Source organism: Sphingobacterium sp. UBA1897, assembly GCF_002337775.1.
In the GTDB taxonomy this organism is placed as follows: Bacteria; Bacteroidota; Bacteroidia; order Sphingobacteriales; family Sphingobacteriaceae; genus Sphingobacterium; species Sphingobacterium siyangense.
Genome location: NZ_DDGR01000019.1, coordinates 57,672 through 115,342, shown reverse-complemented (window position 1 = coordinate 115,342; position 57,671 = coordinate 57,672). Strand labels below are relative to the sequence as shown.

Sequence of the window (57,671 nt, the reverse complement as noted above, 5' to 3'; positions counted from 1 at the left end):
CTCCCCCTGTCTTTTCCTCAATCTGAGGAAATACAAGATTCTTTCCTTTGATACTTTTTGCTACACTGAACAAGGCATCCAAATGATACAAAACATCGAAAATCTCACGTATTGCATTTCGTTTTATATTTCTAAAAAGATAATCGTATTTGATCATCAGCTCTTTAGAAAATTTGTTATTCAGCAACTGTATAAATTCATCCCGATCGATATCTTCCAAAACATAATCTATGTGTTTACTATACTCTTTGAGAATAGCTAAAGTATGACCTTCTGATTTTACATATTCTAATAAAATAGCAAGACCATCCGTAATCTTTGCTATTTCGTGAATAGATCGCTTTACAAGTATCTCGCGTTTTTTAAAATCCAAAGACAAAAAATTCGTTGACACCATTTCCAGGTAATAAGTAGTCCGAGAAGGTGAATAGGGTTCCTGTGGCAGAGACAAATATTGCTCAAGATCCTGCATCATATACTTATCCAATAGATCCGAAATCTCAACTTTTTGCATAAAAAGAATTAAATGCTGTCTGCTTTCTATTTCCAATTTAGAGGAAAGAGGTTTAAGAAAATAACTATACAACATGTCCCGCCCACCTACGGTAACTGTACAATCGAAAAAATCAATCATATCCTTATACCTGCTATTGGTAACATTTAAATCTGCTAAAGTCTGTTTGTCAACGATGGACATAATTTATTTACTGTGGCTCTTTCCCTAAACTTACTCAAAGTCATTATAATTAGCAACACTGTAGCAGAATCGTTATACAGCGAAATAAATTTTCATAATCATGAGATTACTAGCGATTATTCTAGAATATTAAAACTGAAATATATACCTAAGGAGTCAATCAGGCAAGATATAGGTTCTTAAGCATTTAAATTTAGTTGAACATATCCAAGGAAATAACGGAAGGGTAAAAAACAAAAAAAACACCCGAAAGCATGGGGTACTCCGGGTGTTTTAGCCATATTATTAACCTATTTTATGAAAAGTGCCCTTGAATGGGCAACACTAAAATAGAAAATAACTTTGTATAAACAAAATAAAATCAAAAAAAAATCATTTTTTCTAAATCACTAAACCGGTTAAACATGGAAATTTAGCAGCGCGGCTAAAGTATTTCAAGGTCCTTTTTTGTTTGGGCACAAGTTAAAATCTAATTGATATTATCTTAATATATTGCAGGGGTATAACAAAGGGTTAGCAGGGGTATATCCCCTACTAATCCCTTGTTACCCCCCTATAAAAGTAGTGTTATTCCTTTCTTAATTTTGAATCTGAGGAGAACTTGATGCAGGCCTTCGCTATCATTGTGAGATTTTGTTTAATTTTAAATCGATCAAGTAACTGTTAGCTATGACCGAGCGTGAAATTCTGAGACAACATATCGACAAAACCGTCCAGTTAAACGACGAACAATTCGACTACTTCTTTTCTTTTTTTAAACCGATCTCCTTTAAAAAGAAACAAATGATTATCCGTCAAGGAGACCTTGTGGAACAAGAGTATTTTGTGCTAAATGGCTGTTTAAAGACCTATTTCACCAACGATGAACAAAAGATGCATATCTTACAGTTCGCAACAAAAACCTGGTGGGCTTCCGATTATAATGCATTGCATAACCAAGGCCCAGCTACGGTCAATTTAGATTGTGTCAGCGATGCAGACACTCTTTGCTTATCGAACGAAGACCGTGAAAAAGTATGTAAGGAAATTCACGAAGTTGAAACCTTTTTTAGATGGCGTTCCAATAAAGGATATATTGGGCTGCAAAAAAGAATAATGTCACTGCTGAACAACGATGCTCGAAGCCGCTACGAGGAACTCATGCAGCAATATCCCGAACTCTATAATCTCATTCCCAAACATTTGATTGCAGCATATCTGGGTGTTTCCCGCGAAACACTGAGCAGGCTATACCAAGCCAAATAATGTGATCTATATCACAAAAGCAAAACCATTCGCTAAATTGTGATGTATATCACATAGGGCTCTGGCAATTTATCCCCTACTTTGTACTATCGTTTTAAACATATAATTTTTTAACAGACTTGGTTATTTAATATGAAAAAAGACAAATTAAAAGTATTGGTTGTATTGACATCACATGACCAATTGGGAGATACAGGAGAAAAAACAGGTTTTTGGATAGAAGAATTTGCAGCGCCTTACTATGTTTTACAAGATGCAGGAGTGGACGTCACAATCGCATCGCCTAAAGGTGGTCAGCCACCGATAGACCCTAAAAGTGCACTCCCGGATTTTCAAACCGAAGCAACCAAACGTTTTGATGCCGATAAGGAGCTTCAAACAAAATTGGCAAATAGCATTCCTTTGGATCATATCAATGAGCAGGATTATGATGCTGTTTTCTATCCTGGGGGCCATGGCCCTTTGTGGGATTTAACCAACGATAAGACATCCATTGCATTGATCGAATCATTTTGGGCCCACAACAAACCTGTCGCTGCCGTATGCCATGCCCCAGCTGTATTTCGCTATGTCAAGGATAGTAATGGTCAGCCACTGATCAAAGGCAAAAAAGTTACCGGATTTTCAAATAGCGAGGAAGAAGCGGTTCAACTAACGGATGTTGTTCCCTTTTTAGTGGAAGATGAACTCGTAAAATTGGGTGGTCAGTACAGCAAAGGGGAAGATTGGCATAGTTATGTAGTCAAAGATGGTCATCTCATTACCGGGCAAAACCCTGGGTCTTCGGAAGAAACTGCTAAAGCTTTGTTTGCTCTATTGAGCAAGATATAATAAACAATTAGCTAAAATCAACAAAGTTATTTCCTTGAAAGGAAATAACCTTGTTGATTTTTATATAGGTAGCAGCAAAGTACAAACTGGCTTTGGCCGATTTATATTTTTTGTGAGCAATATATAAAACCGTAATTTTTCCAATAGTGGAATGGACATCCTATAAGATTTTGGCATAAAAAAAGCACCGGAGTTTTCCGGTGCTTTTTTAGTTCAGAAGTTCAATAAAGACAAGTGAGTTAATTATTTTATGCTATAGGTTACGTTTGCCATTGTCAACCAAGGCGAGGTAAATCGTATATTAATTGTATCGCCCGATTTGCCCAAAGCCTGAACATACACGATCATTTTTCCATGATAAACGCGCTGTTTATTATCGGTATAGTCGCCCATATCTGCATTGTTCCCCGCTTCCATACCCAGTAATCGCGCATGTCCAGCAATATCACAGGTGATTTCATCTTCCGAAAGGACCACAGGAAGTCCCTTGTTATCCACCACTTGCAAGGCAACCTGCAAAATGCCACCGCTCTCAATCGCTTTCCCTCCTATCACCGCCGCCTGAATCGCCGCCGGACGTTCACTGGATTCGATAGTGTGCCGAACTACTTCTTTTTTATTCGTGTCCAGACCAACAACCTCTAGTTTACCAGCTGCATAGGGAATATCCCAAAAGATGATACCTGTCTTCTCATCGTAATTTTTCTCTTCGCCAACAACCTTACCATTAAGCTCCAATCGCGCCTGAGGGCTATTGGTGTAACAGACCACCCTGATTTGCTGCCCCTCCTGATAGTTCCAAATTGGCCAGGCATCCATGGAGGGCGCTTCATTTTTCCGTTGCCCCTGTTCGGATTCCAATGCAGACCAGACATCGGTAGTCGTTGCTCCGCCCTTCAATGGATAGGTTCCCAAATAAGCCATTGGTTTATCGGACCACAGCGATTGGCGGTAATAACCCCTCGGTTTAATAAAACCTGCGAAATCCAGCAGTCCCGAATAAAATCCACGTGAAGGCCAACGCCCCGACTCTCCGAGATAGTCAATACCCGTCCACAAGAACTGGCCAAATATATGCTTGTTGTCGCGTACGGCAAGCCATGCCGGAAGATCGTGCCGATTCTCACTTCCGAAAATCACGCGTGCTGGATAGCGCTGATGATCCAGTTGATAACGACTTTCGGTATAATTGTACCCTGCAATGTCGAGTGCCCCCGGATAGGCCGTTTCGTTGGACATAGCCACACCTGCAAGCCCTGCTGTAACAGCTCTGCTTTTATCATATTTTTTCACAACCGCAACCAAGCGTTTCGCTATATCACCCAATCGCATCGCATCTGGTGCATCCTTTTTGTATCCGCCATACGAAGCCTGTGTAAAACCACCCTCCTTCTTCTCGCCGTTAAGGACAGGATGTGAATAAGGGTCATTTGGATAATCCACTTCATTCCCTATACTCCAGGCGAAAATCGAGAGGTGATTGCGATCCCGTTTGACCATATCTGCAAGATCTTGCTCTCCCCAGCTTTCAAAAAAGTCATACGATCCCTCAAAACCGGGCGTTCCGACATTCCAGCCCTGCAGCCATTTCCGTTTTGGAAATTCCCATTCATCAAATGCCTCATCCATAACCAACAGCCCCAACTCGTCACATAAGGTGTAAAGCGAGGATGCTTGCGGATTATGACTGGTTCGAATGGCATTGACACCCAAAGATTTTAATGTCTGCAGCCGCCGACGCCATACCTCGGTATACATTTCAGCACCCAGCACACCGGCATCGTGATGTAGGCACACGCCTTTGACTTTCATCCATTCGCCGTTTAAAGCAAAGCCCTTGTTTGGATCAAATGTAAAAGTTCGGAAGCCCGTTTTGATTGCCGACTGATCAATTTGCTTTCCATTTTGCAATACGCTTGTCCGCAAGGTATATTGATTGGGTTGATCCAAGCTCCACAATTTAGGGTTTGCAACCGTCAATTGCTGCTGTATCGTCGCTTTAGCGGCAGCATCAATCTTCACTTTCTCCGATTTATTAGCGACAACTTTCCCTGCGGCGTCAATCAACTCCTGCACAACGGTAACCGCACTGCCGTTGGACATACTATTGACAACGGTCACTTCGGTATTTAACATTCCTTTCCCTTGCTTTAGCTCGGGATAGGCATATACTCCCCATTGATCAATATGCAAGGGATTGGCCTTTACAAGCCAAACGTCACGATAAATGCCCGATCCCGTGTACCATCTTGAATCGGCACTTTTACTGTGGTCGACCTTAACAGCGATGGTATTTTCTTTTCCAAACTCAATATATGACGTGATATCATAAGAAAAGGATATATAGCCGTTGGGGCGTTTTCCAACAGATTTGCCATTGACAAACACCTCGCTTCGGTTGTATACCCCCTCAAAATAGATAAATATTTTTTTGCCCTGATCTGCCATAGGTATCAGGAGCTGTTTTTGATACCAGCCAATACCACCCGGTAAATAGCCTGTCGCGCTGGCTAAACTTGGACTGAGGGGGTATTTTACGCCCCAATCATGGGGCAAACGGACCTGCTGCCAAGCTCCACGCTTCGTTTCTGCGCTGGCCTGCCCCTCGATATCACCCAAATGGAAACGCCAGTCTGAATTGATCGCTTCGGCTTCACCAAATCCAGCCTGTGCGTATAGGCCACTGATGCCCATACCAATAGAAACAGCTAAGACGGATAGTTTTTTTATGAGATTATTCATTTTACTTTTTTGCATTAGGTTCAAGTGATTAAAGCGTTGGAACAACAGGCAACACATTGCCCTGATCATCAAAATACAAACGATCCATGCATACCTCCCGGTTAAATCCTGCTGCGTCGCCCATATCAATACCTTTGGGATAATTGAATCGATGGTAAACAATATACCATTCGTCTTTACCGGGAATCTGCAAAATCGAATTATGCCCAGTGCCATAGATCCCTTTCGCAGAATCTTTTTGTAAGACTAAATTATTAGCCGGAACAGTGATCGGTCCATCAGGGGAAGTTGCAGTTCCATAGCGTACCCGATAATTTTCACTCCGGGTATCATCTTCTGACCAAAAGAAATAATAGCGTCCTTTGCGGTAGACAACATAGGCACCTTCGCGGAATGTCTTATCGGGAGTGAGTACCTTTACTGTATTTTTTTTGATGGAAACCATATCTTTGTTGAGTTCAGCAACAGCCAGATAGCCATTTCCCCAATACAGATAGCTTTTTCCAGATTTGGGATCGTTAAACACCGCCGGATCAATCTCCTGCCCGCCATTGACACCCTCAGGCTTAAAATCGATCAGCGGTTTTCCCGCGTCCTTAAAAGGCCCGGTAGGTAAATCAGCCACCGCAACACCGATCTTTTGCGCTGCTGTAAAATAATAATAGTACTTATAATCGTTCTTGACTTTCTTTTCCGTAATTGTAGGTGCCCATGCATTGCGAGGTCCCCAGGCAACATCTTTTTTCAGGTCCAAAATCACCCCTTCATCTTTCCACTGATTGAGATCGGAAGACGAGAAGGTCTTGAAATAATAGCCCCCCCAGCCATCAAAACCATCACTCGTTGGATAGATATAGTATTTTTTTGTTTTATTGGAATAGAGTACATCTGGATCGGCATAAAAGCCATCCAAAACGGGATTCTTTCTGAATGCGAATTCTATATCTTTGGGTTTCCCCCATTTGGAGGTCAAGTCCAAAAGTTCTTGTCTTGAAATAGGAATAATGGTCCCATGACGTGGATGGAAATCCATGTCAATTTGATGGTCGATTACTTTAAAACGATCAAGGTCTTCAGAGATGCAGAATTGGTACTTCCCTTTACCATAGACATCATACATCAGGATATATTTATCCGATTGATTGAGTTTAAAGACACTGGATCCTTCCACAGCATCATTGGTCTGCTGTTTATACCCCGGCTGTTCAATCCATTTTCCCGAAGTCAGAGAATCGGTTATCGCCAGCTTAATGCCATTTCCATGTCCTTCAGTTTTGTAAAAAAGGTAGAACAAGCCATTCTTTGCAATAATATCGCCATCGATACAGGATTTACCATTTTTTGGAAGAAACAGCACTTTAGGTTCGCTTTCAAAATCTGTAAACTCCTTATTAGCATAAGCATAGTAGATGATATCCGGGCCATTTCCGTGCTGCATGGACCAGTACACCATGTATTTACCGACCGAAGGGTCATATATAGTCTGTGGTGCCCATACTCTTTTCAACGCTTCCTGACCTTTGAAACGCTGCTGGATATCGATTGCCTGATGAGACCAATGCACAAGGTCTTCGGATTTTAGCAGGATCAAACCCCGATTAGAATCCCAGCCTTTGGAGGAGGTCATGTCGGTGAGCACCATATAAAATGTTTTCCCATCTTCGCCACGGAGAATATGGGGATCACGTACACCACCAGTCTTGCTGATCACCTTCGAATCCAGGATAGGCTGGTTTTCATTTAAGGCTCTGTAGGTATAGCCATCTGTGCTGATCGCAAAACAAACCGCTTCATCTGCGACAGCATTACCTTTGAAATAGGCAAATAAATAACCTGCAAAATCTTTGTCCGTAGGTCCGCTGCGATAAGCCTGAGCAAAAACGCCGCATGTAGCATGTATTAAAAATAAGGTAACTAAGATTGAAATTTTGTTTTTTTTCATGAAGGTTTAGTAGAATAAATAAGCATTAGACCATTTTTTTTGCATCTTTAAAAGCCACGGAATATGATCCCGTGGCTTCGTAATCCGGCAATTTTACTTGCCATCAGCACCTATTTTAAAGCTATTTTTTGAACTGCCGTATAGTAGTACTCTCCAGATACCGTAGCTTTCACCCCTATTCGGGCAAACACATAATCGAGGTTTTTCAGGTTGTCCGGCAATTCACCGACGATACTTGTCGGTTGACCAAAAGCAACATTAGCCAAATTGGCATCCACACGTAGCTCGCGTTGTACCTGATCTGTTAAAACAGATTTACCGAGGTAAAGTCGCACAAACTCCAAATTTGCCGTACCTACTATTCTATTAACCGTAAAGTTAGCAGTAATACTGTTATTATTTTTTTGAAAAGACTCGTTTGTCACCGTGAAATAGGGTGTTACAGGCACATCAATTGTCGTATTGCCCTTCACTTGCACCAAAACCGTATCGGTTGCCTGTTGTAGCCATGGTGAATCTCCTTTCCGCACCAATTTGTATTCACCATCAAAAAGACTAACAGAAAAAGAGCCGTCCTGATCAAAATATACGGGTATTGCTGAGCGAAGCGGATACCCATCCTGCCATAATTCCAATTGAGGCCCATTATTCCGAACGCCAATCGCCTTTCCTTCATAAACAACGCGTCCCGAAAGCGTTGATTTTGGGGCTTCAAAATTATCATATTTACAACCTACAACGAGTAGGCTTGCAAAAGCTACCAATAAGCTTAAAAATTTTATTTTCATGGTACAACTAGATTAATGGAATGGATTTCTAACTATTTTAGGATTTTTATTAATGACATCCTGACTAATGGACGCATAATAATTGGCCATACGGAAAAAGCGTGCCTTTCTGAAACGCGCAGGTCTTACCCGTTCATAGATATACTTACCGTCATCGGCATGCCCTGGACGCACGACACGATAAGCATATAGTCCATATACAACAGCGTTGGGATCATTTTCCGATCCGTCCCACACCAAATGTGCAATACGCCATCTTTTAAGATCATAGTAACGATGATCTTCAAAAGCAAGTTCGACACGACGTTCGTTCCGGATAATATCCATTGTTAGATTACTAACGCTATTGGCCGGAAATCCTGCTCTTTCGCGTAATTTATTGACGTAAGTTCTAGCGTCCACGGTCTGTCCCAGCTCAAATGCAGCTTCTGACGCGTTGAGGTAAATTTCACCAAGACGAAACCACGGCCACCAGTTAGCAGCTGATGTACCGCGTGTACTGGCTGCCGGCGCATCACTGACAAATTTACGGATATAGAAGCCGGTGTTGCTGACGTCCTGTGCGTCATAAAGCGGTCCATCAAAGCCGGTCCACAAACCACCACTCGCATAATTCTGTCCCAGTTGTGGCGCTGCTGTAAACTGGTAAGCTCCATTCGTCCCCCAAGTTGCAACTCCAGCTTGAATACTCACAGCACGTCCGCGGAAAGAAGTTCCCGGATAAATCACAGTCCCAAACAAACGAGCATCTTTATTCGCAAAAATATCGTTGATATTTTGGTAGGCTACGTAATTTCCTGCGCCGTTTTTATCATGTAGTGTACCTTTGCTACCGTCTAGATAATCAAAACTTTCTACAAGACTCAATGAAGGAGAAATCGTCGATGACGACTCATTGTCTTCGGTCAGACTTCTGACGATATTGTCATAAGCAAAGCGGTGAACTTTTAAACTCGTGACAAAATCCTTGGCAAAGATGACTTCAGCACCAGTTTTCTTATTGAGCATATCATAAAAATTGGCACCTTTATCGGCATTCTCATTGTAAAGCGCATAGGGACCATTCATAATTTCCTTGGAAGCAGCCAGTGACTTGGTATAATACCCCGTCGCCATATTGGCTGGAATACCCACTTCTCCTCCGGCAGTCGTTATCGGTGAGGCCATTAGATTATTATATTTCGCGATGGACGCCGCATAAAGCATTGCCCGACTTTCCAAAGCTAATGCTGTATACTTGTTGGCTCTGGTCTTACTGGCATTATAGACGGCAAGATCTTCCTTGATCTCTTCCAATTCTTTGTAAATAAAATCGTAGACTTCATACTCCTTGGCACGTGCCACCTGCAATGGTGTTGGATCACCGCTAAAGTCATAGATGAGCTGGGTTGTAACGATCGGAACCCCACCCATGCGTTTGACGAGCTCAAAATAAACGAAAGCGCGGATGAAGCGTATTTCGGCTTTATACTGCTTGCGTTGTGCATCAGACAATTGTGTACTGAACTGATCGATATTTTCGAGGGAAAGATTCAGATCCCGAATCAATCCATAATCCCAATAGCGACCGTAATCGTCACCAAACTGATAATCATTACGCCAGTTTTGATCGCGATGTCCCGACCACATGGCATCATCCAATTCGGTCATTCCTCCTGTATTGAAAACACCATGTAGCGTTGGCATTCTATCGTAATAATTGGCGACGAGTGAAGTCAACAGTTTCGGGTCATTCCAAAGCTGTGCATCGGTAATCAATGATTTTGAATCCCGGTCAAACCAATCGTCGTGATTGCAGCTGCTCAACGAGGACAAGGTCAATAAAGCAACTCCTATATATGTAAGTTTAAATCGTAGTTTCATGTTAAAAAGTCATATTAAATCCAACCATAAATACCCTTTGCTGTGGATATACTACTGCTGCTCTCGCTTCGATCTCGGGATCAATCTGGTAGTCTTTGACATTGTCAAAAGAAATCAAGTTTGAGGCATTGATATAGAACCGTATTTTTTCGGCCTTTATCTTTTGAATCCATGCTTTTGGCAGATTGTATCCAACCTCCAGGTTGCGGACACGCAGGTAACGTACATTGGTCAACCAAAAATCACTATTTCGACTATTGGGACCCGAGTTGCCGTTACGAATCGCAGGGTAGCGTCCCGGAATCCATTCGCTGTTTGGATCATAAGGGTCTTTGCGATGCCATCTATCTTCAAGTAGATAAGCTGGAGAATTACCCCCACCATGGAAGGCATTACGTAATTCATAATCCTGAAACCAGGATTGCACCGCACCACCGGCCAGATCAATATTTAAGTTGATGCCTTTCCAGTCAAGTCCTATCCGACCACCGAAGCTCATCATCGGTGCCCAACCCGTCGGATAACCGATCGGACGCTGATCCATATCATTGATAACCCCATCGCCGTTTACATCTTTATAAATCAGATCACCAGGAAGTTGCGTCCTATTGTTCTGACCATCATTATTGATCGGATGGTTGCGGATCTCTTCTTCCGACTGAAATCGTCCAACTACTTGGTATCCCCACCATACTCCGCCCCAGCGGTCTTCAATCGAGTTACGGTATTCATTCCACGAATTACTGAAACGAGGCTTATAGGTTTCTAGGTCACGATAACGTGAAAAAGTCATATTCCCACTGACAACATAGTTAAGCTCACCGACCTTATCGGTATAGGTAATGATACCTTCGGCTCCATAATAGCCGTTCTTACCGAGGTTTTCATTGGGAAGATCATAACCGATTTCGGCTGGTAATAGGACATCGTACCGTTTGCCAGGATATCCAGTACGGATAATTTTAAAGATATCGGCCGTCAATGTCAGCTTATTTTTCAGCAGTGTCGCATCGATACCCATGTTATAATTGGTGTTTTTAACCCAGGAGAGGTTGCGAACTGGTAAACCTCTAGGCTGTACCCCGGGCACATAAGCTCCGTCTAAGACAGCACTTCCAGCCGCCCAATTATACCCGGCAAGGTAATCGTGCATTCCCACGCCCTCTTCAAGTCCTGTTTGTCCGATCGAACCACGGATTTTAAGGTCACTCACCACAGATTTTAAGGATTTAAAGAACCCTTCATCCGAAATACGCCAACCTACCGATGCTCCTGGAAACAATCCCCAGCGTTTACCTTCATAATATTTAAAGGAACCATCATAACGGCCCAGTACCTCCAGAAGATACTTGCCCTTGTAGTTGTAGTTGATACGGCCAATATATCCAGCCCGAGCCTCGTAAGCCCATTCATCGGCCAAACTATTGAGCTCCGACAGTCTTAACAACGGAATATAATTGTTTGAAGGATTTGCGCCCAATGCCTTATACGTCCGGTCCCAATCTGAACGCTCATAGCCTAACATTCCCGCGAAAGTATGATCGCCGATCTGCTTGTTATAATCGATCTGGAACTGTGCAAAGCGAGAAACAATCTCCCTCGTGGTATCGTAACGCCAGCCAGCATCACTTCCACCAGTACGCTTATAGGCATTATTTTCGTACCGATATACATCATAGGTATATTGGAAGCCTTCAAATTTATTGTTGGTATAGTTGTAAGAAACAGTTCCTTTTGCCGACAAACCAAAATTTGTCTTATAGGCCGCAAAGAGATTCACATTTCCAGCAAGGTATTTATTGTCTTTATAGCCGGCAATATCGCGACTAAAGAGAGCCGGGTTATAGGGAAAATCATTGGTATGATTGATATATTCCGGATTGTCATTTGCGTAGGGACCTACAGTCGGCCTATTTTTCATAATAGCCAAAATAGACGAGAAGTATCCATCCCCACCTGGTAAGCCAACATCCTGTGTGCCCTCATGTCTTCCTGAAATCTGCGTCCCGACAGTAAGTCCTTTGAGTACCTCAGCTTCCATATTGGCCTGGAAATTGGTTCGCTTATAATTGAAATCCTTGATCATTGCATCCTGATTGAGGTGGCCCAATGACAGGAAGTAATTGGATTTTTCATTTCCACCGGTAACATTGGCATTGATGTATCGCTGTGGAATATTCTTACGGATCACCATGTCATAATAATCATAGCCTTGGTAGCCGGGCTCTGTCCCTGCCTGCCATTTCGCCAACTCCTCGGGCGTATATACCGTCCTCGGGTCGCGGTTTTCATTCTGTGCGGCCTCAACCAATCCACGTGTGTATTGTTTAGCGTTTGCCATGGTCGGAAAACGTGTCAAATTTTGCCAGCCTTGGTAGCCATTAATATTGATTTTTGCACTTTCTCCTTTTGCGCCTTTTTTGGTGGTAATCAATACAACACCTCTGGAAGCACGGAATCCATATACTGCTGCGGCGGCATCTTTCAAAATAGAGATACTCTCAATATCTTCTAGATTCAGCGAATTAAAGATATCTGCGCCGGAGCCATTCTGTGTACCAACCCAATCAGTACCTTCCTGACCTCCATAAGCAACCCCATCAATTACATATAAAGGCGAGCCCATATTCCGGATTTCGATCGCTGCACCACGACCGGGACGTGCGTCTTTGGCACGCACTGAGATCCCCTGCACCTTTCCTGCCAAAGCCCCAGCAGTTGTCGTCGATGATGACCGTACAATATCCTCTGATTTAATATTGCTTACCGCCCCTGTAATATTACGTTTGGACTGTTTACCATAACCAACAACGACGACATCCTCCAATACATTTTCATCGGCCTCGAGCTGGATTTTTAAATTTGTTGTTCCATCCAATGGAATTCGACGAGTCTTATACCCAACAAATGACACGACGAGCGTTCCTTTGTTAGCATTCAGCTCAAATTTCCCCGATTTGTCTGTTGAGGTTCCCTTACCTCCTTCCAGGAGGAGTACACTCGCACCAACGATAGGCTCGTTTGCTTTGTTGAAAACTTGTCCCGTAACCTTCTCCTGCGCATACAGCAATGTTGGCATCACGCTCAACATGGTGTAAAAAGAAGCAATCTTTAAGTTTTTCATAAATTTCAATACGAATTAAACAGTAAATAATACAATCTAGCCGGACAAGACAATATGATGGTAAACTACGGTCTACTTTGGTTATTTCTTTTGCATCGTTGCCACCCCTACCTAGATTTATAATTGGATTAATACCTCAAACTTAGCCGATTTTGCAACATTCCATCGTACACAAATCCGTCAAAAAACATATATTTTTTAGTCAAAAACAGCTTTTTAAACATATTTAAGGCATATTTTATGTTTTTTTTCAAACAGATCTCGTTTTGATCGAAGTATATTAGAAGGCTGCTTTATGCGAAAAAACTATGCCCCTATCTATGTTGAAATAGTAGGGGCATACTTATCTGATGTGGATTGTTTTAATACACTACGCGGGCTTTATTGTCGGATCGTTGATATTCGGAAGGTAGTTGGCCAAACTCCTCTTTAAAGCACTGCCGAAAATAAATCGCACTATTGATTCCGACCATAAATGACACTTCAGTCACGTTATACTTCCCGGTCCGAAGTAGATCTGCCGCCTTATGGATACGTATCTTACGTACGAGTTGATTGATATTTTTCCCTGTGATGCCTTTCAATTTCCGATAAAGGGTAGACTGACTCATATTCATGCGATCAGCGAGGGCAGCAGCATCCAATACCTCATCCTGCATATGCTGTTCGACAATCTGCATAAAATCCTGAACAAATTCATTTTCACGCCAGAGTTCCTCCGTAGGCTTTTGTTCTAGTCCTATATTGGTAGTTGAAAAAGATGATTTTGAATTTAAACTTTCCAAAATCAGTTCATTGATCTGTTTCTGTCGGCTCAATAGATTGTCAATACGTTTGAAAAGTAAAGCTGCTGTAACTGGTTTGATCAGGTAGGAGTCTATCCCCAGATCATAACCTCTCTGCCGATCTGCATCGGTATTTTTTGCTGTCAATAGCAACAGTGGGATATGACTTGTACTACGTTCCTGTTTCAATTGCTTTACAAGCTGAAAACCATCCATATCGGGCATCATAATATCACTGATCACCAAGTCGGGCACCCTAGCCATCGCCATTTGATAGCCTAAAGTTCCATTTTCGGCGAGCACCACGTCATATTGTCTTTGCAAGGTACTTCCCAGATATTCACGAAGTTCCAGATCATCCTCAACCAATAGCACTAGCGGACGTTGCGAAGAAACAGGCTGCTCGCCATTCTCAACAGGTAATCGATCGGTTTTCAATTTTACTGTAAAGGTGGTACCAAGGCCAAATGTACTATTCACATCAATCTTTCCATGATGGATCGCCACAAGTTCTTTCACCAAAGCCAGACCAATACCCGTACCCTGAGTACCTGTACCCGCAACCTGATAATACTTTTCAAAAATCCTACCGATATCTTCTTTGTCAATACCTACTCCTGTATCCTCTACGGACAACACCGCCCAATGGTCCAAATCCGATTCTTCGTAATGCAAGCTTAGTTTAATATAACCTGACTCGGTATATTTATAGGCATTCGACAATAAATTATCGACGATCAATTGTACGATTTCAGCATCAAATAGCGTACGTGAATCCCTCACAGGGAGTTCAGACAACACCCGAAGACCAGGTTTGTGATTCAATGTTTTATATTTATGGGCAAGATCTGCGAGCATTTCTCCCAAAGACCCAGCTTCGGGCACAAAGGGTTTAAACTGCGATTCTACCTTCCTAAATTCCAACAACTGGTTGACCAATGTGAAGAGTCTATTAGCGCTTTTCTGTACTGTCTGAACCAGTTCGCGATGTTTTTCAGTAAGCTGCTGCTCTTGGGACAGGTCGTCAAGGGGGCCTAGAATCAACGTCAAAGGTGTCCGTAGCTCGTGTGTTATATGCGTATAGAAATTTAGGCGCTCTGCATGTAACTGTTCGTCCTGCACATGTTGCCGCTCTTTCAGTTTTAGTTCGGATTCGGCTTTCATTTTTTTGAAATAGAAAGAAATGATAATATATCCAATTAGCAGCACAAGGAGCAGATACACGATCTTGGCGGATAAACTGAGATAAAAAGGTGGCGCAATGTTGATCAATAGATGCTGGTAGTCCTGCGACCATTGCCCATTTTTCATCCGGGTACGAATCAGCAACTCATGTTCACCGTAGGGTATATTACGAAAATCGAGGTTGGTCTCGTTTCCCAGAAAAATCCAGTCATTATTAAGCCCTTGCAATTTATAGCCAAACTCGACCAAACCGTCTAGAGCAAAGTCCATAACAGCAAGTTCGATACGAAAGCTATTTTCATCATAATTGAGTTCAATCGCCTTTGTCGGCGAGGGATATTTATCGACCTGCGTACCGGACTCTCCGGATCGAAAAACAATAAATCGGCTAATACTTAGGGGCGAGGTTGGTAAATTGGACGGGATTGTGGCTGGGTTGAAATAACACATTCCTTCCTGCATCCCAAAATACAGTCGACCTTCACTGTCTTTTCCTACACTTGCATTGATAAAACCTCCCAAAGGCAAACCGAAAGACTGGTCATATTGTAGAAAACGTCTTTCTTTCGGGACATAGCGTAACATCCCCGATTTGGTCGAACACCAAATATTTCCGGTCTGATCTTCTGCGAGTCCATTGACAAAAAGCCATGCATTCCCTCCCGGAGGCATCAATAGAGACAGATCACCAATCTTCTTACCCGCTTCCTGTACAGCCAGTCCTTGATTTGTAGCCACCCAGATATTGTTATTTCTATCCCGCAACAAATGATTAATCGTGTTATTTTGCAAGCCATTACCCTTGTCCATTTTTCGAAGCAGTTTATGCTGAGGATCGTAAACATAGAGTCCTTGCCCATAAGTTCCGACCCACATGTTGTGTTGGCCATCTTCCATCAACGTTCGGGGCGCATAATCGCCAAGCATTGGTTTGTTGATCAAAAGCTTCTGGACATGCCCCTTTCCTTCATCATATATAAATACCCCTTGATGTGCTGCAAACCAGATCTGTCCCAAATGGTCCTCATAAATCGCGCGTACCTCCGTCACAGGCTCACCTAAATCAATGGTTTTCCAAACGGACGATCCAGCATATTGAACGGCAATTCCACCTTTACGTAATCCGAGCCAAACATGTTGATGCTGGTCCTTAAAAGCTGTTAGCAGGAAATCGTCTGCCCCACCATTCTTTTTGGTAATCTGTCTCAATAAACGCCCTTCCGCATTCATTTCGACCAGACCTGAACCTTCAGTCGCCAAACGTATTGTCCGATTTTCCCCCACCAATACATTGCTCACTGTTGCCAGTCGATCCGGCAGCATATTGTCTGATGGAAAGAAACTAAAGAAGGGGGCTATATGACTCACAACTCCCAAGCCACCACCATATAACGCTAGCCAAACGTTTCCAAACCGATCGGGAGTAATATGCTGAACCATCGTATTATTGCCTTTCCCCAGATCAAAACGCTCTACATGCTGTACGGCTTCAATACGCTTATCATAACCATAGCTCGGCTGCAATAAAAAGAGTTGCGACGATTCGGCGCCTATCCACAATGTATGGCCAATTTCCTTAATCGCATATACAAAAGGTTCATTTCCATTTTTTGCCAATCCTGCCAAAGAAATCTGCTGTAGTTTACCGGAAGCTGGATGATACACAGCCAGCCCCTTTCGGGTCCCTATCCACATATTGCCGGCTTGATCACAAAACAAAACTTTAATTTCATTATCTGGTAATTGTCCGGAGGTATTGTGATTAGTTAGTCTTTTCAAAGAATGGCTAATGGGATCCATTATTGTTAAACCTTCGTTAACATGCCCGATGTAAAGCATTCTTTTTTGATCTTCGGCCAGAGACCAAATGCTATTTTCGGGAAGACCCGGAAAATTCTTTTTATTGAAATGACTAAATTCTCCCGTTACCGGATCAAAATGCTGCACCCCTTGATGGTAGGTCGCTAACCACAATTTCCCATCCTTGCCTTCAATCATATCCGTAATATCATTCGTGGCTATGGATTTTGGATTAGCTGCATCATGTGTATAATAACTGAATCTATTTGTGCCTAGGTCAAGCACATTCAGCCCATTGGACCTTGTTCCGATATACACTTTCCTGTCTGCATACAGCAACGTATTAATTTCATTGCTATTGATCGATTGACCGTCCTGCTTATCGGCGGCATAATATGATTTAAAAGACTTTCCCGCATAACGGTTCAGCCCCAGCTCTGTGGCTACCCACATAAATCCTTCATCGTCATGCACGATATCCAGTACCTGCTGATTGCTTAAGCCATCTTGAAGGGAAAAAAAATGGGCATTGTTGGGCTGTCCATAAACATAGGCCAACTGCCAAAGAAAAACAATAATAATGAGAAAATTTTTCATAGCTCCGCCACCACCAAATAAGTTAACAACACCAACCTGTTCTCTTGAATGGGATCCTTTGCCGACTATCATTCGCCCCAATCCATTTGCAACTTTTTGCAAAATTGTTGAGCACCACAACAACTATACAATGAAAATATTCAGGATATAAACACAACATAGGCCCATTCAAATAAAGGTTATTTTCAAGTTAAAGATAAGAATAAATATATAAATGTCAAACAAACATTTATAATAGTACCAAGAGGAATATCGTGCATAATCTCACGGAATATTGATCAACTAAAATTACCTACCAATACCTGAAATATTGGTATATTGCAACAAAATCTAATAACACTTGTGAATCACAAAAAACACGTTCATGAATAAAATCTTCTCAACCTTACTCCTATCCTGTGCCCTGTACCTGCCGACACTAAATTTTGCGCAACAAAAAAATGCACTTCCTCAACTCATTCCATTTCCGCAGCAATTGGAGGCTAAGCCAGGCCATTTTCAGCTAAAGGGTCAAGAATTGGGTTACTATATTGATCCAGCCCTATCTTCTAAATCATTATCGGGATGGATCGACCATTCCCTATTCGGGAAACTGAACAAAAAAAACGTAAAGAAAGCCAGCGCTACGTTGCAATTGATTAAAAATCAAGGCCTCTCAAATGAGGGGTATGAATTGATCATAGATCAAAAAGGTATCCAGATCATCGCCGCATCTGAAAAGGGTGCATTTTATGGATTACAAACAATCCAGCAATTATATTTACTCTCAGGAACAACAGCTAAGCTTGCTCTCCCCTATGTAACGGTCAAAGACGAGCCAGCTTTCCAATGGCGAGGTGTCGAACTCGATGTAGCCCGTCATTTTTTTCCAAAAGATTATATTTATAAATTTATCGATCTACTTGCAACCTACAAGTTTAACAAATTTCACCTGCACCTGACAGACGATCAAGGTTGGCGCATAGAAATCAAAAAATACCCCAAACTAACCGAACAAGGGGCTTGGCGGACGTATAACAATCAGGATTCTGCCTGCTTTGTGAAAGCCAAGGAAAATCCCGACTTTAATCTGCCTAAGGAATTGATCCGCACAACAAACGGAAAGGAAGAATATGGCGGTTATTATACACAACAGGATATCAGGGACATTGTAGCTTATGCGGGCAGCCGACAAATAGAAATCATTCCGGAAATAGATATGCCAGGGCATATGATGGTAGCTACAAAGGCCTATCCCGAACTCCTATTGGACAGTCAGTCCGCGGGCTGGGGAAAACAATTTTCTGTACCGATCAGCCCCTGGAAAGAAAGCAGTTATACTTTTGTTGAGAATGTACTAAGCGAAATCATTGAGCTATTCCCATCACATTATATTCACATTGGTGCCGACGAGGTAGAAAAAGACTCCTGGTCAAAATCAGCAGCTGCGCAGGCTTTTATGAAAGAAAAGCAAATACCTAACTTACATGATCTGCAAGGTTATTTCGTCAAAAGAGTGAACAATTTTATCCGTTCAAAAAATAAACAGAGTATCGGCTGGGATGAAATATTGGACGGCAGTTCCGATACCAGCATGATGGTCATGTACTGGCGTGGTTGGGTAAAAAATGCACCTATGGAAGCTGTTAACCGTGGTCACAGGGTCGTTATGACACCTACAAATCCGCTTTATTTTGATTACCTTCCAAATAGCAGCAGCCTAGATGCCGTGTACAATATGAGCGTGGTACCTTCGGATATATCCAGCCAAAAAGCACATTTGATCCAAGGTGCACAAGCCAATATCTGGACAGAAATGATCCCCTCAACCGCGCGGTTAGAGTTTATGATCCTCCCACGTTTAAGTGCTTTATCGGAACGCGTATGGACCAACAAATCCCTGTATGATAGCTATAGAAATCGAGTGATTGCACACTTTGGACTCTGGAACAAAATGGGTTTACGGTATCGTATGCCAGACCTCAACGGTTTCGCCGAAACACAGGTAATTGTCGACGGACAATCTACACTAAAAGTCTCGAATGAACTTCCCCAAAATCCAATACATTATACCACCGATGGTAGTCTTCCAACAAAGCAAAGCGCAGTGCTGAACGGCTCTCTTGTCGTTAAAAAAGAAGGCCCTATTCGTTTTGCGACAATCTCGCCTTCGGGTGCGAAAAGTGAGCTCTATCAGGTTGATTTTAAAAATGATACTTGGAAAAAGGGTATAAAAGTTGATGAAAGCACGGTGGTTCCGGGTCTTACGGCAACATTTTTCAATGGAACTTTTACCAATACTTCTGCCATTTCGGGTCCCGAAGTGCGTCAGGAAGTGATTAACAATGTAGCGCTAAGCGATACCATCAAAATGCCTTCTTTTGGTGCAAAAATAAGAGGATACCTCTACGTCAAAGAAAAAGGAATCTATAATTTCTATTTTACTTGTGATGATGGTGGTGTCCTGCGGATCCATGATCAGCTTGTCGTTGATAATGACGGGCAGCATGCACCGATTATGAAAAGCGGACAGATTGCGCTAGAAACAGGCTACCACCCAATTGCTGTAGATTTCCTTGAAGCTGGAGGAGGTTTCACTTTAAAACTTCAATACAATGTCAATGATTCAAAAGTGATCGATATTCCCAAAGCGTCTTTTTTCCATAAAAAGGATTAAAAAAAATCGACATAAAATAGCAGTGATACCATCCCCAGTGCAGTCAATAGGCACTGGGGATTTTTTTATCCGACAAGATTCTGGTCTAACGCGAAGCTAGGGATAACATATTCGCAAAAAGACGATATGCCCCTGCTACTCCTGCTGGCAGTTGTCGAAAGAGCGACAGGCTGTTATAGATATAATAACCTTTTCCTTTTTTGTGCAGCAGCAATAACCCATCTTCCGTACGATTATCTCCATTTTGCCCACGCAGTATCGGTTCAAAATCCGATGCCCATTTTTGAGGTAAAAAAAGTGCCCGGTCCTGTACCCAATTTTGAAAATCATGCTGTCCGATTACATTAGGGTAGTTCAATATGCGATGGGAAGGGTTCAAAAATGATATATGGCTTTCCGTATCTGTAATTCTTTCCGGGGAAACCGCTAAAGGATAAGCCCCAACCTCCGTCAAATGCAAATCATACGGCGTATTATACTGCCCTATCAATACACCTCCCTGTTCAACATAGTCACGAAAAAGCTGATGAAATCCCGTAATTAGGGGATGGCTATTGTATATTCGTATTCCCAAAACCACTGCATCAAAGCCTGAGAGATCAATTCCCCCAATTGACTCAAATGGAATAATCTCCAAATGACCAACAAGTTGGCGTAAGCTCCCTGCAAGCTCATCGTTCATCCCCGAAATATAAGCAACTTTCTGGGCTGTAATATTCACGGGTAAGTTTAGCACCCGCAATATGCCCTTGGGAAAGTAAGTTACTTGATTAACGTGTGGATAAACAATACTTCTGGATGTGAACGGATACCGCCCTGTAGCCGTCTCAATCTCAAAGCCGATCTCTTGAATATATTCCTGCTGCGCAGGCGACCTCAACTCAAAGCTAAGCTTCTCGGTTGCATTACCCGCTATATTGAGCTCAATTTCTTTCGGAAATACATCGAGCCCATCCGGTAGCGTAAGCTTAACCTTTATAGATAAGGATTCGGAGACATTAGATTGTAGCTCTAAAGCAATTAAACGTCTAGTCGCATTAGAGAGCACCACGATATCCGAATCAAAAGTTGCTGTCAACGGGGGGGCCACCGCAACAGGACTACCAGCATGTTTCACAGGTAACTTAACCGCGATCGGTAAGCCGGCAAACTGCAGTTCCAAATGAACAGACAATTCAGTTCCAAATTGTGTCAATACAACATCAGCAGGCGACGCGGGCGCATAGTTATGTGCATCGCCCTCAGCACTAAGCCAAGTTGGAAAAGAAGGTAAAATCGTATCCAGAAGCTGACCATTTAAATGGATCGTCTTCGAAGGTGACAAAGTAAAGTCTTTTTGCTCTCCGTTACGAATAAATGGAACTTTCACTGTGGTCAGCTGTAGATTGGATTCCGATGGGATATGCGCGTTCAGGATCATATTAACCTCGGTTCCTGGTACCCAAAGTTCCTCAATAGCCTGTACTTCCAAAGATACACCAGCAAAGTCGAGCAGAAGACGCTCTACCTCAGCTCGTTTTTCATGGATAACATGACCCTCGGGAACAATCCTCATCCAAAATAAAATCGTTCCAAGCTCCAAGACAAGTTCTGCTGTATCTGACTCACATTTTGCAATGAGGTCGTCCACCAAGCGATTAAATACGAGTGAATAAGAATCTTGAGCAGTATATTGTTTAAAAATAGCCTGCTGTTTCTCCGAACTGATCGGTGTACCTTTTAATAATTCAAAATATTCGGTGCTAGGCTGATGCCGAACCAGACTTCCCATGGCCTGAGAGCGATGTCTATTACGGCTTTCTGCAGCAATCTCACCATAATGAAAGTCCAAAGAGCCGTGTCTCACTGGAATATGCAGCGAAAAATACGCTGGCAAAGGCCTTACTTCTCCACCGATATCCTTAACACCACTGTCCTGATACACATTCCACAACAGCTGCCGAGCCTGCCAAGGCTCCAATTCGGATAGCTGTTCTATATAAGCTGATGGATCAGCGGCCAGATCAAAAGCCTTTGCCGCTAGAATTGCTGAGGCCTGATGATGTCCATGTGAGTCCGGGACATCCGGTGAAAAACGTGTTACAATTACAGTAGGGCGAAAATAACGGATGGTCCAAACCATATCGGCAAGTACACCATTTTCATCCCATCGTGCCAGCGTTTCATCGACAGATTTTGCAAATCCAAAATCCTTAGCACGTGTAAAGAACTGTTTTGTTCCCTCAATTGCACGAGCCGCAAGTGATTCCTGCACCCGAAGTACACCCAGATCCAGTCCCTTTTCTGTGCCTATAAAATTCTGTCCACCCTCACCACGCGTCACAGAAAGATAGGCCGTATCGACCAACTGGTGTTGAGCCAAAAAGGTCAACAATTTATTGTTCTCGTCGTCCGGATGAGCACCGATATATAAAACACGATCAGACATTTTAAGCCTACATAACGCACGCATCATCATTTGTTCTTTACGCGAAAAAGCCTGATCTAAATGTTGTTCGTGTGCCTGTTGTGCTAAATATTCCAATGCCATATCCTTCCTACTAAATATTTCTACGGCTCAAATATAGGAATATTTTTCAATAAACTACTAAATTGGTAGATTATATATTTTAATAAAGAATTAGTATTAATTATAATGGAGGATTAGGGTTAAAAACAAACATGTTGCTCGTAAAAAAACACTAATCTAATCGTGTCAATACACCTTCTTTATGGGCGTAAAATTCATAGCTGGCTCCTTTGCTAAACTGCATAACCTTTTCGATATGGATACTACTATGGTTTTTGCTGAGGGTAAAGTATTTTTGCCGGAGCTGAAGCGGCAGACCAGTCCAGTGAATAGATCGCTCGAATTCCAGACCGTGAGCTTTACTATATTCCAAGACAAGATTTGTTTCTCTCCAGTTCAAAGTAAGCTCGGTTTTATTTGGCGAATGAGCGAAGCTAATCAGCAAACTATCCTGATCGACAATCTTACGCGAACTACCAACCAGCAATACTGCTCCCGAAACCACCATAGCGCCATAACCGATTTTTTTAAAGAGCTGATCACTGACATAGGGCAATATAAATTTGACTGTCACTGAAGAGACTATTGTTGCTATGGCAATAGCCAAGCCCAGTCCCAAGGCTGCCTTAGAATACAAACCTAAAATAATATAAATAATAAGCTTTACGAGATGTAAAAACACTTCATTTGCGGCACGGGTGGCTATAATCTCTTCTTTGGAAAGGCCCATTCTCAGATAGAACCGGTTGAACAGCAGCCCAATCGCACCTGTAATTCCCGAAATAAAGCCGGAAAGAAAACCAATAATTGCCAAAAAAGATTTCGAATACTTATTTTCCGATGGCAAATCCGCATTTTTTGATCCAAATAATTGGGGGATATTTCCAATAAGGAAAAACGCGACAATCAACTGCAAATAAGAGGGTTCGATATATTTAATCAGATATCCCCCCAATAGTACAGCTGGAATGGAAAACGGTACAAACCATAAAAAGATTTTCCAGTTGATATGCCGTTTAAAAACGACTATTCTTGAGACTGAACTTGTAAATGTACCGATAGTCAACGAGAAAGGAATGACCGATGAAGGTAACATAAAATTCAAGAGAGGTATAAGGATAAGACTTGCCCCTCCTCCACAGATAGCGCTGATCCAAAAAGCGACTATCGTGCTTAAAAATAGGATAACTAAATTTGCAATCATATTTCAAAAACTAAAAAGCTACTTAACTGTAACACCTGACAAAGATGCCTCCCCTTTCTGTAGAAATTTAGAATTGATAGCCGCTGGTATTTATTTTTGATGTACATCATGCGTACACTGCCTGCTCAATCTTGTTTTGTATAAAAATTAAATGCTTTCGTATAATATCGATTTCCCGGTGTCACCAGGAACATAAATTTGTAAGGATACCTCAGGTGATTGGGGAATCAAATGATTTTGAACGCAAATAAATTAGTAGCGATGAAAGTTAGGCAAGTGATGATTTTTAAAAGTTCAGTGAAGACCAAAGACAAGAAAATTTTTTTGATGCAATTGGTCAAGACCCATCTTCCACAAGTACAAGATGCCACGGTTGATATTGATGATGAGGATGCTATTTTCCGGTTCGAAACAGAAGAGTGTTGTGTCGACTATCTGACAAATTTCCTACGTAGTTATGGTATCCAAGTCGATTTTCTGGATCGCTTTGTGGTTGCCTAGGATAACTATTCGATCAAAGTAGCCCTCCTGTATATTGTTTAAAGAAAGATTCTCGATAGATCTCACCAATCGGGATTTCAAACTTATCGATGTAAACAGTATGGTTATCAAAAGAATCAATAAACGATAAATTAATCAGATAGGATTTGCTGGTACGCGCAAACAGGCTCATTGGAAGTTTCTGGTGAATTGTCTTCAAATTCATTGCAGTAATCAGTTTATTGTTCCGGGTATAGATAACCACATAATCCTTGAGTGCTTCTATAAAGCGAATATCGGTAAATGCAATTTTATAGTATTTCCTATCCGATTTAATAAAAAGTGCATCCTCACTGGCCTTCTCAACCGTACTTTGGTTTTCTTTTAACGCTAGTAATTTTTTATAGGCTATTGCTTTATCGATCGCTTTTGCCAAACGGTCTTTATTGATCGGCTTCAACAGATAATCTATTGCATCCAATTCGTAACTTTTCAGTGCATATTGCGCATAGGCAGTCGTCAGGATAACCAGCTTGTCATTGGGAAGAGACTGTGCAAAATCGAGTCCATTGACTGTCGGCATCTCGATATCCAAAAAAAGTAAGTCCACCGGGTTTGTCTTAATACATTCCAATGCCGATATCGCATTGGAAAATGTACCGACTATCTGAATAGACGAAATTTCTTCGATTAAATTTTTCATTTCCTCCCTAGCCAGGGGTTCGTCGTCTACAATAATGCAATTCATAAGGGAATAGTAAGTTTAACGCTATATAATGTCTCAGTTATTAACACCGACAGTTCATAATCATTTCTATACAGCAGATCCAGTCGTCTTTTGGCATTAGCCAATCCCAGTCCGCTATATTTGCTTCGGACGAATGAGTTGTCGGGATCTTTCGAATTTTCACATTCAAAACAAAGCTGCTGATCCGTCTCAGAAAAATGGATTGTGATGAAAGTATCAGCATCACCGGCGCTGAGACTATGTTTAATCGCGTTTTCAACAAAGGCCGTAAATAGATGCGGCGGTAGAAATACACCCTTTTTTTCCAATTCTATTGGGCAAGATATACATGTTTTTAGGTTATCGCGGCGTATTTCCTCCAATTTCAGGAAATTGCTTATAAAATTGATTTCGGACTTCAGAAGTGTCTTATCATCGTTATTTTCATACAGCTGATATCTTAGAAAATCTGATAACTTCATGATGACCTCGGTAGCCATATTCGGATCTTTTCGAATTAAAGCTTTAACGTTGTTCAGCATGTTGAATAAAAAATGTGGCTGAATCTGATTTTTTAAGGAAACAAGCTCTGTGGTCAAAGCCAGGTTTTTCAGTTCAGAAATACGCTTATTGTCTTCCAACCAACGTTTAAAAAGCTTAAATGTCGTGGTGGTTAGAATAATCGGAATACAGATAAATAATGCGGCGATTAGCCCCATAGAGTCCGACTCCGGTTTTTTTATAGCGGGAATATGAATGGAATAGATGTAATTTGCAATGTACATGACTGCCAGCAAACTGGCCGTTACCAGCAGTATCAATGCTAAGACATATAACTCATATTTGGCCTTAAAGAAAAACTTTGGGATCAGTACATACATATTGGCGTAAAACATGCAGACGAATACAAACCATAGGATAATAGAAAAATAAAACCGATAACTCCCTTGAAAATGAGAACTCGAATTTGCATTTGCAAAGAGCAACAGTAAACCGATCAGAAAAACCACGTGTCGCAGTGGCCTGAATTTATTTTCTGTAAAATACCTTAAAACAATGCTATTATTGAAGTCTTGCATGCATTAGAATGATTTTAACCTAAATAACAAAAATAAAGCTTTTCTTGGCAAGAATCCGATCTCTTATACGAAGACCTGTTTTTTTTATACCAAAACTGGGAGATGATTTTTAACGTTCCTTTTCACTGTTCCCCTAAATTGGACTTTTGTATAAAAACAAGACCTGTTGGTCTAAAAAAAAAATACCACCTACAAATTTCGGCTATCCTTACAATGATTTTAATCATACATTTATGCAAAAAATACTTTTAGTGTCAGTACTATTGTTTCGTATATCCACTTCAATCGCACAGACTAAAGATAGCGTACAGCAAAAAGTGAGGGCTGTTGTTACTGACAAATTTCCCATAACACGGGTCCTCAATTTGACCTATGAATCCAATACAGGATACAGTTATTCATCAAAACTCCAAGGTCAGGATTTACCTAAAACAAAAGTAGAATCGATGTACCAAGCCGGAGGTAGTATCAACATTAATTTTTTAAAGAGCAGAACCTGGAACTTGGGTACCAATATTGGCTATCAGTTCACTTCTGTCAACTCCAATCGTCTAGACCCCATCGCACAATCCACCATACAGTCAACCCATCAATATCATTATCATTACGAATCACTTTATCTTACCCGTTATTCACGTTTATGGGGCAAAGTAGCATTTTATACCGCAACGGTTGCTGCCAATGGAAGTGAAAAAGCAATAGAACGCATTAATGGGATATTATCTGCTACTGTGGTACTAAAAGCTACGCGGGAGATTCAAATGGCGGTGGGCCTCATCGGCTTTATAGATCCGGCAGCAATTATTCCGGTTTTCCCAACCTTTGCCTACAAGCAACAATTTGCCAATGGGATGATACTTGATGTCATCTTACCTAAAGGAGCCTACCTTCGAAAAGAGGTCTTACGGAATGGCCGCGTTTCAATAGGTTCCGATTTAAATAGTACGATCTTCTACCTCTATAACTTTCAGGGCGCTGAAAAAGTATATACCTTCAGTCAGATGGAGATCAATTCGGGTCTGACTTATGAACATAACCTAGGCCGATCTTTTATTGCTACCCTTAAATCAGGACTAAAAACCATACCTCGTGCACGCGTATTTGAAAAAAACAAAACCCAGCGCGATTATGTATGGGAAGCAAGTCCCGATCCTTCGTTTTATATTAATGCAGGGCTTTCCTTCAATCCCTTTGCTAAGAAAAGGAAATAATATCTTTTTTTCGGGTTATCCACCCCATATAAATCGATGATTGAAAGAATCGAACAGGAGGTTCAAATCCGGCTTCCTCACAGAGCTCGGCTAATCGTTCTTCCGAGACATGCAACAATTCATGCTCGATTCTTCGCAATCTTTGAGCGACCTGTATTTCATCTATCCCCTTGGGCAGAAGAAGTCTCAACAACTGCAAGTTTTGTTGAATCTGCTCCTTATTGCCCGTAATATCTAATAATAACAAGGGTGCTTGCGACATCATTCTCTTAGAAATATCTTGGAGCAGAACTAATTTTTCGCCATTGTCTTCTAAAAAGTGTAATACAAGCAAAAGCGTCGCAGCACCATATTGTTTCTCTTCGTCCAAATCACTTACCACACCTTCGACAAGATGAACATTCTCGTCCGCTTCAAATTTTTCCAGGGCCTGACTAATCATCTCAGGCGACGGATCTACCCCGGTTATTGTCCAAGATTCTGCTGTGTCAACAAAACGTTCTATTTCATTTCCTGTGCCACATCCTACCACCAATAAATCCTTATTTTCAGTTTCTCGGAGGAGCTTTGGCAGCTGATCTAAAAAATAATGGTAATTAGGAATCCAGCTCTCAACAAATTGGTCATAGCCACTTGCGCGCTCATTTTCAAACAGTTCTACTTTATTCATCTAGCTAACAATAATCGTTCAATATAAAATCAGTATGCAGTTAAAAGGTATACCTTTTCTGCATTCCAAATATACATCCAAAGTCATCTATTTAAAACTATTCTAAATAGCTAATGATTATTCTTACAATCTCGTTACTTATATTTCACCGAATAGATCGGTCAATGAGTTTCTATATTCAGGTTATATCAATACTATTTTTTTGAGAGTGTATCAATTACTTTTTTCAGATCGATCCCTTTCCCCAATACAGGTTTAAAGATATCACCCAGCTCATGTATTCTTTCAATCGCATTAAACAAGGTGAAATCACTAATTTTCAACCCTTTTTTAACTTCATCCCAATGTAATGGCATGGACACTGTCGCTCCAGGCTTGGGACGTACTGAATATGCTGCAGCAATGGTAGCATGTGGTCTATTTTGAAGAAAATCAAGATACATTTTACCTTTCCGAGCACGAACAGTTCGCTCTAAGCTGGTATAGTTGGGTAGCTCCGCATGAATCAGGGTGACAATAATATGCGCAAACTCCTTGGACTGATCGTAATTATATTTATTTCCTAATGGTATATATATGTGAAGTCCCGTGGAACCACTTGTTTTACAATACGAAGGTACCCCCATATCATCTAAAAGTTGTTTGGTGAGCTGGGCGGTTTCAATAACCTGATCAAATGTATTTTTATCCGGATCCAGATCAATGATACAAAAGGTCGGATTATCCGGTTTTCTGACGGTACTACTCCAGGGATTCATTTCGATACAGCCAAGATTAGCCATATATAACAATGTAGCCTCGTCTTTTCCGACCAGATAATGCCGATCACGGCCATCGGCCTCACTTTGGTAAAGATAGGTTTCTGCCCATTCCGGTGCTGTATCGGTAACATCCTTGAAATAGAACCCTTCTTCTTTGATACCATTTGGGTATCGATTCATACTTTGTGGTCGATCTTTAAGGTATGGTAAAATAAAAGGTGCAGCCTGCTCATAGTAATTAATTAAATCGCGCTTGGTGATTTTTTCGTCAGGCCAAAATAGTTTATCGAGGTTGGTAAATTTTAACTCATGTCCATTTACCTTCTGAACCTGGGTTTTGTCTTTGGGGTTTAGCATTGTTTTATAGTTTTTCTTATCCGAACTGCCTTCCTTACTATTCTTTCGCATCCCATCTCCCTCTTTTGATTGTTTGCCGATAATCTCATTAACGGCCTGCTCTTCTTCTAGAATCACTTTTTTGGCATTTTTATCGTTACGCATGCCGACAAATGAGGGATGTCGCATAACGCCGTCACCGGTCATTTCTGTAACGCTCACTTCGCAAACCAGGTTGGGATGTAGCCAGGTGACAGCAGCATGAGGAGGGCGGGGTCTAAATCGTGAGGATTTGTTGATATCGGGTTCGTCATCAAACGGGCTATTTTTTGTGACCAAGGGTTTGAACTGCGCCATCAGCTCTTGTTGTAATTTTGCACTGAATCCTGTTCCGACCTTTCCGGTATAAATAAGCTTTTTACCTTCATATAGGCCTACCAATAGGCTACTAAACAGTTTGCTGGAGCCTTCGTTCTTTGTAAAACCGCCAATAACAACCTCCTGACGCTTATTAGCCTTGATTTTCAACCAGTCAGCTGAACGCTCATGTATATGGTAAACGCTTTCCTTGCGTTTGGCCAAAATACCCTCAAGACCGAGTTTTTGGGCTTCATTCAAAAATCCAACGCCCGATGTATCGAAATGTTCACTCAATAAAATCAAATCGTTTTGCGGCATTACTTCCTTTAAAATCGCTTTTCTTTCCAATAGCGAAAGACCTTTTAGATCTTTTCCATCGTACCAAAGGATATCAAATACATAATATACCAAATCGCCATCCGCCTCACTTCTCCAGTTTTGTAGGGCCGCAAAATTGGCCGTTCCATTTTTTTCCAATACAACGATCTCACCATCGAGTATGGCATTGATCGCGATGCTTTTCAGGGTATCATATACTGGATAAAACTTTTCATTGAAGCTTTTGTCATTTCTGGATTTTAGTTCTATTTTGCCATTTTTCATAAAGGCCAAAGCACGATAACCGTCCCATTTCACCTCGTATACCCAGTTTTGATCATCAAAAGGCTTGTCGATCAGCGTCGCCAGCATGGGCTGCACCGTATTATAAAAGACCTGCTTCGGTAATTTCTTTAGCAAGTCGGTGATATTATACGCTTGTTTCTGCGTCTCAGCCTTTTTCTTTTTAGGCACTTCTTCCAACTGGTTGCTGATTATTTCAGCAGCATTCCTACTTTTTTTGCTTTTATTTTTTGATATGCTATTCTTTTTAACAACAGGCTGTCCATAGACTTTATCGGGCGATTTTTCCATTTCCGCTATCGTCTTTCCCGACAATACGGATTTATCCTTTGCTATGACATCCTTGCGTGTTGCATATTGATCTTCCAACTTCATCAGTAGCCATTCATTCCCCCCTCTTCCATATGCTTTTACCAAAGCAAATTCTCCCTTCAATTTTTCTCCAAACAATCTGAATTTGAGCTTTCCGCTATAAAGCTGATGTCGAAGATTCTTATCCATTTTTACAATATCATTTGTCTCAGGAGCTAAAGCTTCATAGCTCCCTTCATCCCACACGATCACTGTGCCACCACCATACTGTCCTTTTGGTATGATACCTTCAAAATTCCGGTAATCGTAAGGATGATCTTCAACCATCATGGCCAAGCGTTTGATAGATGGGTCCATAGATGGCCCCTTGGGAACCGCCCAACTTTTGAGCACCCCGTTCATTTCCAGCCGAAAATCATAATGCAGATGCGAAGCATCATGCTTCTGCACGACGAAACGCAACTCCTTTCCGCTTGATCTTCCTCCAAAGGGTTCCGGTGTTTTTCCTGCGGAACGCTTTTCGCGATATTTTGACAAACCCATACGCCTGTTTTTAATCGTAGCTAACTTTCTATCTTAACACAACCATAACACAAAAAAAGTTTGTTTTTTTAGATGTTCGGATTGATAAAGGTTCAGTATAGTTTTCCGGGTAAGATCTGACAAATCAGCATAAAAAAGGCCAGGAAATCAACCCCTGACCTTCGAAAAATACAATATCTAACCTACATTACTTACTTTTTTAACCGATGCAGATCGCAAATAGTTTTAAATATTTTTAGGAAATTCGTCTTTCCACCAGGTAAAACGCCAGTCATAGCCTTCTTCTTCGGTCAACAGGCATTCTTCCAGCTCTGCCAGATATTTTTCTTTATCCAGATCCTGACCTATAAATACCAATTCATTTTTTCGATCTTCCCACTCCGGATGCCAACGTTTAAGAAGTTCAGCTCTGATTTCGGCATAACTGGGATACTGATAACGCTGCTCTTCGGGCATGCTACTCCACCATGAGCCTGCACTTTCCAACCTTACGCTACCGCCTGCCTGACTAAAGCTAATGGCCAAATGCGGGCGGGAGGCCAACCACAGTAGACCTTTGGCTCGTATGATATTGTGCGGGTAGCGCTCGTTGAGGTAGCGGTGCAGTCGTTGTGGATGGAAGGGCCGTTGCGATCGAAAAACAAAAGATGAAATACCGTACTCTGCTGTTTCGGGTGTATGTTCATTTTCAAGTTCCCTGATCCACCCTGCCGAAGATGAAGCTTCATCAAAATTAAAAGAGCCCGTACCCATAATTTCCCGGGGATCAACGCGTCCAAATTGTGTACGGATACGCTTTGCACCTGGATTGAGCCGCCCAATTGCAGCCTCCAAGGTACCCAAAGTTTCCTCAGATACCAGATCGGCCTTATTCAGGAGGATAACATTCGCAAACTCGATCTGATCAGTCAACAGATTTACGATCGCCCTATTATCATAATCGTCGTCCGTCAATTTCCGATCTAATAAGGTGTCGGCGCTTCCAAAATCTTTGGCAAAGTTGAAACAGTCCACAACTGTTACCATGGTGTCAATATAACTGAATGTAGACAGGTCAATCGCATTATCATTACCAACATAACTGAATGTTTGGGCAACAGGGATAGGCTCCGAAATACCAGTGCTTTCGATAAGAAGATAATCAAAACGGTTTTCTTTCGCTAGTCGCTCCACCTCCACCATCAAATCCTCTCTTAATGTACAACAAATACATCCGTTGCTCATCTCTACTAATTTTTCTTCCGTTCGTGAAAGTACATTTTCGCGCTCAACAGCCTGTGCATCGACGTTCACTTCGCTCATATCATTGACAATGACGGCCACTTTCTTACCCTCCTTATTGTGTAAAATATGATTCAATAGTGTTGTTTTTCCTGCGCCTAAAAATCCACTTAAAACGGTGACAGGCAATTTAGTTTTTTGGGAAATGCTGCTCATAGTAATTTCGTTTTCACAAATGTAAAAACAACAACAATTAAATGCAACATTGTTGCTTTATTATTGTGCGCACTAAACCAAAAGTCTTCCAAATGCCCTTAACACTTATCAATGATTAAGATAAGTTTCATTTCACCTGATCAGCAAGACGTTGCCTTAAGATACGTTCACGATCAGCATCCCAATACTTGCAGTCCAGTTCTATAAACAAGGAACTGTAGGGTAGAGTTGACTCGGTCTTCAGTACGACAACACCAAAAAGCTGTGCTGCTTTATCCATTTTCGCAAATACTTCTTCGTGCATCAGCGGGGTTAATTTTATGTTCGGAAGTAATTTCTTTAGACTCTCCTGATATGCTTTTAAGCCTGGCGCGATGGTTTCATCTAAGTATCCAAGCTCCTTATCTTGGTAAAAAACAGGTCTTATATGTGTTTGCTTATCGAGTAGTCGCAATGCGGTATCCAATACCTCAGGCATCTTTCTTCCCGTATTAATAATCAGCATATTTTTGGTAGCAGGAGCGGGATAGGCCTTATCAACAATCAATATCCAATTGCGGTGACCTAACAAAGGTAATTGCTGCGAAAATAAATCCTTCCAGTCTGGTTTTAACGGCGGATCACCCAAATGACGTGGCGATGATTCACAAGCGACCATCACAGCAAACATCATGAAAAGAAGCAAATTATTTATCCATTTTTTCATAGCCATTGTATTGTTAGTGTATCTCCATTTTTTAGCATGACTTGCTTCTTAAAACTAAGGATCAGACGCCCATCGGTGCGTTTCAGCTCAACCAGTTCAATCGACCTTTCATTTTGCTTTACAATGAGTTGTTTTTTATTGAGCGATAGGTCATCCGCATCACCTAGATGAAATTCATTGAGCATCAATTGACCATATTTCAAGGTCAGTGTACACTGACATACCCCTTTAGTTTTTCGCTTCTGGGCATATGTCCCCCATCCTTTTGCTGTTGTGAAAGGCGCCTTGAAATCTGCTTTTCCTAACTTAGGGGCAAATCCAATCTGCCCTTTCGGCCCATGATAACTAAAACCGCAGGCGCTGATAAAGGTTCCATAACTTGCCATGGCACGTGCATAATGATCGCTGCATTCAATCTCATTAAAAGGATTTCTCTTGGCAGCATGATGGCGATCGTGGATCACCCTTGTCAATGTTAAACTTTCGTCAACCATGCCTTCAGCCATCATATGTGCTGCGACCTGATGTTCAAAGCCACTCATGCATTCATGGAAATAACCTAATTGCCAGGTAGTATTGTCCCCATAAGCCTTGTCTTCATTCTTTGGATTAGTGTTCATAACCATGCCCCCCTCCCCAGCCAAGGCATAAGGCCTTCCGCCAAGATGTGTTTTTATATAGGGACCAACATCCATAGTAAAGTTATATTTCCAGAGTGCTTTCAATGCAGACACAACATTCTCCTGACGATTGACCCCCGGCATGTCCACTTGTCTGCACCAGGCCTGACCATAAACCTGGTCAATATGACAGGTATTATAAGAGCCTAGCATCTTTCGCCCCTGCAGCATATCGGGACGATGAATATAATACTCTCCATTAAAGAGTTTGCTATCCATATTTTCAGATCCCTTCCTAACGTATTCCAAACACGATTTTTGAAAGGTTTTATCACCTACTTCCTTCGCCATCAATGCAGCAGCCTGTATTGCTGCGAGACATAACCCGACAATCCAGGCAATTTCACCTTCCCAGACCGCATCGAGTGTATTTTCCATTGGCGTATCGGTCATACCATCCTTGTTTTTATCCTGATCAAGAACAAATTGAACTGCCTTCTTAAGTTTAGGCCAGTTTCGCTTAAGGAATTCGCTATCGCTGCTCATCTGATGATCGCGATAGAAGCGTAGAATAACACCAGCCTGCCCATCAATAGCTGGTCTTTTTTCATATTCAGCACGAAAGATGATGGCACCGGTATCAGACTGAAAGCCAACACCTAAATCCGTCACTTCACGTAAATTACGTTCAAGATCCGGAAATATCCTGCCCATGGATTGCCCATATTGCCAAACGTGCGTACAGGTACCGGCACATGCCCCTACTCCTTCCCAGCCCCAAAATCTTCCCGAAGCAAAACGCATGGTGTTTGCTGTGGCCAGTGTGCCTATATTGACAAAAGTGCGGTCCATAAACCAGTAAGGCAGTGTTGTATCATTCCAGGTTTGCTGCCATGCCATGGTTTCGCTCTCGAGTTTTTCACGATTGTTCAAATAATAATTGATTACTTCGGCCGCATTATTAAACCTGGCACCATACCAATAACCTGATTGCGCATCCTTGAGGTGAAGTTTCAGTTTAGGGTGTGGATTGTTAAAATACCAAGATATTGCATAAGAAATTTGGCTTGTCGCCTTCGCTTTTATTGTCCGTTTTACCGTAAAGGCACCTACTTGCAAATCCGAAAAATCGACGGTCGAATCCACCCTATCCGCCTTTACCTCCTGCGGTTTTACAGGCCATTCCTGTAACCTCGTCGTGGGTTGCGCTTCGATATCAATACAGGTAAAAGCCATTGATCCATGGTCGCCAGCTTCCATGGCTTGAGTAGGAACCTGATCGCAACTAAAAAGCAACACTTGAGTATCGGCATGTTCCGCGAGGAAAGAGCGTTTGTTTACAGTATCAAAATCTTTCCGCCCTTTATGTACACCATTTTCCATCCAGCCCGTAACCGTTACATCGACTGGCGCGCCGCCCTTGTTCTGCAATTCGATATGTATTGTGGTAAGTGGCAACGAAGAATTGTCCTGATCTAAAGGAATAAATGGCGAATAGGCGACCAACACCACATCCAATGGAAAATCGATACTGCTATAGGTTATTCGACATGTTGGATATGTTGCTTCAAATGTAACTTCATCCCAGTGGTTTTCCCTAAGCTCCTTGATAACCTGCTTTCCATCGACTAAGGTCGAAATCGCAAAGCCCTGTTCCATAGTCCGCAGGTTGTCTGCTATAGCAGGCTCAATATAAGCAGATCCATCCCTCGGCCGCACAGTGCCAATTCTTTTCCATTGTTCCATTGTACATTTTTGGGCTCTATCCCCTCACGCTCACCATCATAATCCGTATTAAATATCTGCCACAACCATAGCCGACCATCACCTCCTATATAGACCGTACCCGAATGTAAACCACCCACAGGCATTCCAATGTACCGAAGCTCATTTTTACTTTTTCGATAAGTAATTTTTTTACCCTTTTCATACAGCGAATCAAACCATTGCTCGCTGAGACTTTTTTCCTCTGGAATGTTGTGAACAGGTTTATCCCAGGCAAATACGGTATTTGACCATACAGGAAATTTGCTGACCAATACGCCCAGGCCAACTAAACTGGCTTTCTTAAAAAAACTTCTTCTATCCATTCGTTTATAATTTATTGCCGTCCCGAATTTAGCGGAAGGAACTATTGGTTTGTCTACACAAGATATTGAAATATCCTTGATATCCAGCAATAAACATCTTCACAACAAATGGTTAATCAATAAAAAAGTTAAAGCCGCCTGATGTAGCAAAATCAGAGCGGCTCAGCTTACAGCACAGGAAAGTCTGTAAAGGTTACCTACCAGTGGATCTATTCGCTTAAAACAAACGCACTTTAAATCCCAGTTGATACTGGTCAATATGCGCATCCCAGTTGTCTACAATTTTATTATTCTTTTTGAACTGTCGGTATCTAAAATACAGCGCGCCAAGGTCTATCCCTAATGCGTAACCTATCCGTGTACGACTGTTGAATGCTGGTGTTCCATCATTGAGCTTATAAGCGTCGTCATTGAGCAACATATTAAGGTCTAGACCGCCCAGGATGGAAAATTTTCTTGTAAAATTAACTTTAAGGTACACCGGAGTGTTGAGATATTTCAGCGAACGGGTCCCTTTAGACAAACCTCCAGGAAGGGAGGCTGTGTTGTCATTAACACGTATTCTGGTTAAATTATAACTAGGTTCAACTTGAATATCCATTTTGCTATTAAGCCCAAATATCAAATCTCCCCCCAATTGATATCCCATTCTATTGGCGCCAAATGCATTCCCACTTGCACGCGAAATATTACCACCAACCCGAAGTCCAAACCCCATTTGTCCGTAACATGCGGTCTTGAAACCGAACAATCCCACGATCAAAAAACAAACTAGTGTACAATGCTTCAACTTTAATCGATCTATCTTTATCATTTTTACCATAAAACACACCATTACATTAGACCAATAACTGTTTTCCTGTAATTTGCAACTTCACAAAATAGGCTATATTATTTTTCTTTATACTTTCCTTCAATATTCGCGCTTCCTTCGTAAAGTACCTGTGGGTTCGCAAGAAGGCAAGGGTCAGTGCACACCAGATACGTTCATCGACCACCTGATTTTTTCTATAATTTACTTCCAGATACATCCTTTGATTAAGGTCAACAAAACTTTTACTCCCCAAATGAAATGAGACCGCATCCACAACTATTTCCTCCAGCAGATTTTCTGGCTTTTTCGAGGGCCTTGTTGCAAAAATGCACATTTCAACTTTTTTGATTACGGACTCTCCAACCAAATGTTCCTGTAAAAAACACCTTGCTGCAGATACGCTCCTCTGACGGGTTCCTTTTACCCCTTCAAATAGATAACCTATATCCTGAAAATAAGCGGCACAATTTACGACGAATTTATCTTCGACCGTCAAGCTATACTTTTCACTCAGGATAACTACCGCATTTACAATATCACGAACCCTATCAATCGTGTGAAAACACAGTTGTGGATTGTGGTTCTCGCGGTAACTCTGCACTAAAAAAAGATCTGCCTGCTGAAGTAAGTTTGTGTAATCCATTTAAACAAAACTAAAATTCCGTAAAAAATAGATTTAACATATTATACCAAAGGGGCTATTTTTTATACCAAAGGGCTCTTAAACAAAAAAGGCCAGGTAATCATACCTCGCCTTTATCCTTAAATTTTCCTTTTTCTATCAATTATCCCAAGCACCAAATCGCTTTAGATGGTTAATTGCTGTTATTTATGACATTATTTGATCGTTACAGCAAAAGCATATTCATCGGGAGGAAGACATTGTGAAGCGTCACAAGCTTGCCATTCCACTGTACCTTTTACTGTTGCAGTTCCTTTGTTGAGCGAAACTTTTTGCTGAAAGATCACTTCATTTGTAAAGTATCCTACATCCATTTTGAAAACCTCTTCGTGTTTAATCTTTGGTTTTGGTTCAGCAGTCTTACCTACCAACGCATAGTCAGCGGCTTTACTGAAATTGAAAGATGTTGGAATTGGTCCTCCATCTTTTACATTTTGAGAGTAAATGTGCCAACCATCTTGAATGGTAGCCTTCACGTAAACCATAGCTTCCTTGTTGTTCAATTTTTTGCTGGCCACAGTCCATTTTACAGGTTTATGGATCTGAGCGAATGCGCCCGAAACGGCGAACATAACCACGGTCACTAACAATAAAATCTTTTTCATGTTTGTATCAATTTTTCAGTTTATTATTTCATCGGCAGCACATTTCATACAGTATTTTTTCTGTAAAACACCACTTAAATGCTTACAACAATATTCGCTATAAACAGAATAAAACACAATATGATCACAATAAAACAATAAATTTTATCAAAAAAAACTAATTAAACCATATTTTTTACACTTTTATAGGCTCAGTTTTTTCAATTCCAGTAATATATTCAAAAAAGGCTATCAGACTAAAACAAAGGGAATTGTCAAACATTGTCTGTTGTGAGCTTGTGAACGCGTTCTGCTCTACAACTCCATCCTGAGCGAATCAATTTTACATAATTATCTGTATCTTATGCATGATTCACATTTATGCCATGGCTATACCAACCACAAAAGACGAACTCCTTCAAGCTATCCGTACAAATTACAGTAATCTTGTCTGTGAACTTTCCGATATTCCAATCGGTCAAACTAATCTTCTTATACTCCAGGGTCATGCTAAAGGAACAGTAATGAGTATAAATAATCTAATTTCCTATTTAATTGGCTGGGGTGAGCTGGTTCTCAAATGGAATAAGAAAAGTGAAGATGACAAAGAGGTTGATTTTCCGGAGACTGGTTTTAAATGGAATGAACTAGGCAAACTGGCTCAAAAATTTTATCAGGATTATGCCGACCTCGATTTTACGACTTTGTGCGCAAAACTAGATCAAACTGTTTTAACAATTATGGAACTCCTCGAGCAAAAAACAAACATGCAGCTTTATGGTGTAACCTGGTATGGAAAATGGACCTTAGGCAGAATGATTCAATTTAACACCGCTTCACCTTATCAAAATGCAGTCGGGAGAATCCGTAAGTGGAAAAAAGAAAAAAAATAGTAAACCATAGCTGGATAAATATTGTTATTCAATAAACACATATAATCATTACTATGGGAAATCTATTATATACTATCGCTGTTATTTTGGTCCTGATATGGGCAATCAGTTTTTTTGGCGGATTTGTTGGCGGAGGGCTAATTCATATTCTTTTGGTTATCGCTATCATTGCAGTGCTTCTGCGTGTAATTAAAGGAAACGCGTGAAGACTGTAAGCAGTTTATTGATTACGATAAAAAGCTCCTCATTTTAACGCTGAGGAGCTTGTATTTGCTGTAAATTCTTCAGTTAATAAACTTAAATATTCAGATCTCCTTCTTTACCTATATCTTCCGTTTCACCTGTTAGTCTACCTTTTAGCATCTTAAACAGGTTGACAATCATATTGGAGTCTGAATCCCAATAATGAGCATCTTTAGGCGTAACACGCAACAATCGGATATTGGGATCCTCCTTACCTTTCTCAAACCATCCTTCCATCATTTTGTTCCAGTAACGATCTATCCTTTCCTGATCTCGCGAAAGACTCGCTTTACCATTTATACTTAGAAAGGTGTAGTGTTTTGGGTCCGCATAAAATAAGGAAGCTTTTGGGTTCTGTGCAATATTCTTAAAGGTATCGCTCTCAGCAGAACAAATAAACCAAATATCTCCATCTTCGTCTACTTCTTGTCTACTCATTGGAACCCCATGTGGGTACTCCGATTCAGCTGGGAATGAACAGACTGTTCCCACATCGATTTGATCTACAATTGCTTTAAGCTTATCTAAAGCTTCTTTGTTATTTAAATTATTCTCTGCCATAATATGTCGTTTATTAAGGAACAGTATCCTGTAGAAAATCGTTTATTTTTTCAGCAAATTCAGGCTATCTTGGGTAGTGAAAGGGGAAAAGTACGAATAAAAAAAGGCAAATCAAGTAATTTTACGCATCCTTAATACTAATAATATTAGTAATTTTACATCAAAATAGTAGAAAATAAATCATGTTTGGTTTTGATGATAAATTGCAAATATTAGCTGATGCCGCTAAGTATGACGTAAGTTGCAGCTCAAGCGGAAGTAAACGAAAAAATAGTGGTGGTATAGGTGATTCATCGACTAGTGGCATTTGTCATACCTACACCGAAGATGGTCGCTGCGTCTCCCTGCTAAAAATTTTAATGACCAATTATTGCATCTACGACTGTTCATTTTGTGTGAGCCGACGAAGCAATGACGTACAACGGGCAGCATTTTCGGTAAAGGAAATTGTCGAATTGACCATGAACTTCTACCGTCGTAATTATATTGAGGGTCTTTTTTTAAGTTCGGGTATTTTCAAATCTGCCGACTATACCATGGAACGCTTAATGTTGGTCGTCAAGAAACTTCGGACGGAAGAACGGTTTCATGGTTATATCCATCTAAAGGCCATTCCGGGTGCGAGTGAATCGTTACTAAAAGAAGCAGGTCTATATGTTGACCGGATGAGTGTGAACCTCGAAATTCCCACTGAGGAGGGACTCAAGCTGGTTGCTCCCGAAAAGGATCATCAATCCGTTCGCGAGCCTCTAGCGATTATTAAAAATGAAATCCTCAACCTTCGGCAGGATCGAAAAAAAGAGAAGAAAACACCCTTGTTTGTACCAGCAGGCCAAAGTACACAGCTGGTTATTGGAGCAACTCCAGAGAGCGACCTACAGATTATGCAGGCCGCCAATACATTCTATAAAGATTACGATCTCAAACGGGTTTATTATTCGGGCTATATTCCCATCAACGCGACCGATTCCAACCTTCCCCAAATTGGGACATCACCACCTCTTGTACGTGAAAACAGACTTTATCAGACGGATTGGCTACTTCGGTTTTATGGTTTTTCGCTTCATGAAATACTCAACAGCACGCATCAACATCTCGATCTAGAAATAGACCCTAAGCTTGCTTGGGCGCTACGCAACCCACAATTCTTTCCCATCGACATCAACAGCGCTACGTATGAGTGGATTATCCGAATCCCCGGTATTGGCAGGCAATCCGCAAACAAAATTGTACAGTCGCGCAAATATGGAAAATTAAAGGAATATCAACTTCGAAAAATAGGAATTGCCTATAATCGCGCCAAATATTTTATGGTTTGCCAAGATACATGCATAGCAGGAGGCTTCCATTATCCCGAAAAAATCAGAAAGTCTATTCTTGAAAGTAACCCGCGTACACTGGTCACGGCTTCCAATACACAGCTAACACTTTTCTAATGGACTATATTTTTGACGGAAGTTATTCCGGATACCTCTGTTGTGTATTTGAAGCCTTTGAACGGAAAGAATTTGATAGCATTCCCACAACAGAAAAGTCTATGGAAATTAATATTTTTTCGGAGAAGCGACAGGTTCATACTGATGTAAAAAAAGCCATGCGCATTTTAGTGGGAATGGAAAAGATACTCGGAGCACAAGAAACAAAAATTTTTTATCATAACTTTTTGTCCGATAATCAATCTGAATGGCTCAATGGATTTCGGTTGATCATCGAACTTTTTCGAAGGGGAAAATTGGATATACGCAATTATGGATACCCACCTGTACTCCGTATCCATCAGACGATCAAAAAGATCAGCCGCGAACGACACCGCATGAAAGCTTTTATCCGATTTGTCAAGTCTAACGATAATCTCTACACAGCCATCGTTGAACCCGATTTCAATGTGATTCCCCTGGTTGTAGACTTCTTTAAAAACCGATTTGCCGACCAGTGCTGGTTAATTTATGATATACGGCGAAACTATGGCTTCCATTATGATCGCAAAAATATCTTGGAGGTATCCAACAACAATACACATGAGGTTCAAGATCCATATCAGCTAGAAGTGGATCTCGATCCTCAAGAAAAAGATTATCAGCATCTCTGGAAGACTTATTTTAAGAATACCTCTATTGAATCACGCAAAAACCTGAAGCTTCACTTAAGACATGTTCCCAAACGTTACTGGAAATATCTCGTCGAAAAACAATAAGTCCCTAATTAGTGAAAATCCTATTTCATATCATTATTTTGATCCGCCAAACAGCTTGCTCACCAACCAAATGACAATAGCGACTACGACAACAACCAATAAGATGCCCGACCATACACCAGCTTTAAATATACCTTCAATTGCTGCACAGCTCGACACGAGCACCAATAAACTCGACATGAGCGCAAATGGAATTATCTTTTTCATAAATACCTGTTTTAATTATTAATTGGAAGTATGACAATACTGGCCTTGAAAATGTTTTACAGCAATGACGTTCATGTACTTTTTACATCTCACTGCGGATACGTCCGATACGTTCACTGCATTAAATACTTGAGCAGTCCGTATTTTTTTTCACAAAGTGAATGCGCTACGTTATTTACACCCTAAAAATACGGTTAACTGGCCAAGGGAAGCTTTTGGGTACAGCATTTGATTCTGTTTACCCAAATAGCAAAATAGAATTTAAACAATAATTGACTAAAGATATGGACACTATACACCAAAAAGCACAAAAAATAGGATTGGAAAAAGGTTATTATCTATTATTAATGGCTATATTGGATTTACCTGTTGATGGTAAGAAAAAATCAGAAAAGAAAAAATAAACATAAAGCCTTTTTCAACTACATGAAAAAGGCTTTTAGTGATATTTACATCAACAATTTTTCCTAAACTCCTCAGGACTCATTCCTTTATTTGCTTTAAAAAATGTACTGAAATATGGTACATTTTCAAAACCAAGTTCAAAGGCAATTTCTTTTACCGTTTTAAAAGTATGATAAAGCAATCGCTCGGCCTCCAATAGTATGCGTCCACGGATAATAGTACCGCAGCTCGTCGATCTTTTTTTTCGACAAATCCGATTAAGATAGTTGATCGATATATTCAATTGCTCTGCATAAAATGACGGATAACGCTGCTGCGCATAATGACTATCAACCAAAGATTCGAAACTTCGGATTTTATCGTCATCATCCTCCTGCTTTACAACTACATGATCGACCACGATTTGCCGTCCCAAAATCTGGAGCAACATAATTAAATAGCGGCTCAATACACCGTGAGCACTCAATTTAACTGAATTATAAGCAGTTTCCATCAAACTTACTATATGTAGACAACTGATCATATCTTCTTTTGAGAGCACAAAAGCGTGCTTACATCTACTCCTTAAAAAATGAAAGGATTTTCTTACAGCAGTGTTCTGCCTTTCCATGAAAAAAGATTCTGTAAATAAGACACTGTATCCTTCTACAGACGAACCTGCCTGAAAACTACACACACAATTTGAATTTATGCTGATTATATCATGGGCAGCTATAATCTGTACGCTCTGATCCGCTACCATAGACAGTTCACCACCCTTGATAAACAAAAGGGTATAAAAAGATCTTAGATGGAGCGTATTTTGATTTGCTTTAGCTTGTAAAAAAGCTGCTATAGGCATAATAACGATTCCCTTCGAAGTGGAATCAATATCTTCTAATTTTAGAAAATCTAGTTTCTCTTTTCGTATTACCATTTCTTTATGATTATTCTGTAAAAAAATATTTGTAGAATAATCAAATGATAGGCGGTCTAAAAATTTCAGGTAGTATACCTCCGAAGGTATCGGAGGCAAAGTCTTTCGGATAGACAGTCTTCACAGCAGGTACTATTGGATAGCACAGCAAGATTTCCTTCACATACTGCACAAAGACCAATATTTCCACCCCCTTCATTTTGGCAAGCACATTGTTCACATCCTTTTGTTCAACCGTCTTTTCGCTGAGGAAACAGAAACCTTTGCAGCTCACTGCCGGTTCAAAACGATTGACGCAGAGATTTTGCTCGATATACGTGCGATTGCACTCAAATTCAATAAATGCCCACAATAGATTGGTTGCCTGCACACATATTGCCCAAGCCATTATCATACAAAACCACCATCTACAGCGCTGAAACTTCATTGATCCGATCTATTTTGTTGTGCTATTACGTTCGCGCAAATATTCTAAAATGGCACGTGCCTCTTCTTGCTTCAAGCCCAAACTAATCATTGGCGAACCATATTCCTTGCTAAGTACTTTTGCGTCGGCATCTTTCTCCAGCATGGTTGCCGGATCTAGCATCATGTTCATAATCCACTCCGGGGTACGACGTTTGATGACAGCATCCAATGATGGTCCTACTAATGTGCGGTCAAAACTATGGCACATTGCACATTTCGACACAAATAGTTCTACACCTCTATTTGCAAGCTGCGCATCAAAGGGTTTGTGTTCAAAGGACGTAATGGTTCCTACACCTTTGGATCCCTCTGTTTTATAATCGAGCATAGCCGCAGGCTCATCTACGGAAGGTTGCTGGGCACTATCTTCTTTCTTGACTTTTGTACCCTCATTTCCGCTGCACGCCAGTATAGCTACAAAACCGAAACAGCCTAGGATTACGTTGATTCTCTTTTTCATTTTTATTGTTTAAGTATATTGGTAAAATAAATTCTGTTTGTATTAAGTGACCTGCACCAGATATTTTATATCATCCTGATTTGATTTTTTGCCCTCTTTCCATAGTTCGACAATGACTTCCCAACGACCAGGCATAGAAAAATTAACAGTGCCTTCATAGTAACCATTACCTGTACTTTCAGCAGCAAAATTTTCCGAAGCCCCCGTTTCCGTAGTAGACCTATTGGTCTTTAGTTTAATGACATAATGATCTAATACCGGAAAATGATGACCATCCATTTTATTCATTAAAAATCGGATCGGGTGCTTTCCCTGCTTTACGCTATCAGGCAATAGGCAGGAAATAAATACGCGACTATCGTCTCTGGTTCCTGAGCTCATTGTTCGCATGGTTGCTGCTGCAGTAACCGGAATCTTGATGGCAAGTGTATCTTTTAGGCGATTGTGACTACGTATCGTATGTAATTGCCAACCCTTTCCCATCTGCGGGATATCTGCCATAATAAAAACCATTGGGCCTCTATACCAGCCGTCGCCGAGCGCGACGGGATGCTCAAAGGGGCCACCATGCTTCATACGTCCCATACTCATTTCTGGATAAAAATCAAGGGATTTGTCATTGATCGGAATTCCCGAGGTATCTCTTAAACGCAGATAAATGGTATGATATTTATTGTTGAGTTTGGCATCCGCATATACGGTATAATTGGTAACATCCCAAACAGTATCCGCTATACGGACCAGATCGGACTCCTTAGGCAGGATAAAATCCGTAGCATTCTTACCGTTCTTTTTTGAATGATCGCCAGTACAGGATGAAGCTGAAAAAGCAACTGAAAACGCGAGTAGCAGTAAGATTACGCCCCCGACAGTCCCGACACGGGAATATAAATTCATATGTATTGATTTAAATCTTTTGAAAATAGACAGTACCTGCCGTCAGTCAACATGCCGACAGCCCGTACAAAAAGCAAAATGACTTAAACCAAAGGTGGGTGAAAAATAGTGAAAATTGGTCTATAGCTATAGTTTGCCTGATATGCTGGAAGTAAGGTCTCTGCAGCCGCTTCTTCAAAAAAAGCGATATCAAGGTTAAAACATTGCTGATTATTGATAAATACAACGTCGATTATACGAGATTCCAGGTTCTTTTGTTCCTTATCCTCATGTTCACGCATTTTCTTCATCAAGATACATTGTCCTCTACAGGAAAGTGCCTTTTCGTTGAATCGATTTATACACTCATTCTTAGCGATATAATCTCTGTTAAATTCAAAAACAGTCCATAGCCATACCGACGAGAAGCTCTGCAGGAGCATCAGCGGCAGTAGAATCCATATCAATTGTTTCGCTTTCATGTATCGCTAGTGCAGCAAATATACTAATTATTGACATACCAGCAACGAACTGCCTCTTTTCAAAACGCTCAAACGTTTTCTAAAACATCAAGAAGTTTTAGTACATTTAGCTAAAAATCACGCGCTTTGAGCAAATGAAGTTTAACCCTCTTTTAGTCATTAAATTATTACTTGGGCTGTTTATCTGCATCGGAATAGCTTTAATCATATTGATGATGGTTCATAACAGCAAAGTTGTGGGAGCTTATGTCGTTTCCGGACTTTTCATACTATTTCCAGGTATTATCCTGTACGGTATGACCGTTGGATTTCGAGTATCCGAAAAAACCATAACACGACAGATTGCCCAACAGGAAAGTGTAACATCCGATCATAAAGGCCTATACTATCAAATCCCCTTGCTAAAAACAACCCAATTTATCTCCTGGGAAATTATCGAGACCATTAGCTACAGCAACTACCACAGCGACGACCAGGCGCAGTTCAACTTTTATCTGACACAACCGGCATTTCAAATCGCGTCAGAGAAACCGGGATGGATAGCCAAAGCACTCCTACCCCTGATAAAAAAAAGTAAAAAGGTCGTTATAGATGAGAATTGCATCAATTTTCCCGAAATACCAAAAATGTTAGAAAAATACTTTTCTCCTATCCATCCAGTTGACATGTGCGAATCTCATAAAAAAGGAACTCTCCTAAGCTCAAAAAACATCGTAATGGAAAATACAATTCAGATCGAAGAATATTGGAAACCAAATCCAAATTTTGAATCTGAAAAAGTCATTTATGACCGATACAACCGGACAATTGATGAACTGAAACAATCAAAAAACAGCTAAAATTTGTTTTCCTGAGCAAAATCACCCGCGTCATCGTGCAACATTCAACAGGTATTGCTTATTATTTATTACTACGTTGGTACATTGGCTGAGTGATATTTATGTCTGCAGCTGTGGCAAGCAGAATAAAAATCCAAAATAAGCTGATGGGAGATATGACATAAATTCCAGCAATTGTTGCTGATAAAATGGATAAATTTGTCCCTACTAAAATTATTGCGATGATTGATAGGATAACAGCATACTGGAATGACCGTAGTACTTCCTGGCGCAAGGAACGGGATGAAGCCTGGTCCCGACCAGAAACTGAACGCTGGCTTGCGTTTTTCAAGTCCATCCGCAGCCAGACTGCGGGCAATAAAGTACTTGAAGTTGGTACTGCTACGGGATATTTTGCCAACATTATGACCCTTGCGGGTTTTGAGGTTACTGCCGTTGACCTCTCCCCACAGATGATTGAATATGCAAAACTCGTCAGCCAAGAACTAGAGCTTCGCGTAGACTATCGGGTCATGGATGCACAGGTCTTACAATTTGAAGCCAATACCTTTGATCTCGTTTTCACGAGATTGATGACATGGATCATCCCCGATCTTGAGCAATGTTACCGTGAAATGGAACGCGTGCTTAAGCCGGGTGGAAAACTGATCAACCTGGATGCCGATTTCGGGAAAACGGTCTTTAGTACCGACAGGCACGATGAATGCCCATCGGGCGCTATCGATCAGATCAATGACATCAAATCGGCATTGGACATCAGTGCACATCCACGTCCTGCTAAAGACGTCGAACTATTGGAAGCAGTTGGATTTGGTTCTATTGAAGTCGATATGGATGCACAAAATCGTATTCTTGAACTCCCTTTCGAGACTGAAGGACTTTTTATGCTAGAGGCTATCAAAAAGTAAAATTTGTTCAACACCCTTGATGTGTGTTTCGTTTGGAAAAGTCGCAAAATAATTGGTTTTCGGATCTTTCATACCAACCGATCTTTCATGAAAAACTAAGTTTGTCATTTAAATTTTCATCAAAAAAAGCCCGATCTATATCGGGCTTTTACAATAGATAGATTGTTATTAAGAGACAGCCTGATAAGCCTTCCGCGGAAACGAGATCCGAACAGAAACACCTGTACCATGCTGATTCTCGAACTGCATTTTTCCATCAATCCTTTTGATCAAATCCTTACAGAGGGAGATCCCCAACCCTGCACCATTTTTGCTCTCAGATTTTTTACGATCCCAGCTATTGACAAAATTTAGATTATGGAGGACTTCCGACGTAAGTTCTTCCCCTTCGTTGCTGACGATGAGTTCCCACCGATCGCTCGGATCATCTATCAGTTGCAACACAATGCTACCGCCGACTCGTCCATATTTAATGGCGTTGCTAATCACATTTCTTAGCACAAAAGCGAGAATTCCTTTATGTGTATCCGCGCAAAAATCCGGATTCACCGAATTTATGATCTGTATATTGAAACGTTGGATTTCTAGCGTATAGATCCCCAATACCGCATCAATTTGATCGCGAATATTACAGTTCTCGGTATTTTCAAGTTTATCCCGGAGTTGTGACTCTGTCCATAGTAAGACCTCTTCCAACATCGTACGCGATCTGACCACCTGTCCTTTTAGATTTAAAAAGATGAGTTTAAGCTCCTCCTTATCAACTAGAGAAATATCATCAATCGCCAACAAAATTTCGACCGATGCAAATGGTGCTCTGAGATCATGTGAGGCAATCGATAAAACTTTAGTCTTGAAACTCTCGGCAATTTTTAATTCCTCATTATAATGGTGAATACGAATTGCCTGTTCACTGAGGATACTGTTTGCGGTCGTCAATTTGAGCTGCTCGACCTTTAACAACCGATTTTTTCGGATTAAAAAGTAGATCAGTACGCCTATCAGCGTTTTACTGATGACTATTCCAACAATAAGTAGAGTAATAATAGTTTGGCTTTGCACAATTTTTAGGTAATAAATTAACAATAATGACTAATGGAATACCAAAGCTAAACAATCACATGCTAATTAAAAAATTTACCTTAAAAAAAACTACACTTACCTCGATTCTTTCTTAACTCATTCAAAAAAAAGGCTAGATCAATATTGACCTAGCCTTTACAAAAAACTATCCTCTAATAGACGTATACCTTATATACCTTTGGTTTAATGAACAATAGCTCAGTAAAATAGTTTTAAGTATTTTATTTTTGTTTATTCGCCAAATAAACTTAGCTATTTTTAAATCCATTTCGGCGATGCTGCACTCTCAGCAAAGATTTCCTAAATTTCCAAAGCCTGCCTAAAGTTTATTGAATATGCTCAAAATTATTTGCAATTGGGTATGGCTGTCATCTCATCCAGTGACATATCCATCGCTTTCTTGGCCCACTTTTTTAGATTGTCCAAATCAGCTGTTTTTAACGCCTTATTTCCAAAGATTACCGCATTAAGTGCGTAATTTTTGGCATTCGCACAATTGCAATCTGGAATTATACTGTAAGCAGAAGCTTCTTTTGCTTTGCCTACAGCATCCTTAAGCAAAACTTTGGCATCATCCAGTGATCCAGCCTGATAGGCTTTTTTAAAGCTCATAATCCTTAAAGATGACAAAAAGTGCGGGGTCATTGCTCAACGAGTCGAGATCCAACTGATAATTTGTGAGCCTATCCTGATAACGGTCCATATCGCGTTTTAAACTCCTTACCTCTATGGAAAGTGCGTTCAAGATGTTGAAGGTCACTGTAAGGTTGCGCGATGATTGCGCAGAACCCTTGTTTTCAAAGACACCATCTTTTGCAATATCATGTAAGACGATCAGCTCCTTCAGCTCCTGGTCCACGTTCAACGAATCGAAACCTTTGCGCAGAAAGGAACGCGATTGGCTCGCCAATAACTTAATATCCTCCAATACCCGATTTTGGCGGATGGCTGCACGGTCCATTACCAAATCCCGGACACTCCTTTTAGCCGATTCTTTAAAAAATCGTTCCGTCTTGTCTACAAATCCCTGCTGAACAGAATCTTGGGGATTACCAAACAGCCCCCGTGAAAACAATATGATGAAGAAACATGCTAAAAATTTCCTGCGCATTGCCATTGAAGTTTATTTTTTTCCTTTAGGTATTTAAATTGTACTATGAACACCTAAATGTACATATATTGCTTTAATATTGTTTCATCATCCTTCATTTAACAGCAAGATATTTTATAGTTACCCTCCCCTCAATTCGATCTTTCACAAAACCAAAGCCGCTTCGGTCAAAACGCGATCAGTAGCCTAAAAACACGTCCGGGATCATTCAACCATGATTCCAAGGCCAATTGTGCATCCTCCGCCCGATAAATAGCCGTTATCAGTTCTTCGATCGGGCAGGTTTTCATTTTCAAGTAATTCATTACCGCAGCAAAATCCTTTGCCGTGGCATTGCGCGACCCGCTGATATCCAGTTCCTTTTTGACAAAAAACTGTGTATCAAAAGGAATCGCTTCCTTTGCATACCCGATATACAGCACTCTGCCTGTATATGCAGCGGCAGCAATGGCCGCCAGGTATGTTTCCTTTCGGCCAACGGCTTCTATAACAACATCAGCTCCCATGGACTGAGTCAACACATCCAACCTCGCAAGCAGATCTTCCGTAGCGCTATTAATCGTATACTTTGCACCTAGTTTTTTCGCTAGTTCGAGCTTTTCAGTACTCACATCGACAGCAATGACTGTAGCTCCCCGTAATGCTGACCGAATGATCGCCCCCACTCCGATCATACCACATCCAAATACCAATACAATATCGCTGTCTGTTACCGATGCTCGGTCAACGGCGTGGAAGCCCACACTCATAGGTTCCACAAGAGCCAATTCTTTGGATGAAAGCTGTCCCCCAGCGATGATCTTTTCAACAGGTAAGACAAGATATTCGGTCATGGCGCCATCGCGCTGTACACCCATAGTCTCGTTGTAACGGCAAGCGTTGGGCCTATTATTCTTACATGCGGTACAAACACCACAGTTGGAATACGGATTTACGGTAACTTTTGTACCAACCTTAAGATCAGTTGTCACATTAGTCCCCAATTCCACGACCGTTGCCCCAATTTCATGCCCTGGTATGACCGGCAAATTGACCAATGGATTCAACCCCCGAAAGGTATTCAGATCTGAACCGCAGAATCCAACATAGTCTACCTTTACGAGGACATGTCCATCCTTAACAGTCGGTTGCGGAATATCCATGATTTCCACACGTCCCTCTTTCACTATTTTTATTGCTTTCATTTATAAATGGCATCAAGATTTAAATAACAATTGCGTTGATTATGAATTGTACCAAAGCTCATATCGGAATTGATGAGATTTCCTGTTTTGGAATCTTTACTATTATCGTATAGTCAAAAATAATTATATAGAATGGAGAAAGGAACTACATTAGCGATAAAAACTAACACGATATCGATCCATCCCCATATATATCACAAAACCTCTCTTTCAAAAGTACCAAATAAAGGAAGGTTATTAACGATCAGACAAATTGCTTGATGCTAAAAAAATATTGCTCAGATAAGTTCAGCTACTAGTAAAGCTGTTATGAAACCATAGCCTTCACAAAAAACAAAACGCTCGGAATAATCCTAAAAAAAAACATAAAACGATCTCAGAGATGCGTTGATTGCGCAAAAAAAACACATTATCGACAACTGTAGGTAAAAAGTGCTATTTTTTTTAGAGAAAACGAGTATTATTGTATCTGAGATTAATATAGTATGTAACTATTTTTCCGCTTCGCATAATGATAAATAACGAAAAGAATAAACTCGATTTTACACTATTGAATATTGGCTATGCGGAACATCTGGCAGATTGGAACTTTCAAAATATTAAGAGTCCCTTTGCAAGAATACATTATGTATGTGAAGGTGAGGCATCTATTATTTTAAAGGATGAAATCATTAAACTTCGACCCGGCCATCTCTATCTTACACCAGCCTATATCCATCATAGCTATGCCTGTTCTGCTAAACTCTCGCTCTATTACATCCATATCTATGAAAATCCCGAAATTAGGTCAAGTATTTTTGATCGTTACACTTTTCCAAAGGAGATCAAATCTGATCAGCTATTGGAGACTGTCATCCAGCATCTCTATGCCTCGAATCCAGGTCGTGAGTTAAAAATTTACGATCCAAAGGGCTACGATAATTCATCAGAATTAATGAAAAACATGGCACTTCAGACGGCTTCGCCTTTCGCCAGAGCCTCCGAAAACCAAGCGATCATTCATTTGTTGATGAGCCGATTTCTAGCAGAAGCGACCAACAAAATACCGCAAGTAGAAAAACGACTTCTGCGTGTACTCGATTACATAGACGAAAATATCAATCATACGATTTCAATCGAACAACTTGCCAATCTGATTTTTATCTCCAAAGATCATCTGATCCGACTTTTCAAAAAACACATGAATGCCACACCGGTACATTACATCAATCAAAAAAAAATAGAAAAAGCACAGTTGATGATGTTAATCGATGAAGACAATATCCAACAGCTGTGCTTTAAATTGGGCTTTGAAAATATATCTTATTTCAACAGGCTCTTTAAAAAAATAACGGGCGAAACACCTACGATTTATAAACGTCGAATAAGCAGATAAAGCAACCCATTACGAATAAGATCTTGAAGACATTACTTTCGTTGCTAATTATGATGCCCCATCGGCAGCTTAATTTTCTTTAACTCCTCTAAATTATGTATTGGTCGCTCCAGATTGTAAGGAATCGGCTGACGCGAAAAACACTGAAAGTACTGCAGACAAGCATCTTTCCACCAAACTGCATCTCTAGCCTGAATTCTCAGTTTAGCTTGAACAGCCAAAAAACGTGGTCGATCAATATATTTTTCCATACGATCCCAAACTTTTTGAAACTCCCTCACTTTTTGGACACCGTGGTCATAACGGAAACATAATTCGGTCCACAGCGTATTGCCGCTATTCATTCGATAATTCCAGGAGACATGATGAAACCACAATAAAAGATTTTCAGGACAAGTGGATGTATTCCCATAAATCTTGTCCAAAGGTGGATTATATTGTATTACGGCACGACTTCCATTAACCGTTCGGTCAAAGCCCAATCCCAAAGTATCCGCATTATGGTAATACCAAGGCATCCAATCTGGACGTCCCCCCGGAATATCTCCCCAAGGTTCTGGGCCATAATGATGCTCAAAAGCAAAAAGGTGATGTAGACCTAAAGGCATCATATAATCGACTGCTACTTCCCTCGATTCCAGCATCAGCTTCTTTACAGGTTCCACAAACTCCTCGACTCCGGTAAAAGTCATACGTATCCACTCATCTGCTATCTGAGCCGACGAAAGGCTATTGTTCCACGCCAGGCGCCCAAAGGCGTACCAGTTGGCCTGGGCAAAATGATGCCCTGTCCAATTGGTATCCAAACCAATATTGGCGACAGCAGCGATTGCAGTTTTACGTCCCAAATGCCCCCTACTGCCGGTCAATTTTGACACCGTTTGCCCTTTCCCATTGGCATAGGTATCACTATCCAATACTTCCTTAAACAAAGGGGCCAAATAGACCAGATGATTAGAAAAGCCCAAATACTCCTGTGTCAATTGAAATTCGAGCATCTTTGCTGTATTTGGCATCGCGCCCAACAATGGATTGAATGGCTCTCGGGGCTGAAAATCTATAGGCCCATTTTTTACTTGAAGAATAACATTGTCCCGAAACTGGCCATCAAGGGGAACAAACTCTTGATAAGCCTGTTTGGCTCGGTCATCTTTAGTCGGATGATAGACAAAAGCCCGCCAAAACACTATACCACCATAAGGACTTAGCGCATCGGCAAGCATATTTGCCCCATCCGCATGAGTTCTTCCGTAATCTTGCGGTCCTGGTTGTCCTTCAGAATTTGCTTTGACCAAAAATCCACCGAAATCCGGAATTAATGCATAAATTTCTTTGACTTTGGATTTCCACCAGCGCTTAACCTCCTGATTTAAGGGATCTGAATTGGTTAAACCGCCTATATTTTGGGGTGAGGAAAAATTGATTGACACATATACTTTAATTCCATATTTACGAAAGACATCCGCCAACGCTTTAACCTTTATCAGATAATCCGTCTTCAACAGATCCGACGAAGCATTCACATTATTCAATACCGTCGCATTAATTCCTATCGAAGCATTGGCTCGTGCATATTGTTCATATCGGGGTGAAAGTGTATTCGGCAATTCCTCCCAGTTCCATAATGAATGCCCGGCATAGCCGCGTTCTATTGTCCCGTCGAGATTATCCCAGTGGTTTAAAACCCTGATATCATAGACAGGTATTTCAACGAATCCCGAGCGGGGTATCCCTGCTCCCGTTTCCTGAAGACGTAATAAATGATAAACAGCATATAATATACCCACAGATTGGCCTGCAATCATATAAACCTGATTTTCGTGTTGGCTAATTTGATAGCCGTCTTTTAAATCCTTTCGGCTAGGATCTAATTTTAAGATGACATCCCCTCCCTTCCAGTAACATTCCAGTTCCTGTTTTGCCAGTGCCAAGGTTACATTGGTTGATTTTCCTTTGATAACCTGGATGGTGCCTACAGGTTTTACCTGTTTTGAAAACCGCAGCCACAATTGGCTACCATCCTCCGACCTTAAAGTAGCGGGGAAAATAAAAAGCAACGCCAACAATAAGAAATGGAAATACATAGTATACCTCATCCGTAAAAAAACTAATACATCTTTTAAGAAGACAATCCATCTATTGGCTTAATATGACCATTCTCATCATACGTCAACTCAATAACTTTCATGCTTCTGAGCCAGGTCTTTCCTCCAGATGGAACCGAGTCGTGATAAAATAGGTACCACTTGCCCTTGAATTCCACGATGCTGTGGTGTGTGGTCCAACCAACAACAGGCGATAAGATCACCCCTTGATAAGTAAATGGTCCATAAGGATTGTCTCCGATGGCATAACAAATCAAATGGCTGTCGCCTGTAGAATAGGAAAAATAATACTTACCTTGATATTTATGCATCCAGGAAGCTTCAAAAAATCGCTTTTCCGTATCCCCATGCTTTAATGGTTTGCCCTCTTTATCTAAAATAACTAGATCCCGCGGCTGTTCCGAAAACTCCAGCATACCAGCAGACATCTTGACAACCTTAGGCGACAATGCAGTTTCATCAGATTTTGGCAATTCATTAGGCGAAACAATCTTATTATTCCGATAAAATTGGAGCTGTCCACCCCATATACCACCAAAATATAAATAATAGGAACCATCTGTATCTTTAAAAGCACATGGATCAATACTGTAGCTTCCCTTAATTGGATTATCCTGCGGCACAAATGGTCCATAGGGTTGGTCTGCCATAGCGACACCCAGTCTAAAAATATCGTTTTTGTCTTTCATGGAGAAATACATATAGTACTTCCCATCTTTCTCGGCTACATCGGAATCCCAAAGCTGACGACCGGCCCAGGGAATGTTTTTTACATCCAATACCTTTCCATGATCAACAACCTCCGCATTGATATCTTCTAGGGAAAATACATGGTAATCCTGCATATCAAAATGGTCGCCGTTATCATTTTCGGGGATGCCGCTTTCCCTATCGTGAGAGGGATAAATATAAATTTTGTTTTCAAAAACATGTGCTGAAGGATCAGCCATGTAATCTCCGGGATATAAATACTTACTTTTGTTCATTTTTCTTATTTCTTTTTTTTTTGAGTCAACGCAATAATATCCTTTACAAAAGGTTTGGGCTGATAATTCCGGTCAAATAACAACGGATAGTCTGTCCGTCCCGGAATAGGCCAGCCATTCTTCCATGAGTCTCCATCGCCAACACCCCACAATGTCACACGTGATATTTTATCCCGATGTTTGAGATATAAATTAAAAAAAGCTACATATCTCGCTCCCAACTCATTCATTTTCGCTGCAGGAAGTCCTTTTTCGTACGGATTCATCGCTTTACTGTAGGCATGACGCTCCCCTATTTCCGCTCCCATATTGGGACGTACATGCGGTAGGACCGAAATATCCATTTCCGTCACCATTACCTTCGCACCAAGCCCCGCAAATCCGAGTATGGTTTTTTCGACTTCATCGACCGATGGATTGTCCAATGCATTATGTTCCTGCATACCAATTCCAGTGACCTGCCCACCGGCAACCTTTACCTGTTGCACCATGCGCATAATACCCTTTCTTTTTTCGGGGATAGCAGTTGAATAATCGTTATAATATAATTCTGCATTTGGATCTGCCTCATGCGCAAATTTGAAGGCCAATTCAATGAATTGCGGCCCGATGATCTGGTAGAATTTGCTTTTACGCCATTCTCCATTATCCAATATGGCCTCATTCACCACATCCCAACCAAATACCCTTCCTTTATAACGGGAAACAACGGTTTGTATATGCTTCTGCATGCGTTCGATAAGTACCTCTCGGGTGACCTCTTTCCCATTTTTATCGACAAAAAACCAAGCTGGTGTCTGCGAATGCCAAATCAGCGTATGACCGATAATTTGCATTTTATTTTTTTCTCCAAATGCGACAAAACGGTCCGCATCTTTAAAATCGAACTCACCTTCCCTTGGTTGCAAAAACATACTTTTCATACAATTTTCGGCAACTATGGAGTTGAACTGCGTTTTGACCACCGCGACCGCTGCCTGATCGCGCTCCCATATCTGATCAAGGTTTAATGCTGTTCCTATAAAAAATTTACCCTCAAATGCATCTTTCAAGGTCAATGAATCAGGAGCCCGCTTCAGGTTCTGCAAAGTGGCTGAAGCAGCAGGACCAAATAGTAAGGCTGCTACTGCCACAACAATAGTTTTTAACATCTTCATGGTTTATTTTTGATTAATAAGTATGTCTTGATTCTATATCTTGGTTGATTTTGTCGATCGTTATATCATCCAGTTCGTATTTGGAGATAACATACATCGCGAGCACCAAAAGAACGGCAGGAATAACAGCCACCAACCATAGAATTCCCTTTTCAGCCAATGCAGATTGTCTTACGGCATTATCTTTATCAAATTCAACATAAGTCAGTACCAATCCAGGGACGACACCTCCCAATGCCATTCCAGCCTTATAAAAAATACCTGTCAGTGCATTGACAATACCCGAAATACGCTTACCGGTTTTATATTCACCATAAGATATGACCTCAGGCACAAGAGCCCACATATACCCCGTAGCGACGATTACACCCGTTGACTTGATAAACTGAGCAGCCAATACCAGTCCAATATTACTCTTGAGTGTCTCGTTGGATGAAATTATGTACAACATGAGCATTCCAAGGATAGCGACACTCAGAAAAACATAGAACATTTGCTTCTTTCCTATTGTACGTTTGATAGCCGGCACCAATGGCATAAAAATAAAAGCAGGCAGGGAGCCCAGAGCCATAAAATAAGGCAGCATATCCGGAGCATGTACATTATAGATCATGTAGTAGGATCCTGCCGAATTACCGATGGCCATCATCGCAAATGCTGTAATGAAAAAAAAGGCCAAAATACGCAAAGGCCTATTGTGCTTAAATTCTCGCCATAGATCAGATACGCGTACATTATCAGTATCCTTTTCATCCATAATAACCCGTTCTTTTGTTTGTGAGAAACAAAAAATCAGAAGCGCCAATCCGACTAAAGCATAGATCAGCATCGTTGTAAACCAGGCTTCGGCCGAATCTTTTGAGTTTATCTTTCCATCCGGAGCGAGATACTGTACGACCAGCGGTACACCATATCCAACAGCCAGTCCGCCCACGTTCGCCATAAACATGCGCGTCGATGTTAGTTTTGTCACCTCGTCCGTATCCCTCGTCAAGGAAGCATTTAGAGCACCATAGGGAACATTCACTAAAGTATAAAGCATTGAAAGGCCAACATATGTAATATAAGCGTAGGCCAAAGAACCCGAAAAGCCATTCCAAAAACACAGAATTGCAAACCCTGTCAATGGAATTCCTCCCAGCACCAAATAGGATCTGTACTTTCCCATCCGGGGATTTCTCTTATCGACAAATGCACCTACAATGGGATCCCACAGC

47 protein-coding genes (2 of these 47 cut by a window edge) are annotated in these 57,671 nt (G+C 41.0%); 12 read left to right on the top strand and 35 right to left on the bottom strand.

What is annotated here, in order from left to right; all coding sequences use genetic code 11:
- Positions 1-697 carry the 5' portion of a MutS-related protein gene (locus tag B4N43_RS11385; RefSeq protein WP_075993517.1) on the bottom strand. It extends 656 nt beyond the left edge of the window, so only the first 697 of its 1,353 coding nucleotides appear in the window; its start codon is at positions 695-697; its stop codon lies off the left edge, out of view.
- Between the two features lie 669 nt (positions 698-1,366).
- Between B4N43_RS11385 and B4N43_RS11380 the strand changes: the two genes are divergently transcribed.
- Both B4N43_RS11380 and B4N43_RS11375 read left to right on the top strand, forming a co-directional pair.
- Positions 1,367-1,942: a Crp/Fnr family transcriptional regulator gene (locus B4N43_RS11380; protein ID WP_075993518.1), complete on the top strand. Its 576-nt coding sequence runs from the start codon at positions 1,367-1,369 to the stop codon at positions 1,940-1,942.
- A gap of 132 nt (positions 1,943-2,074) precedes the next feature.
- Positions 2,075-2,773 carry a type 1 glutamine amidotransferase domain-containing protein gene (locus B4N43_RS11375; RefSeq protein WP_286734725.1) on the top strand — a complete coding sequence of 233 codons (699 nt, stop codon included), beginning with the start codon at positions 2,075-2,077 and terminating at the stop codon, positions 2,771-2,773.
- A gap of 243 nt (positions 2,774-3,016) precedes the next feature.
- Here the strand turns inward: B4N43_RS11375 and B4N43_RS11370 are convergent, their stop codons facing one another.
- From B4N43_RS11370 to B4N43_RS11345, 6 genes are all read right to left on the bottom strand, one after another.
- A complete protein-coding gene (locus B4N43_RS11370) occupies positions 3,017-5,515 on the bottom strand; it encodes a sugar-binding domain-containing protein (protein ID WP_286734724.1) in 2,499 nt (832 codons plus the stop codon).
- 28 nt (positions 5,516-5,543) lie between these two features.
- Positions 5,544-7,457, bottom strand: coding sequence for a family 43 glycosylhydrolase (locus B4N43_RS11365; protein WP_075993520.1), 1,914 nt, complete (start codon positions 7,455-7,457; stop codon positions 5,544-5,546).
- Between the two features lie 110 nt (positions 7,458-7,567).
- Positions 7,568-8,245 carry a DUF3823 domain-containing protein gene (locus tag B4N43_RS11360; RefSeq protein ID WP_075993521.1) on the bottom strand — a complete coding sequence of 226 codons (678 nt, stop codon included), beginning with the start codon at positions 8,243-8,245 and terminating at the stop codon, positions 7,568-7,570.
- Between the two features lie 12 nt (positions 8,246-8,257).
- Complete coding sequence (locus tag B4N43_RS11355) at positions 8,258-10,108, bottom strand: RagB/SusD family nutrient uptake outer membrane protein (RefSeq protein WP_286734723.1); 1,851 nt, start codon at positions 10,106-10,108, stop codon at positions 8,258-8,260.
- Position 10,109: 1 nt separating this feature from the next.
- A complete protein-coding gene (locus B4N43_RS11350; protein ID WP_286734722.1) occupies positions 10,110-13,232 on the bottom strand; it encodes a SusC/RagA family TonB-linked outer membrane protein in 3,123 nt (1,040 codons plus the stop codon).
- Between the two features lie 362 nt (positions 13,233-13,594).
- On the bottom strand, positions 13,595-17,701 hold the full coding sequence (locus tag B4N43_RS11345) for a hybrid sensor histidine kinase/response regulator transcription factor (RefSeq protein WP_157626147.1): 4,107 nt from the start codon (positions 17,699-17,701) through the stop codon (positions 13,595-13,597).
- A 262-nt stretch (positions 17,702-17,963) separates the two neighbouring features.
- Between B4N43_RS11345 and B4N43_RS11340 the strand changes: the two genes are divergently transcribed.
- The gene (locus tag B4N43_RS11340; protein WP_088162313.1) at positions 17,964-20,255 is read left to right on the top strand and encodes a family 20 glycosylhydrolase; all 2,292 of its coding nucleotides are present in this window, start codon (positions 17,964-17,966) and stop codon (positions 20,253-20,255) included.
- Positions 20,256-20,340: 85 nt separating this feature from the next.
- Here the strand turns inward: B4N43_RS11340 and B4N43_RS11335 are convergent, their stop codons facing one another.
- Positions 20,341-22,785, bottom strand: coding sequence for a PIG-L family deacetylase (locus tag B4N43_RS11335; RefSeq protein WP_286734719.1), 2,445 nt, complete (start codon positions 22,783-22,785; stop codon positions 20,341-20,343).
- Between the two features lie 151 nt (positions 22,786-22,936).
- Positions 22,937-23,968, bottom strand: a complete 1,032-nt coding sequence (locus B4N43_RS11330) for a sulfite exporter TauE/SafE family protein (protein WP_075993526.1) — start codon at positions 23,966-23,968, stop codon at positions 22,937-22,939.
- 261 nt (positions 23,969-24,229) lie between these two features.
- Here B4N43_RS11330 and B4N43_RS11325 point away from each other — a divergent pair, with 261 nt between their 5' ends.
- Positions 24,230-24,469, top strand: a complete 240-nt coding sequence (locus B4N43_RS11325) for a hypothetical protein (RefSeq protein WP_157626149.1) — start codon at positions 24,230-24,232, stop codon at positions 24,467-24,469.
- 13 nt (positions 24,470-24,482) lie between these two features.
- Here B4N43_RS11325 and B4N43_RS11320 read toward each other — a convergent pair whose 3' ends face one another.
- Complete coding sequence (locus B4N43_RS11320) at positions 24,483-25,196, bottom strand: LytR/AlgR family response regulator transcription factor (RefSeq protein WP_286734717.1); 714 nt, start codon at positions 25,194-25,196, stop codon at positions 24,483-24,485.
- The gene (locus tag B4N43_RS11315; protein WP_286734715.1) at positions 25,193-26,254 is read right to left on the bottom strand and encodes a sensor histidine kinase; all 1,062 of its coding nucleotides are present in this window, start codon (positions 26,252-26,254) and stop codon (positions 25,193-25,195) included. Before B4N43_RS11315 ends, B4N43_RS11320 begins: the two co-directional genes overlap by 4 nt.
- Positions 26,255-26,487: 233 nt before the next feature.
- Between B4N43_RS11315 and B4N43_RS11310 the strand changes: the two genes are divergently transcribed.
- Positions 26,488-27,465 carry a hypothetical protein gene (locus B4N43_RS11310; protein ID WP_286734713.1) on the top strand — a complete coding sequence of 326 codons (978 nt, stop codon included), beginning with the start codon at positions 26,488-26,490 and terminating at the stop codon, positions 27,463-27,465.
- On the opposite strand, the gene B4N43_RS11305 is transcribed toward B4N43_RS11310, so the two are convergent.
- The 9 genes from B4N43_RS11305 to B4N43_RS11265 form a co-directional block, all read right to left on the bottom strand.
- Complete coding sequence (locus tag B4N43_RS11305) at positions 27,449-28,135, bottom strand: class I SAM-dependent methyltransferase (protein ID WP_120332463.1); 687 nt, start codon at positions 28,133-28,135, stop codon at positions 27,449-27,451. The two genes, B4N43_RS11310 and B4N43_RS11305, sit on opposite strands and share 17 nt — an antisense overlap.
- Positions 28,136-28,329: 194 nt before the next feature.
- Positions 28,330-31,068 (bottom strand): DNA ligase D, encoded by a 2,739-nt coding sequence (ligD, locus tag B4N43_RS11300; protein ID WP_182983934.1) that lies wholly within the window; start codon positions 31,066-31,068, stop codon positions 28,330-28,332.
- Positions 31,069-31,293: 225 nt separating this feature from the next.
- Positions 31,294-32,505: a GTP-binding protein gene (locus tag B4N43_RS11295; protein ID WP_182983933.1), complete on the bottom strand. Its 1,212-nt coding sequence runs from the start codon at positions 32,503-32,505 to the stop codon at positions 31,294-31,296.
- A gap of 127 nt (positions 32,506-32,632) precedes the next feature.
- Positions 32,633-33,211 (bottom strand): RbsD/FucU domain-containing protein, encoded by a 579-nt coding sequence (locus tag B4N43_RS11290; RefSeq protein WP_286734710.1) that lies wholly within the window; start codon positions 33,209-33,211, stop codon positions 32,633-32,635.
- Positions 33,208-35,577: a GH116 family glycosyl hydrolase gene (locus B4N43_RS11285; RefSeq protein ID WP_286734709.1), complete on the bottom strand. Its 2,370-nt coding sequence runs from the start codon at positions 35,575-35,577 to the stop codon at positions 33,208-33,210. Before B4N43_RS11285 ends, B4N43_RS11290 begins: the two co-directional genes overlap by 4 nt.
- The gene (locus tag B4N43_RS11280) at positions 35,508-35,921 is read right to left on the bottom strand and encodes a hypothetical protein (RefSeq protein ID WP_182983930.1); all 414 of its coding nucleotides are present in this window, start codon (positions 35,919-35,921) and stop codon (positions 35,508-35,510) included. The genes B4N43_RS11285 and B4N43_RS11280 overlap by 70 nt, the downstream gene beginning before the upstream one ends.
- A gap of 217 nt (positions 35,922-36,138) precedes the next feature.
- On the bottom strand, positions 36,139-36,735 hold the full coding sequence (locus B4N43_RS11275) for an outer membrane beta-barrel protein (protein WP_286734707.1): 597 nt from the start codon (positions 36,733-36,735) through the stop codon (positions 36,139-36,141).
- Positions 36,736-36,760: 25 nt separating this feature from the next.
- Positions 36,761-37,378 (bottom strand): hypothetical protein, encoded by a 618-nt coding sequence (locus B4N43_RS11270; protein WP_075993534.1) that lies wholly within the window; start codon positions 37,376-37,378, stop codon positions 36,761-36,763.
- A gap of 194 nt (positions 37,379-37,572) precedes the next feature.
- Positions 37,573-38,022 (bottom strand): protein-disulfide reductase DsbD N-terminal domain-containing protein, encoded by a 450-nt coding sequence (locus B4N43_RS11265; protein ID WP_075993535.1) that lies wholly within the window; start codon positions 38,020-38,022, stop codon positions 37,573-37,575.
- A gap of 347 nt (positions 38,023-38,369) precedes the next feature.
- Between B4N43_RS11265 and B4N43_RS11260 the strand changes: the two genes are divergently transcribed.
- Both B4N43_RS11260 and B4N43_RS11255 read left to right on the top strand, forming a co-directional pair.
- On the top strand, positions 38,370-38,894 hold the full coding sequence (locus tag B4N43_RS11260; protein ID WP_286734704.1) for a ClbS/DfsB family four-helix bundle protein: 525 nt from the start codon (positions 38,370-38,372) through the stop codon (positions 38,892-38,894).
- A 53-nt stretch (positions 38,895-38,947) separates the two neighbouring features.
- Positions 38,948-39,100: a lmo0937 family membrane protein gene (locus B4N43_RS11255; protein WP_112376008.1), complete on the top strand. Its 153-nt coding sequence runs from the start codon at positions 38,948-38,950 to the stop codon at positions 39,098-39,100.
- A gap of 91 nt (positions 39,101-39,191) precedes the next feature.
- Here B4N43_RS11255 and B4N43_RS11250 read toward each other — a convergent pair whose 3' ends face one another.
- Complete coding sequence (locus B4N43_RS11250) at positions 39,192-39,698, bottom strand: pyridoxamine 5'-phosphate oxidase family protein (protein WP_182983929.1); 507 nt, start codon at positions 39,696-39,698, stop codon at positions 39,192-39,194.
- 182 nt (positions 39,699-39,880) lie between these two features.
- Here B4N43_RS11250 and B4N43_RS11245 point away from each other — a divergent pair, with 182 nt between their 5' ends.
- Positions 39,881-41,134: a putative DNA modification/repair radical SAM protein gene (locus B4N43_RS11245; RefSeq protein WP_182983928.1), complete on the top strand. Its 1,254-nt coding sequence runs from the start codon at positions 39,881-39,883 to the stop codon at positions 41,132-41,134.
- The gene (locus B4N43_RS11240; protein ID WP_145327900.1) at positions 41,134-41,892 is read left to right on the top strand and encodes a TIGR03915 family putative DNA repair protein; all 759 of its coding nucleotides are present in this window, start codon (positions 41,134-41,136) and stop codon (positions 41,890-41,892) included. The genes B4N43_RS11245 and B4N43_RS11240 overlap by 1 nt, the downstream gene beginning before the upstream one ends.
- A gap of 33 nt (positions 41,893-41,925) precedes the next feature.
- Here the strand turns inward: B4N43_RS11240 and B4N43_RS11235 are convergent, their stop codons facing one another.
- The 6 genes from B4N43_RS11235 to B4N43_RS11210 all read right to left on the bottom strand — a co-directional run bounded on the left by B4N43_RS11235 (position 41,926) and on the right by B4N43_RS11210 (position 45,706).
- Positions 41,926-42,099 carry a hypothetical protein gene (locus tag B4N43_RS11235; RefSeq protein WP_167512259.1) on the bottom strand — a complete coding sequence of 58 codons (174 nt, stop codon included), beginning with the start codon at positions 42,097-42,099 and terminating at the stop codon, positions 41,926-41,928.
- A 454-nt stretch (positions 42,100-42,553) separates the two neighbouring features.
- On the bottom strand, positions 42,554-43,420 hold the full coding sequence (locus B4N43_RS11230; RefSeq protein ID WP_286734699.1) for a helix-turn-helix domain-containing protein: 867 nt from the start codon (positions 43,418-43,420) through the stop codon (positions 42,554-42,556).
- Positions 43,421-43,460: 40 nt separating this feature from the next.
- Positions 43,461-43,808: a hypothetical protein gene (locus B4N43_RS11225; RefSeq protein WP_075993540.1), complete on the bottom strand. Its 348-nt coding sequence runs from the start codon at positions 43,806-43,808 to the stop codon at positions 43,461-43,463.
- Positions 43,809-43,856: 48 nt separating this feature from the next.
- Positions 43,857-44,348 carry a c-type cytochrome gene (locus B4N43_RS11220; RefSeq protein WP_157626153.1) on the bottom strand — a complete coding sequence of 164 codons (492 nt, stop codon included), beginning with the start codon at positions 44,346-44,348 and terminating at the stop codon, positions 43,857-43,859.
- A 42-nt stretch (positions 44,349-44,390) separates the two neighbouring features.
- On the bottom strand, positions 44,391-45,245 hold the full coding sequence (locus tag B4N43_RS11215) for a FixH family protein (RefSeq protein WP_286734695.1): 855 nt from the start codon (positions 45,243-45,245) through the stop codon (positions 44,391-44,393).
- Positions 45,246-45,328: 83 nt separating this feature from the next.
- Entirely contained in the window at positions 45,329-45,706 is a 378-nt protein-coding gene (locus B4N43_RS11210) for a hypothetical protein (RefSeq protein WP_145327904.1), read from the bottom strand.
- A 134-nt stretch (positions 45,707-45,840) separates the two neighbouring features.
- On the opposite strand from B4N43_RS11210, the gene B4N43_RS11205 reads away from it, so the two are divergent.
- Both B4N43_RS11205 and B4N43_RS11200 read left to right on the top strand, forming a co-directional pair.
- Complete coding sequence (locus B4N43_RS11205) at positions 45,841-46,545, top strand: hypothetical protein (RefSeq protein WP_286734694.1); 705 nt, start codon at positions 45,841-45,843, stop codon at positions 46,543-46,545.
- A gap of 221 nt (positions 46,546-46,766) precedes the next feature.
- The gene (locus tag B4N43_RS11200; protein ID WP_158638854.1) at positions 46,767-47,453 is read left to right on the top strand and encodes a class I SAM-dependent methyltransferase; all 687 of its coding nucleotides are present in this window, start codon (positions 46,767-46,769) and stop codon (positions 47,451-47,453) included.
- 168 nt (positions 47,454-47,621) lie between these two features.
- Here B4N43_RS11200 and B4N43_RS11195 read toward each other — a convergent pair whose 3' ends face one another.
- From B4N43_RS11195 to B4N43_RS11180, 4 genes are all read right to left on the bottom strand, one after another.
- Positions 47,622-48,515: a sensor histidine kinase gene (locus B4N43_RS11195; protein WP_286734692.1), complete on the bottom strand. Its 894-nt coding sequence runs from the start codon at positions 48,513-48,515 to the stop codon at positions 47,622-47,624.
- A gap of 366 nt (positions 48,516-48,881) precedes the next feature.
- Positions 48,882-49,148: a hypothetical protein gene (locus tag B4N43_RS11190; RefSeq protein ID WP_244294452.1), complete on the bottom strand. Its 267-nt coding sequence runs from the start codon at positions 49,146-49,148 to the stop codon at positions 48,882-48,884.
- The gene (locus tag B4N43_RS11185; RefSeq protein WP_145327908.1) at positions 49,138-49,647 is read right to left on the bottom strand and encodes a hypothetical protein; all 510 of its coding nucleotides are present in this window, start codon (positions 49,645-49,647) and stop codon (positions 49,138-49,140) included. Before B4N43_RS11185 ends, B4N43_RS11190 begins: the two co-directional genes overlap by 11 nt.
- A gap of 167 nt (positions 49,648-49,814) precedes the next feature.
- A complete protein-coding gene (locus B4N43_RS11180) occupies positions 49,815-50,831 on the bottom strand; it encodes a zinc-binding alcohol dehydrogenase family protein (RefSeq protein WP_075993549.1) in 1,017 nt (338 codons plus the stop codon).
- 511 nt (positions 50,832-51,342) lie between these two features.
- On the opposite strand from B4N43_RS11180, the gene B4N43_RS11175 reads away from it, so the two are divergent.
- On the top strand, positions 51,343-52,206 hold the full coding sequence (locus tag B4N43_RS11175) for a helix-turn-helix domain-containing protein (RefSeq protein ID WP_088162333.1): 864 nt from the start codon (positions 51,343-51,345) through the stop codon (positions 52,204-52,206).
- Between the two features lie 44 nt (positions 52,207-52,250).
- Here the strand turns inward: B4N43_RS11175 and B4N43_RS11170 are convergent, their stop codons facing one another.
- The 4 genes in view from B4N43_RS11170 to B4N43_RS11155 are tightly spaced (at most 23 nt apart) and all read right to left on the bottom strand, a layout consistent with a single transcriptional unit that may run on beyond the window.
- Entirely contained in the window at positions 52,251-54,302 is a 2,052-nt protein-coding gene (locus tag B4N43_RS11170) for an alpha-glucuronidase (protein ID WP_286734686.1), read from the bottom strand.
- 23 nt (positions 54,303-54,325) lie between these two features.
- Positions 54,326-55,297, bottom strand: coding sequence for a glycoside hydrolase family 43 protein (locus tag B4N43_RS11165; RefSeq protein WP_075993552.1), 972 nt, complete (start codon positions 55,295-55,297; stop codon positions 54,326-54,328).
- A gap of 5 nt (positions 55,298-55,302) precedes the next feature.
- Positions 55,303-56,448 carry an endo-1,4-beta-xylanase gene (locus B4N43_RS11160; RefSeq protein WP_286734683.1) on the bottom strand — a complete coding sequence of 382 codons (1,146 nt, stop codon included), beginning with the start codon at positions 56,446-56,448 and terminating at the stop codon, positions 55,303-55,305.
- Positions 56,449-56,467: 19 nt separating this feature from the next.
- Positions 56,468-57,671 carry the 3' portion of an MFS transporter gene (locus tag B4N43_RS11155; protein ID WP_248932070.1) on the bottom strand. 209 nt of this gene lie beyond the right edge of the window, so the window shows 1,204 of its 1,413 coding nt (coding positions 210-1,413); its start codon lies beyond the right edge, outside the window; it ends in the stop codon at positions 56,468-56,470.

Bases quoted from the DNA above. Each gene is read 5' to 3' on its own strand.
- B4N43_RS11210 (WP_145327904.1), bottom strand. From the start codon at position 45,706: ATGAAAGCGAAACAATTGATATGGATTCTACTGCCGCTGATGCTCCTG.
- B4N43_RS11360 (WP_075993521.1), bottom strand. From the start codon at position 8,245: ATGAAAATAAAATTTTTAAGCTTATTGGTAGCTTTTGCAAGCCTACTC.
- B4N43_RS11340 (WP_088162313.1), top strand. From the start codon at position 17,964: ATGAATAAAATCTTCTCAACCTTACTCCTATCCTGTGCCCTGTACCTG.
- B4N43_RS11305 (WP_120332463.1), bottom strand. From the start codon at position 28,135: ATGAATAAAGTAGAACTGTTTGAAAATGAGCGCGCAAGTGGCTATGAC.
- B4N43_RS11325 (WP_157626149.1), top strand. From the start codon at position 24,230: ATGAAAGTTAGGCAAGTGATGATTTTTAAAAGTTCAGTGAAGACCAAA.
- B4N43_RS11245 (WP_182983928.1), top strand. From the start codon at position 39,881: ATGTTTGGTTTTGATGATAAATTGCAAATATTAGCTGATGCCGCTAAG.
- B4N43_RS11170 (WP_286734686.1), bottom strand. From the start codon at position 54,302: ATGAGGTATACTATGTATTTCCATTTCTTATTGTTGGCGTTGCTTTTT.
- B4N43_RS11200 (WP_158638854.1), top strand. From the start codon at position 46,767: ATGATTGATAGGATAACAGCATACTGGAATGACCGTAGTACTTCCTGG.
- B4N43_RS11295 (WP_182983933.1), bottom strand. From the start codon at position 32,505: ATGAGCAGCATTTCCCAAAAAACTAAATTGCCTGTCACCGTTTTAAGT.
- B4N43_RS11215 (WP_286734695.1), bottom strand. From the start codon at position 45,245: ATGAATTTATATTCCCGTGTCGGGACTGTCGGGGGCGTAATCTTACTG.
- B4N43_RS11280 (WP_182983930.1), bottom strand. From the start codon at position 35,921: ATGGATAGAAGAAGTTTTTTTAAGAAAGCCAGTTTAGTTGGCCTGGGC.
- B4N43_RS11270 (WP_075993534.1), bottom strand. From the start codon at position 37,378: ATGGATTACACAAACTTACTTCAGCAGGCAGATCTTTTTTTAGTGCAG.
- B4N43_RS11285 (WP_286734709.1), bottom strand. From the start codon at position 35,577: ATGGAACAATGGAAAAGAATTGGCACTGTGCGGCCGAGGGATGGATCT.
- B4N43_RS11240 (WP_145327900.1), top strand. From the start codon at position 41,134: ATGGACTATATTTTTGACGGAAGTTATTCCGGATACCTCTGTTGTGTA.
- B4N43_RS11310 (WP_286734713.1), top strand. From the start codon at position 26,488: ATGCAAAAAATACTTTTAGTGTCAGTACTATTGTTTCGTATATCCACT.
- B4N43_RS11355 (WP_286734723.1), bottom strand. From the start codon at position 10,108: ATGAAACTACGATTTAAACTTACATATATAGGAGTTGCTTTATTGACC.
- B4N43_RS11165 (WP_075993552.1), bottom strand. From the start codon at position 55,297: ATGAACAAAAGTAAGTATTTATATCCCGGAGATTACATGGCTGATCCT.
- B4N43_RS11375 (WP_286734725.1), top strand. From the start codon at position 2,075: ATGAAAAAAGACAAATTAAAAGTATTGGTTGTATTGACATCACATGAC.
- B4N43_RS11225 (WP_075993540.1), bottom strand. From the start codon at position 43,808: ATGGCTTGGGCAATATGTGTGCAGGCAACCAATCTATTGTGGGCATTT.
- B4N43_RS11335 (WP_286734719.1), bottom strand. From the start codon at position 22,785: ATGGCATTGGAATATTTAGCACAACAGGCACACGAACAACATTTAGAT.
- B4N43_RS11330 (WP_075993526.1), bottom strand. From the start codon at position 23,968: ATGATTGCAAATTTAGTTATCCTATTTTTAAGCACGATAGTCGCTTTT.
- B4N43_RS11190 (WP_244294452.1), bottom strand. From the start codon at position 49,148: ATGAGCTTTAAAAAAGCCTATCAGGCTGGATCACTGGATGATGCCAAA.
- B4N43_RS11265 (WP_075993535.1), bottom strand. From the start codon at position 38,022: ATGAAAAAGATTTTATTGTTAGTGACCGTGGTTATGTTCGCCGTTTCG.
- B4N43_RS11290 (WP_286734710.1), bottom strand. From the start codon at position 33,211: ATGAAAAAATGGATAAATAATTTGCTTCTTTTCATGATGTTTGCTGTG.
- B4N43_RS11205 (WP_286734694.1), top strand. From the start codon at position 45,841: ATGAAGTTTAACCCTCTTTTAGTCATTAAATTATTACTTGGGCTGTTT.
- B4N43_RS11160 (WP_286734683.1), bottom strand. From the start codon at position 56,448: ATGTTAAAAACTATTGTTGTGGCAGTAGCAGCCTTACTATTTGGTCCT.
- B4N43_RS11315 (WP_286734715.1), bottom strand. From the start codon at position 26,254: ATGCAAGACTTCAATAATAGCATTGTTTTAAGGTATTTTACAGAAAAT.
- B4N43_RS11230 (WP_286734699.1), bottom strand. From the start codon at position 43,420: ATGGTAATACGAAAAGAGAAACTAGATTTTCTAAAATTAGAAGATATT.
- B4N43_RS11350 (WP_286734722.1), bottom strand. From the start codon at position 13,232: ATGAAAAACTTAAAGATTGCTTCTTTTTACACCATGTTGAGCGTGATG.
- B4N43_RS11380 (WP_075993518.1), top strand. From the start codon at position 1,367: ATGACCGAGCGTGAAATTCTGAGACAACATATCGACAAAACCGTCCAG.
- B4N43_RS11320 (WP_286734717.1), bottom strand. From the start codon at position 25,196: ATGAATTGCATTATTGTAGACGACGAACCCCTGGCTAGGGAGGAAATG.
- B4N43_RS11220 (WP_157626153.1), bottom strand. From the start codon at position 44,348: ATGAAAAAGAGAATCAACGTAATCCTAGGCTGTTTCGGTTTTGTAGCT.
- B4N43_RS11185 (WP_145327908.1), bottom strand. From the start codon at position 49,647: ATGCGCAGGAAATTTTTAGCATGTTTCTTCATCATATTGTTTTCACGG.
- B4N43_RS11235 (WP_167512259.1), bottom strand. From the start codon at position 42,099: ATGAAAAAGATAATTCCATTTGCGCTCATGTCGAGTTTATTGGTGCTC.
- B4N43_RS11180 (WP_075993549.1), bottom strand. From the start codon at position 50,831: ATGAAAGCAATAAAAATAGTGAAAGAGGGACGTGTGGAAATCATGGAT.
- B4N43_RS11365 (WP_075993520.1), bottom strand. From the start codon at position 7,457: ATGAAAAAAAACAAAATTTCAATCTTAGTTACCTTATTTTTAATACAT.
- B4N43_RS11260 (WP_286734704.1), top strand. From the start codon at position 38,370: ATGATTCACATTTATGCCATGGCTATACCAACCACAAAAGACGAACTC.
- ligD (WP_182983934.1), bottom strand. From the start codon at position 31,068: ATGGGTTTGTCAAAATATCGCGAAAAGCGTTCCGCAGGAAAAACACCG.
- B4N43_RS11370 (WP_286734724.1), bottom strand. From the start codon at position 5,515: ATGAATAATCTCATAAAAAAACTATCCGTCTTAGCTGTTTCTATTGGT.
- B4N43_RS11275 (WP_286734707.1), bottom strand. From the start codon at position 36,735: ATGATAAAGATAGATCGATTAAAGTTGAAGCATTGTACACTAGTTTGT.
- B4N43_RS11250 (WP_182983929.1), bottom strand. From the start codon at position 39,698: ATGGCAGAGAATAATTTAAATAACAAAGAAGCTTTAGATAAGCTTAAA.
- B4N43_RS11255 (WP_112376008.1), top strand. From the start codon at position 38,948: ATGGGAAATCTATTATATACTATCGCTGTTATTTTGGTCCTGATATGG.
- B4N43_RS11175 (WP_088162333.1), top strand. From the start codon at position 51,343: ATGATAAATAACGAAAAGAATAAACTCGATTTTACACTATTGAATATT.